At 54.9% G+C, this 43267-nt stretch carries 47 protein-coding genes and 2 pseudogenes; 33 read left to right on the forward strand and 16 right to left on the reverse strand.

The genetic code is table 11. The annotated features are described in order from the left end of the window. From A6U95_RS14430 to A6U95_RS14440, 3 genes are all read left to right on the forward strand, one after another. The coding region (locus A6U95_RS14430) for a sensor histidine kinase (RefSeq protein WP_065684974.1) at window positions 1-1517 on the forward strand (1517 nt) is incomplete at its 5' end. Further along, window positions 1517-2242, forward strand: a complete 726-nt coding sequence (gene btsR, locus A6U95_RS14435) for a two-component system response regulator BtsR (RefSeq protein WP_021181680.1) — start codon at window positions 1517-1519, stop codon at window positions 2240-2242. The genes A6U95_RS14430 and btsR, both read left to right, overlap by 1 nt. Before the next feature lie 137 nt (window positions 2243-2379). Continuing rightward, window positions 2380-3906 carry a helicase HerA-like C-terminal domain-containing protein gene (locus A6U95_RS14440; protein WP_065684947.1) on the forward strand — a complete coding sequence of 509 codons (1527 nt, stop codon included), beginning with the start codon at window positions 2380-2382 and terminating at the stop codon, window positions 3904-3906. Between the two features lie 238 nt (window positions 3907-4144). Here A6U95_RS14440 and A6U95_RS14445 read toward each other — a convergent pair whose 3' ends face one another. Together A6U95_RS14445 and A6U95_RS14450 are read right to left on the reverse strand one after the other, a co-directional pair. Further along, window positions 4145-4468 carry a DNA-binding transcriptional regulator gene (locus A6U95_RS14445; protein WP_065684948.1) on the reverse strand — a complete coding sequence of 108 codons (324 nt, stop codon included), beginning with the start codon at window positions 4466-4468 and terminating at the stop codon, window positions 4145-4147. Then, complete coding sequence (locus tag A6U95_RS14450) at window positions 4452-4811, reverse strand: type II toxin-antitoxin system RelE/ParE family toxin (protein ID WP_037376694.1); 360 nt, start codon at window positions 4809-4811, stop codon at window positions 4452-4454. Before A6U95_RS14450 ends, A6U95_RS14445 begins: the two co-directional genes overlap by 17 nt. A 217-nt stretch (window positions 4812-5028) precedes the next feature. Between A6U95_RS14450 and A6U95_RS14455 the strand changes: the two genes are divergently transcribed. Both A6U95_RS14455 and A6U95_RS14460 read left to right on the forward strand, forming a co-directional pair. Next, on the forward strand, window positions 5029-5604 hold the full coding sequence (locus tag A6U95_RS14455; RefSeq protein WP_065684949.1) for an aminodeoxychorismate synthase component II: 576 nt from the start codon (window positions 5029-5031) through the stop codon (window positions 5602-5604). A 94-nt stretch (window positions 5605-5698) separates the two neighbouring features. After that, complete coding sequence (locus tag A6U95_RS14460; RefSeq protein WP_065684950.1) at window positions 5699-6916, forward strand: aspartate aminotransferase family protein; 1218 nt, start codon at window positions 5699-5701, stop codon at window positions 6914-6916. 42 nt (window positions 6917-6958) lie between these two features. Here A6U95_RS14460 and A6U95_RS14465 read toward each other — a convergent pair whose 3' ends face one another. Together A6U95_RS14465 and crp are read right to left on the reverse strand one after the other, a co-directional pair. Further along, the gene (locus A6U95_RS14465) at window positions 6959-9034 is read right to left on the reverse strand and encodes a YccS/YhfK family putative transporter (protein ID WP_065684951.1); all 2076 of its coding nucleotides are present in this window, start codon (window positions 9032-9034) and stop codon (window positions 6959-6961) included. A gap of 56 nt (window positions 9035-9090) precedes the next feature. Beyond that, window positions 9091-9723 (reverse strand): cAMP-activated global transcriptional regulator CRP, encoded by a 633-nt coding sequence (crp, locus tag A6U95_RS14470; protein WP_005969523.1) that lies wholly within the window; start codon window positions 9721-9723, stop codon window positions 9091-9093. Between the two features lie 381 nt (window positions 9724-10104). Between crp and A6U95_RS14475 the strand changes: the two genes are divergently transcribed. Further along, on the forward strand, window positions 10105-10512 hold the full coding sequence (locus A6U95_RS14475; RefSeq protein ID WP_065684952.1) for an OsmC family protein: 408 nt from the start codon (window positions 10105-10107) through the stop codon (window positions 10510-10512). 2 nt (window positions 10513-10514) lie between these two features. Here A6U95_RS14475 and A6U95_RS14480 read toward each other — a convergent pair whose 3' ends face one another. Next, a complete protein-coding gene (locus A6U95_RS14480) occupies window positions 10515-11423 on the reverse strand; it encodes a LysR substrate-binding domain-containing protein (RefSeq protein ID WP_065684953.1) in 909 nt (302 codons plus the stop codon). 192 nt (window positions 11424-11615) lie between these two features. On the opposite strand from A6U95_RS14480, the gene A6U95_RS14485 reads away from it, so the two are divergent. Further along, entirely contained in the window at window positions 11616-12806 is a 1191-nt protein-coding gene (locus tag A6U95_RS14485) for an MFS transporter (protein ID WP_065684954.1), read from the forward strand. 5 nt (window positions 12807-12811) lie between these two features. Further along, complete coding sequence (locus A6U95_RS14490) at window positions 12812-13990, forward strand: amidohydrolase (protein ID WP_065684955.1); 1179 nt, start codon at window positions 12812-12814, stop codon at window positions 13988-13990. Between the two features lie 313 nt (window positions 13991-14303). On the opposite strand, the gene A6U95_RS31705 is transcribed toward A6U95_RS14490, so the two are convergent. The 6 genes from A6U95_RS31705 to A6U95_RS14515 form a co-directional block, all read right to left on the reverse strand. Next, window positions 14304-14429 carry a hypothetical protein gene (locus A6U95_RS31705; RefSeq protein WP_255518683.1) on the reverse strand — a complete coding sequence of 42 codons (126 nt, stop codon included), beginning with the start codon at window positions 14427-14429 and terminating at the stop codon, window positions 14304-14306. A gap of 32 nt (window positions 14430-14461) precedes the next feature. Then, entirely contained in the window at window positions 14462-15064 is a 603-nt protein-coding gene (locus A6U95_RS14495; protein WP_065684956.1) for a LuxR C-terminal-related transcriptional regulator, read from the reverse strand. Window positions 15065-15069: 5 nt separating this feature from the next. Then, window positions 15070-15543, reverse strand: a complete 474-nt coding sequence (locus A6U95_RS14500; RefSeq protein WP_065684957.1) for a hypothetical protein — start codon at window positions 15541-15543, stop codon at window positions 15070-15072. Window positions 15544-16172: 629 nt separating this feature from the next. Beyond that, window positions 16173-17042, reverse strand: coding sequence for a phosphoribulokinase (locus A6U95_RS14505; RefSeq protein ID WP_021808045.1), 870 nt, complete (start codon window positions 17040-17042; stop codon window positions 16173-16175). Between the two features lie 151 nt (window positions 17043-17193). Next, window positions 17194-17427 (reverse strand): YheU family protein, encoded by a 234-nt coding sequence (locus A6U95_RS14510; protein ID WP_024530813.1) that lies wholly within the window; start codon window positions 17425-17427, stop codon window positions 17194-17196. After that, window positions 17424-18404 (reverse strand): hydrolase, encoded by a 981-nt coding sequence (locus A6U95_RS14515; protein ID WP_065684958.1) that lies wholly within the window; start codon window positions 18402-18404, stop codon window positions 17424-17426. Before A6U95_RS14515 ends, A6U95_RS14510 begins: the two co-directional genes overlap by 4 nt. Window positions 18405-18521: 117 nt before the next feature. On the opposite strand from A6U95_RS14515, the gene A6U95_RS14520 reads away from it, so the two are divergent. Further along, window positions 18522-19124 carry a LysE family translocator gene (locus tag A6U95_RS14520; RefSeq protein WP_021808042.1) on the forward strand — a complete coding sequence of 201 codons (603 nt, stop codon included), beginning with the start codon at window positions 18522-18524 and terminating at the stop codon, window positions 19122-19124. A 10-nt stretch (window positions 19125-19134) separates the two neighbouring features. After that, on the forward strand, window positions 19135-19917 hold the full coding sequence (locus A6U95_RS14525; protein WP_065684959.1) for a PhzF family phenazine biosynthesis protein: 783 nt from the start codon (window positions 19135-19137) through the stop codon (window positions 19915-19917). On the opposite strand, the gene A6U95_RS14530 is transcribed toward A6U95_RS14525, so the two are convergent. Both A6U95_RS14530 and A6U95_RS31480 read right to left on the reverse strand, forming a co-directional pair. Beyond that, complete coding sequence (locus A6U95_RS14530) at window positions 19909-20889, reverse strand: LacI family DNA-binding transcriptional regulator (protein ID WP_065684960.1); 981 nt, start codon at window positions 20887-20889, stop codon at window positions 19909-19911. The genes A6U95_RS14525 and A6U95_RS14530 overlap by 9 nt on opposite strands. Before the next feature lie 299 nt (window positions 20890-21188). Then, complete coding sequence (locus tag A6U95_RS31480; RefSeq protein WP_241810661.1) at window positions 21189-21350, reverse strand: hypothetical protein; 162 nt, start codon at window positions 21348-21350, stop codon at window positions 21189-21191. Here A6U95_RS31480 and A6U95_RS14535 point away from each other — a divergent pair. The 9 genes from A6U95_RS14535 (at window position 21282) to tauD (ending at window position 30146) form a co-directional block, all read left to right on the forward strand. Further along, a complete protein-coding gene (locus A6U95_RS14535; RefSeq protein ID WP_241810660.1) occupies window positions 21282-22040 on the forward strand; it encodes a GNAT family N-acetyltransferase in 759 nt (252 codons plus the stop codon). The genes A6U95_RS31480 and A6U95_RS14535 overlap by 69 nt on opposite strands. Window positions 22041-22087: 47 nt before the next feature. Beyond that, window positions 22088-23350 carry an MFS transporter gene (locus A6U95_RS14540; protein WP_065684961.1) on the forward strand — a complete coding sequence of 421 codons (1263 nt, stop codon included), beginning with the start codon at window positions 22088-22090 and terminating at the stop codon, window positions 23348-23350. Continuing rightward, window positions 23343-24419 (forward strand): Gfo/Idh/MocA family oxidoreductase, encoded by a 1077-nt coding sequence (locus A6U95_RS14545; RefSeq protein ID WP_065684962.1) that lies wholly within the window; start codon window positions 23343-23345, stop codon window positions 24417-24419. The genes A6U95_RS14540 and A6U95_RS14545 overlap by 8 nt, the downstream gene beginning before the upstream one ends. Beyond that, the gene (locus A6U95_RS14550) at window positions 24416-25480 is read left to right on the forward strand and encodes a sugar phosphate isomerase/epimerase (RefSeq protein WP_065684963.1); all 1065 of its coding nucleotides are present in this window, start codon (window positions 24416-24418) and stop codon (window positions 25478-25480) included. Before A6U95_RS14545 ends, A6U95_RS14550 begins: the two co-directional genes overlap by 4 nt. After that, window positions 25477-26604, forward strand: a complete 1128-nt coding sequence (locus tag A6U95_RS14555; RefSeq protein ID WP_065684964.1) for a Gfo/Idh/MocA family oxidoreductase — start codon at window positions 25477-25479, stop codon at window positions 26602-26604. The genes A6U95_RS14550 and A6U95_RS14555 overlap by 4 nt, the downstream gene beginning before the upstream one ends. A gap of 93 nt (window positions 26605-26697) precedes the next feature. Then, window positions 26698-27693 carry a taurine ABC transporter substrate-binding protein gene (gene tauA, locus A6U95_RS14560; protein WP_024530822.1) on the forward strand — a complete coding sequence of 332 codons (996 nt, stop codon included), beginning with the start codon at window positions 26698-26700 and terminating at the stop codon, window positions 27691-27693. A gap of 10 nt (window positions 27694-27703) precedes the next feature. Further along, window positions 27704-28471: a taurine ABC transporter ATP-binding subunit gene (gene tauB / locus A6U95_RS14565; protein ID WP_065684965.1), complete on the forward strand. Its 768-nt coding sequence runs from the start codon at window positions 27704-27706 to the stop codon at window positions 28469-28471. After that, window positions 28468-29301: a taurine ABC transporter permease TauC gene (tauC, locus tag A6U95_RS14570; RefSeq protein WP_065684966.1), complete on the forward strand. Its 834-nt coding sequence runs from the start codon at window positions 28468-28470 to the stop codon at window positions 29299-29301. The genes tauB and tauC overlap by 4 nt, the downstream gene beginning before the upstream one ends. After that, complete coding sequence (tauD, locus tag A6U95_RS14575) at window positions 29298-30146, forward strand: taurine dioxygenase (RefSeq protein WP_065684967.1); 849 nt, start codon at window positions 29298-29300, stop codon at window positions 30144-30146. The genes tauC and tauD overlap by 4 nt, the downstream gene beginning before the upstream one ends. Before the next feature lie 3 nt (window positions 30147-30149). Here tauD and A6U95_RS14580 read toward each other — a convergent pair. Beyond that, window positions 30150-30353: pseudogene (locus A6U95_RS14580) on the reverse strand (NUDIX hydrolase); the annotation flags it as partial. Between A6U95_RS14580 and A6U95_RS30335 the strand changes: the two are divergent. After that, window positions 30341-30717 (forward strand): annotated as a pseudogene (locus A6U95_RS30335) (hypothetical protein); the annotation flags it as partial. The pseudogenes A6U95_RS14580 and A6U95_RS30335 overlap by 13 nt on opposite strands. Before the next feature lie 117 nt (window positions 30718-30834). Here the strand turns inward: A6U95_RS30335 and A6U95_RS14590 are convergent. Beyond that, window positions 30835-32754 carry an ABC transporter ATP-binding protein gene (locus tag A6U95_RS14590; RefSeq protein ID WP_024530829.1) on the reverse strand — a complete coding sequence of 640 codons (1920 nt, stop codon included), beginning with the start codon at window positions 32752-32754 and terminating at the stop codon, window positions 30835-30837. 134 nt (window positions 32755-32888) lie between these two features. Here A6U95_RS14590 and kefG point away from each other — a divergent pair, with 134 nt between their 5' ends. The 4 genes from kefG (at window position 32889) to slyD (ending at window position 36151) form a co-directional block, all read left to right on the forward strand. Then, window positions 32889-33443 (forward strand): glutathione-regulated potassium-efflux system ancillary protein KefG, encoded by a 555-nt coding sequence (kefG, locus tag A6U95_RS14595; RefSeq protein ID WP_024482696.1) that lies wholly within the window; start codon window positions 32889-32891, stop codon window positions 33441-33443. Continuing rightward, window positions 33443-35251, forward strand: coding sequence for a glutathione-regulated potassium-efflux system protein KefB (gene kefB, locus A6U95_RS14600; protein WP_065684969.1), 1809 nt, complete (start codon window positions 33443-33445; stop codon window positions 35249-35251). Before kefG ends, kefB begins: the two co-directional genes overlap by 1 nt. Before the next feature lie 14 nt (window positions 35252-35265). Next, window positions 35266-35469: a YheV family putative zinc ribbon protein gene (locus A6U95_RS14605; RefSeq protein ID WP_037376686.1), complete on the forward strand. Its 204-nt coding sequence runs from the start codon at window positions 35266-35268 to the stop codon at window positions 35467-35469. A 94-nt stretch (window positions 35470-35563) separates the two neighbouring features. Continuing rightward, window positions 35564-36151, forward strand: coding sequence for a peptidylprolyl isomerase (gene slyD / locus A6U95_RS14610; protein ID WP_021181645.1), 588 nt, complete (start codon window positions 35564-35566; stop codon window positions 36149-36151). 45 nt (window positions 36152-36196) lie between these two features. Here the strand turns inward: slyD and A6U95_RS14615 are convergent, their stop codons facing one another. Continuing rightward, window positions 36197-36424 carry a SlyX family protein gene (locus tag A6U95_RS14615; protein ID WP_024482693.1) on the reverse strand — a complete coding sequence of 76 codons (228 nt, stop codon included), beginning with the start codon at window positions 36422-36424 and terminating at the stop codon, window positions 36197-36199. 317 nt (window positions 36425-36741) lie between these two features. Here A6U95_RS14615 and fkpA point away from each other — a divergent pair, with 317 nt between their 5' ends. The 9 genes from fkpA to A6U95_RS14660 all read left to right on the forward strand — a co-directional run. After that, window positions 36742-37620, forward strand: coding sequence for an FKBP-type peptidyl-prolyl cis-trans isomerase (gene fkpA, locus A6U95_RS14620; protein WP_065684970.1), 879 nt, complete (start codon window positions 36742-36744; stop codon window positions 37618-37620). A 326-nt stretch (window positions 37621-37946) separates the two neighbouring features. Further along, window positions 37947-38669: a transcriptional regulator gene (locus A6U95_RS14625; protein ID WP_024482691.1), complete on the forward strand. Its 723-nt coding sequence runs from the start codon at window positions 37947-37949 to the stop codon at window positions 38667-38669. Further along, on the forward strand, window positions 38669-39058 hold the full coding sequence (gene tusD / locus A6U95_RS14630) for a sulfurtransferase complex subunit TusD (protein ID WP_065684971.1): 390 nt from the start codon (window positions 38669-38671) through the stop codon (window positions 39056-39058). The genes A6U95_RS14625 and tusD overlap by 1 nt, the downstream gene beginning before the upstream one ends. Window positions 39059-39067: 9 nt before the next feature. Beyond that, on the forward strand, window positions 39068-39427 hold the full coding sequence (tusC, locus tag A6U95_RS14635) for a sulfurtransferase complex subunit TusC (protein ID WP_065684972.1): 360 nt from the start codon (window positions 39068-39070) through the stop codon (window positions 39425-39427). Window positions 39428-39436: 9 nt separating this feature from the next. Next, window positions 39437-39724 carry a sulfurtransferase complex subunit TusB gene (gene tusB, locus A6U95_RS14640; protein ID WP_065684973.1) on the forward strand — a complete coding sequence of 96 codons (288 nt, stop codon included), beginning with the start codon at window positions 39437-39439 and terminating at the stop codon, window positions 39722-39724. 144 nt (window positions 39725-39868) lie between these two features. Then, window positions 39869-40243: a 30S ribosomal protein S12 gene (gene rpsL, locus A6U95_RS14645; RefSeq protein WP_021181638.1), complete on the forward strand. Its 375-nt coding sequence runs from the start codon at window positions 39869-39871 to the stop codon at window positions 40241-40243. A gap of 91 nt (window positions 40244-40334) precedes the next feature. Then, entirely contained in the window at window positions 40335-40805 is a 471-nt protein-coding gene (gene rpsG / locus A6U95_RS14650; protein ID WP_021181637.1) for a 30S ribosomal protein S7, read from the forward strand. Between the two features lie 90 nt (window positions 40806-40895). Beyond that, window positions 40896-43010 (forward strand): elongation factor G, encoded by a 2115-nt coding sequence (gene fusA, locus A6U95_RS14655; RefSeq protein WP_021181636.1) that lies wholly within the window; start codon window positions 40896-40898, stop codon window positions 43008-43010. Window positions 43011-43081: 71 nt separating this feature from the next. Beyond that, the coding region (locus A6U95_RS14660; protein WP_037376754.1) for a GTP-binding protein at window positions 43082-43267 on the forward strand (186 nt) is incomplete at its 3' end.

The raw sequence follows: 43267 nt of genomic DNA on the forward strand, positions 1-43267 counted from the left end.
GAGATGTGTATAAGAGACAGATTCAGGACTCCATCGCCAATACCCGCGCTATCGGTGCCGTGTTGGGCGGGCTGCTGGGTGGGCCTTCCGTTGGTTTCCTGGTTGGCCTAACGGGCGGCTTACATCGTTATACACTGGGTGGCATGACGGACGTTGCCTGTGCGATCTCCACGGTGGCCGAAGGGCTGGTTGGCGGCATTGTGCATAGCATTGCCATGCGTCGCGGGCGTATCGATCTGCTGTTCAACCCGCTGTTTGTCGCCGGGATTGCGCTGGTGGCGGAAGTGCTGCAAATGGCGATTATCCTGATCGTTGCGCGTCCGTTCCCCGAAGCGGTGCTGCTGGTGGAGCATATCGTCCTGCCGATGCTGATCGCCAATACCATCGGTGCCGCCATGTTTATGCAGATCCTGCTGGATCGGCGGGCGATGTTTGAGAAATACACCAGTGCCTTCTCCTCCAAGGCGTTGAAGATTGCCGAACGTACCGAGGGTATTCTGCGCCAGGGGTTTGACCAGGAAAACAGCATGAAGGTGGCGCGGGTGGTCTATCAGGAGCTGGGCATAGGCGCCGTGGCGATCACCGATCGTGACAAGCTGCTGGCCTTTATCGGCATTGGTGACGACCACCATCTGCCGGGCACGCCGATCTCCTCGGTCCACTCCCATCGCGCTATCGATAACAACGAGGTGGTGTATGCCGACGGCAACGAGCTTTCTTACTGCTGCTCCATCAACGGCAATTGCAAACTAGGTTCGACATTGGTGATCCCACTGCGTGGTGAAAATCAGCGAGTGATTGGCACCATCAAACTGTATGAACCCAAGACCAAGCTGTTTAGCACCATCAACCGCACGCTGGGGGAAGGGATTGCCAGCCTGCTGTCGGCGCAAATCATGGCCGGGCAATATGAACGCCATAAACAGCTGCTGGCCCAGTCGGAAATCAAACTGCTGCATGCGCAGGTGAACCCGCATTTCCTGTTCAACGCCCTGAATACGCTGGTGGCGGTGATCCGCCGCGATGGCGACCGGGCCTGCGAACTGGTGCAGTATCTGTCGACCTTTTTCCGCAAAAACCTCAAACGTTCCGACGATGAGGTGAGCCTGGCGGACGAGATTGAACATGTTAACGCCTATCTGCAGATCGAAAAGGCCCGCTTTGCCGATCGGCTGGAGATCACCGTTTCGCTGCCGGAAGAGTTGCTGGCAGTGCGTTTACCGGCGTTCTCGCTGCAGCCGATTGTGGAAAATGCGATCAAGCACGGTACTTCGCATCTGTTGGGGATTGGCCGTGTCGATATTGGTGCCCGCCTGGAAGGCGATCACCTGCTGTTGCAGGTAACGGATAACGCCGGGCTGTTCCGTCAACAAACCGGTGGCAGCGGGTTGGGGATGAACCTGGTCGATCGGCGTATCCGCGTGCGCTATGGTGAAGATTACGGTGTACAGGTCACCTGCGAACCTGAAGCCTATACCTGCATCACCCTTAACGTTCCCTTGGCGAGGGCTGCTTGATGTTGAACGTACTGATTGTTGATGACGAGCCCTTTGCCCGCGATAACCTGCGCCACCTGCTGGAAGAGGAAGAGGGCATCACCATTATTGGTGAATGCGCCAATGCCATTGAGGCCATCAGCCAAATCCACCGCTTGCAACCGGACGTGGTGTTCCTGGACATCCAGATGCCGCGTATCAGCGGACTGGAAATGGTTGGCATGCTCGATCCGAACCGTATGCCCTACATCGTGTTTCTGACGGCCTATGACGAATACGCGGTGCAAGCCTTCGAGCAGCATGCGTTTGATTACCTGCTGAAACCGGCGGAGCCGAATCGGCTGAATAAAACCTTGCAGCGCCTGCATCAACGGCGTGCTCCGCAGAATATTGCGGCGTTGGATGAAAGCGCAGGCTACTTGAAATACATTCCCTGCACCGGCCACAGCCGGATTTACCTGCTGCGTTTCGACGAGGTGATTGCCATCCGCTCACGCTCGACCGGGGTGTATGTGGTACGCAATGACGGCATGGAGTGTTTTACCGAGCTGACGCTGCGCACGCTGGAAAGCCGCACGCCATTGGTGCGCTGCCACCGGCAATATCTGGTGAACCTTGAACAGGTCAAAGAGATCCGTTTTGAAGAAAGTGGCACGGCGGAAATGATTATGTCGGTGGGGGAGCCAGTCCCTGTCAGCCGCCGCTATCTCAAATCGCTGAAAGAAGAACTGGGGTTACGGGGATAACGTTAAGCGACTCGGTTTGGCATGAGGGCACCTGAATGGTGCCCTTTTTGTTTGTCCTTGACGGGTTTACCTCTCGCTTATAGCCTTGATGATATCAACGGGCGCATTCGCGCCGTACTGGGTTATAGGAACAGCAAATGAGCGAAGCACGGATTATTGCCAAAGCGATGAAAGACGGGAAACCGGCACAGGATCTGGTCATTTTGCCTGCCCTGGCTAACCGCCACGGGTTGATCACCGGGGCAACCGGTACGGGTAAAACGGTCACCCTGCAAAAGATGGCGGAGCAGTTTTCACGCATTGGCATTCCGGTATTCCTAGCGGACGTTAAAGGCGACCTGTCAGGCATTGCGACCGAAGGTGTTCCCTCCGAGAAGTTGCAGGCGCGGTTAGCCGCGATTGGCGTTACCGACTGGCAACCCCAAGCCTGTTCGATGATCCCTTGGGATATTTTTGGCGAAAAGGGCCATCCCATCCGTGCCACCATTTCCGATCTTGGCCCGCTGCTGCTTGGCCGCCTGCTGGATCTGAATGAGGTGCAGAGCGGAGTATTACAGTTGGTGTTCAAGATCGCCGATGACAACGCCTTACTGCTGCTGGATATGAAAGACCTGCGTGCGATGGTGCAGTACGTTGGGGATAACGCCAAACAGTTTCAAACCCAGTACGGCAACATCTCTTCGGCCTCGATCGGGGCGATACAGCGTGGTTTGCTGACGCTGGAACAGCAGGGTGCCAATCAGTTCTTTGGCGAGCCGATGTTGGATATCAACGATCTGATGAGAACCGACGCCAACGGGCACGGCATCATCAACCTGCTGGCGGCGGATAAGCTGATTAACCAGCCGAAGCTGTATGCGGTGTTTTTGTTGTGGCTACTGGCTGAGCTGTTTGAGCATTTGCCGGAAGTGGGCGATCCGGAACAGCCAAAGCTGGTGTTTTTCTTCGACGAAGCCCACCTGCTGTTTAACGATGCGCCACCGGCATTGCTGACCAAAATTGAACAGGTGGTGCGCCTGATCCGTTCCAAAGGTGTGGGCATCTACTTTGTCACCCAGAATCCGTTGGATATCCCGGATAGTGTTCTGGGCCAGTTGGGTAACCGTGTCCAGCATGCGCTGCGGGCCTTTACGCCACGCGATCAGAAAGCGGTGAAGGCCGCGGCACAAACCATGCGTGCCAATCCAGACTTTGATGCGGAAACGGCAATCACCGAGTTAGGCGTGGGCGAGGCATTAGTCTCCTTCCTGGATGAGAAAGGGCGGCCGAACGTGGTGGAGCGTGCGATGGTGATCGCACCTGAATCAAAAATGGGCATGTTGGGAGCCGAAGGGATGAACAGCGCCATCAATAAATCCCCGCTCTATGGCCGTTATGAAGATATGGTGGATCGTGAATCTGCCTATGAAAAACTGGCCGCAGGCGGTTTTGCCACTGTGGGTACGCCACAGCCTGGGCAACCGGCTCAGAAACCGGCCGCAGGGCAGGAAAGCGGCGGTGGCTTGATGGGCGGCTTGAACGAGATCCTGTTTGGTTCCACGGGTCCACGCGGCGGTAAACACGACGGCATCGTACAGACCGCCGCCAAGAGTATGGCGCGCGATCTGGGCCGCCAGATCCTGCGCGGCGTTTTAGGCTCGATCATGGGTGGCCGCAAGAAGTAGGTCCGTGAGCTTTAACGTTGGGGCGCTGCATGCAGCGTCCGTTTAGCTTTGCCAGCGCTTTCAAGCCTGGCAGACTACACCAGCCGTACGCAGCTTGGCAGCCAGAGTAGATTTCGCAGACAGTGTCTGCGAAATGGCTTGCCTCACAAATTTATCTGATAGCATCTGAGCAATTTCCAGACCAAGGCCCTAAAACTGCCAAGATGCTGGGTGTGAAACTGGATGATTGAGCAAGCCATTAAATCAACACCTTAAGCCCATGTTTCAGGACCACGGTAAGTAACTTCAACGACAGGCCACTGGGGCGTTTTGCGCCGCTTTCCCATTTTTGGACTGTAGAAACGCTGGTGTTCAGATAACGGGCAAAGACTGGCTGGCTGACATTGAGATTTTCTCGTAATGCTTTTATTTCAAGTGGTTGAAGATCTTTGACGTTGCTGATGCAGGCTTGATCGAAGCTACGCATTGTCTCCTGCGGGATGGCATCGACGCTGAATAACCCAGAAGCTGCACTATGGATGGCTTCAAACGCAGGACTTTTGAATTTACTTTTTGCGGTCATGACAAATCTCCACCAGCTCTTTATTTGTAATCAATGCCATAATCTTTTCATCTGTAAGTACCGCATAGTACTTTGCTAACTCTCGAAATCCAGCAAGTTCACGTTTATCGATGTTGGCCATATCCTGTTTAGCATACAGGAACGTGTAAAACCAATGCACTCCGCCTTTGGCTAATATTATGGCGCGATCACGATTCTCCCTTAGGCGCTTCTTGTATACTCCGCCTCCGAGGTCATCGGCCTTCCCTTCTATCACTGCGTCAATAGCCCGACATAATTCCCTATCTTTGATGCCATGAGATTCGGCCGTTTTGGCAAACCATTTGGTTTTAAATACGCGCATTAGGTTGACATCCTGTTACCTTAACTATAGCACTTAGTGCTATATTACTCTCTTTTTTGGCTGATTCAACGTTTTCAAATCAGCAAAACTGGCCGTCTTTATGGAGGACTGTTCGAACGTGGCTATAGGTGTAACGGCGAAGGTTAGATAAACTCGGCTATCTAGCTATTTGATACGGGCGACCGTAACGAGCCTTAATCACGAAGTTAATTTAAACATGCTGCTGCTGATCGATAACTACGACTCTTTTACCTACAACCTCTATCAGTACTTTTGCGAACTGGGTGCAGAAGTGCTGGTGAAGCGTAACGATGAACTGCAACTGGCCGATATCGAGCGGCTGGCACCGCAGCATCTGGTGATCTCCCCTGGCCCCTGTACGCCAAACGAGGCGGGCATCTCGCTGGCTGCCATTCGTCATTTTGCCGGTAAGTTGCCGATCCTTGGGGTCTGCCTCGGGCATCAGGCATTGGGCCAGGCGTTTGGTGCCGACGTGGTTAGCGCCCGGGAGGTGATGCACGGCAAAACTTCTGCCATCCGCCATAATAATCTCGGCGTGTTCAAGGGATTGAATAATCCGCTGACCGTCACCCGCTATCATTCGCTGATCCTGGACGCTGCCACGTTGCCGGATTGCTTTGAGGTGACCGCCTGGAGCGAACGTGACGGCGAACGTGATGAGATCATGGGGATCCGCCATCGGACGCTGGCGCTGGAAGGTGTGCAGTTCCACCCGGAGAGCATTCTCAGCGAACAGGGGCACCAACTGCTGGATAATTTCCTTGGAAGTTAGCCGTTAGTGACTTTTTAAGCTTGCCCTTGTTTGGTTTTTTATGCATATTTTGTGATTATATTTTCACTTAATAGTTAGCCGCCTGGAGCCAGTAATGACCGAAAAAACCGCAGTCACCCGCAGCACCTTTGATCAGGTTATCCTGCCTGTTTATGCACCCGCCCAGTTTGTGCCGGTGAAGGGCAAGGGGAGCCGCGTATGGGATCAGCAGGGGAAAGAGTATATCGACTTCTCTGGTGGTATCGCGGTGACTGCGTTGGGGCACTGCCATCCGGCACTGGTTGAGGCTTTAAAGCAGCAGGGTGAAACCTTGTGGCATACCAGCAACGTGTTCACCAATGAGCCTGCGTTGCGTCTGGCCAGTAAATTGATCGCTGCCACCTTCGCCGACCGGGTGTTTTTCGCCAACTCGGGTGCAGAGGCTAACGAAGCGGCTTTCAAGCTCGCTCGCCATTACGCCATCACTCGTCATAGCCCGTATAAGACCAAGATCATCGCGTTTAATAACGCTTTCCATGGCCGTACGCTGTTCACCGTTTCCGTGGGTGGGCAGCCAAAATATTCCGACGGCTTTGGGCCGAAACCGGCCGATATCGTGCATGTGCCCTTCAACGATCTGGCCGCGGTGAAAGCGGTGATGGACGATCACACCTGTGCGGTAGTGATGGAGCCTATTCAGGGGGAAGGGGGCATTACCGCCGCCGATCCTGTCTTCCTCAAGGGCGTGCGTGAACTCTGCGATCAACATCAGGCGCTGCTGGTATTTGATGAAGTGCAAAGCGGTATGGGCCGTAGCGGCAAGCTGTTTACCTATATGCATTACGGCATTACGCCAGACATCCTCACCACCGCCAAAGCGCTGGGCGGCGGTTTCCCGGTGAGTGCGATGCTGACTACCGAAGATATCGCCTCGGTGATGCAGGTTGGCACTCATGGTACTACCTACGGCGGCAACCCACTGGCCTGTGCAGTGGCAGAGGCAGCGTTGGACGTTATCAACACGCCAGAGGTGCTAAGCGGGATTGAGCAGCGTCACGGGCTGTTTGTTCAGGCTTTGCAGGAGATCGGTAAAAAATACGATGTGTTCAGCGACATTCGTGGCATGGGGCTGTTGATTGGTGCAGAACTGAAGGCGGGCTATCACGGCAAAGCGCGCGATTTTCTCACTGCCGCCGCTGCACGTGGCTTGATGATCCTCAACGCTGGGCCAAACGTGATCCGTTTTGCGCCTTCGTTGGTGGTTGAACTGAAGGATATCGAGGAAGGCATGGCGCTGTTCGAATTGGCCGTACAGGATGTGATTAAGGCTTAAGTCATTCACCGGGGCCGAATTTCAGCATCGGCTCCGGCAACCTCAGCTTTCCCGCAGTTTGCGCTTCAGCCAGATCCCATGATGTGGGCGCTGGCGCCACGCCAGTGACGAAATGGTATGCATCACGGTCAGGTGAGAAAGGATCCGCCGCAGGTGGCGTTCCATCTCGGTGATCGGCATATCAGGGTGCAGGTCCGGCGGCTTCATGATGCTGTTGCTGGTACTTGGGCCGTCATATTCCAACCGTTGCTGGCAGCTCTGCAAGGCTATCTCACAGGTTTGCAGATACTCCTGAGCCAGCTTGGGCGTCAGCATATAGTGCTCGCGTGCCAGAATGGTCATCGCATTCAGGTGTTCAACGATAAACTGGTTATGGGTGATCCACAGCCGCATATCTGCCAGATAATTCGATTCAAACCCCGGCTCCTGCATCGCCTGATTGAGTGAGGTAAACAGGGCGTTATGCGCCTGGTTGACCTGCATACGCGTGTAGGCCAGTTCACTGGGGTCCGGTTCCTGCTCTTCCAGCAATAATCGCAGTGCCGTCTGATCGTGCTCTAGCGCCTGATGGGCGTTTTTACGCAGCAGGCCACTCTGCCACTGCGGCCATAGCCAGATCGTGCCGCCAAACACCAGTACGCAGCCAATAAGGGTATCGATCAGGCGGGGAACCAGGAAATGGGTGCCATTCAGCGCCAGGAGCTGCAAGGTGTAGACGGCGGTCACGGTAAAGCCCATCACCGCCAGCCCGTAGTTTTTCCGCAGGATCAGATAGGCCGCCAGGGTGATCGCCAACATGATGCTCAACGTCACGTTCTCCGGCATCTGCAGTTGCAACAGTCCGGCGGCAATCACCAACCCGGCCAACGTGCCGAGGGCACGGTGCTGGATCCTCACCCGCGTGGCGTTATAGCCGTTTTGACTGACCAGCATGATGGTCAGCAAGATCCAATAGGGTTTTGGCAGGTTGAACAGCATGCCCAGGCTGCTGCCTGCCGCCAGAATGACCCCCAGCCTGGCTGCGTTGCGCAGGGCGTTGGATTTAAACGACAGATAGCTCACCACCGCGGGCCAGAACGGCAGACGTGACTGATTGGCCATCAGATTGCGACGGTAAAGCGGGTGCTGGGTGCGCAGCAGGCGTGCGATGCGGCTGAAGTGGTAATAGCAGAACTGACCAACCGGGTTATCGGCGTGCTGTGAGGCCACTTTTTCCAGCGCCGCCAGCTCATTCTTCATACTGAAACGCGCAGAGTGCCGATGATAGAGAATATCGTCGGCCACCACCCGCAGGCGCGTGGCGATCACCTGGGCGTTGCGGCGGATAATCGCTTCGGCCTGGCTTTGCTCTACCAGCTTTTGCACTTCTTCCGGCAGATGCAGGCTGACGGTAATGTGCTCTTGCAAATCGAGCGCCACCTGAAACGTACGTTGCAGGCGCTTTTGCTCCAGGTTATTGGCATGGGGCAGGAAATTAAGCTGTTGGTATAGCAGACTGATCAGATCCATCACTTTCTGTTGGCGTTGCAACAGCGGCGGCAGGGCAGTTTCTGGATCGGTATGTTGCGTCAATAATGAGTATTTGGCTTCAAAATAGTCGGCCAACTGCATATACAGCTGGCTTAAGGATTCGCGCATCGGCTGCTCTTTCCACAGCTTGAACCAGGCCCAGGTAAACAACCCGTACCAGGCGGTGCCGACGATATACAGTAAAGGGGCATGCCAGATTGGCACGGTGCCTACCATGCTGAGGGAAAAGATGGCGGCAACCAGTGCGGCTGGTAGCAGGCGGGCATGCAGCGGACTGATCTCACCGCTGACGCCGAGCAACAGCGCCATTCCCAGCATCAGTAAGGGCAGGGGAAGGTCCCACAGCAGGGCTTGTTGCAGCAGAAAGCTACTGAGTGCGAATAGGGATCCACCCACGACCAGGCGTTTGAAAAAGCGTTTGTGTGGCGTATCCAGCCCGGCAATGTTGCAGCAGGCGGGCACCAACGAGAACAGCATGCCGAGTTGCAGGTTGCCAATCAGCAAACCAAACGCCACCGGCAGGCACAACACCAGCGTTTGCCGCAGTGCGTAGTTGACTTCCGGGTGGTAGATCAGGCGGCGCCACATGGTTGGCTATTCAGTAGGTAAAGAAACGGCGCATTGCTGCACCGTTTCCCTGGGGATTAACGCGTACCGTACACGACAATGGTTTTGCCGTGCGCGGAGATCAGGTTTTGATCTTCGAGCATTTTCAAAATACGACCGACGGTTTCACGTGAGCAACCGACGATTTGGCCAATTTCCTGGCGGGTGATTTTGATCTGCATGCCGTCTGGGTGAGTCATGGCATCAGGTTGTTTTGCCAGGTTCAGCAAGGTCTGAGCAATGCGGCCGGTAACGTCAAGGAAGGCGAGGTTACCCACTTTCTCTGAGGTGACTTGCAGGCGGTTAGCCATCTGTGCGGACAGGCGCATCAGGATATCCGGGTTAACCTGGATCAACTGGCGGAATTTCTTGTAGGAAATTTCAGCCACTTCACAGGCGGTTTTGGCCCGTACCCAGGCGCTACGCTCCTGGCCTTCTTCAAATAATCCTAGCTCGCCGATGAAATCCCCCTGGTTAAGGTAGGACAGGATCATCTCTTTGCCTTCTTCATCTTTAATCAGCACCGCGACGGAGCCTTTGACGATGTAGTAAAGCGTTTCGGCCTTTTCACCTTGGTGAATCAGCGTACTCTTCGATGGATATTTGTGGATATGGCAATGAGACAGGAACCATTCGAGAGTCGGGTCTGTTTGCGGTTTGCCGAGAACCATTCGCTGTTATCCTCTGTTGTTATCGCTGCCTTGTATCACAGGGGTCAGAGTTCCCTGTAAAACGTGCTTATAGCCCGGTGTTTTAATTGTGGCTATCAACAGGTTTTGAGGCGTGTTATAGAAATACGCTTGTGCTCTAGCATATTAACTTGCAGGGAGAGCTGCAAGCTACATTCTGTTAACAAACCAATATAGGGGCCTTTCCTTGGACGTATCCCTGAAATCGGTGACCTGGAAAGAGTTATTGCGGCTCTGTTTGTAGCACAGAGTGAGGCGGGTGTCTTGTGTTGTCTCGCTTCAGCATGATTAGCATCAGGTTACGTTGCCAGAATGTATGCGAAAGCGTACCCTGTTTTTAAGAAATTAACCGGAGTGTGTAACATGCAGGCAAGAGTTAAGTGGGTAGAAGGGCTGACATTCCTGGGTGAGTCTGCGTCCGGCCACCAGGTGTTGATGGATGGCAACGCGGGCGATAAAGCGCCAAGCCCGATGGAAATGGTGTTGATGTCCGTCGGCGGCTGTAGCGCCATCGATGTGGTGTCGATCCTGCAAAAAGGGCGTAACGATGTGCGTGACTGCGAGGTAAAACTGACCTCCGAGCGTCGTGAAGAAGCACCGCGTCTGTTTACCCATATCAATCTGCATTTTATCGTCACCGGCAAAGGGCTGACCGACAAGATTGTGGAGAGCGCGGTGGATCTTTCCGCCGAGAAATACTGCTCCGTCTCCTTGATGTTGGGTAAAGCCGCCAGCATCACCCACAGCTTCGAAATCCGCGAAGTGGCCTGATCCTACCAAGGGTAGCGCAGGCAGTGGGCACGCAATAAATCAAGAAATCGCCGTGCCGTCACGGTTAGCGGCGATTTCTGTGAATACAGCACGCAATATTGCGCCTGCGGCAGCGTGTCGATAGGCAATGCCACCAGCCGATGCTGCAAATGGAACGGTGCACTCATCGCCCGCGCCACGATAGTCAAATAATCCGCCTCTAACACCATGTTCAAGCCACAGGTCACAGAGTCCGAGCGAATGGGCGAACGGGTCAATTGCTGATAGAAGGTGCCTAACATCGCGCGCAACTGCTGGTAATACCCCATATCGGTTTCCGGTAATAACCACTTGGCCTCACGCAGTTCGTCCAGCGAGGTTGCCTGCGCCAGTGGGTGCCCCTGGCGTGCGATAATGCAAAAAGAGGCGTTGAACAGCGGTTCACGCACCAGATCCTCCAACGGCAGTTCCGGGCTGACGGTACCCACGGCAAAATCCAGGCGGCCTTCGCGCAATGCTGGCAGCAGCGTAGACAGCTGTGCTTCGCGGATCAGCAGATTGGCCTGCGGAAACGGCTGTTTGAAGGCTTCGACCAGATCCGGTAATACCGTCAGGGCGAGTAGCGAAGAGCAGCCAATAGCGACGTTACCTTGCGAATGCTGATTCAACTGCTGGATCTCGTCGGCGGCGCGCTGCAATTCCTCCAGGATCAATTGCATTCGCAGGGCGAAGGCGCGGCCGGTTTCGGTCAGCGTCATTCCTTGGCTGCTGCGATTGATCAACTGGGTTTCCAGGATCTGTTCCAGTTCACGGATGGTACGGCTCACGGCAGGCTGAGACTGCTCCAGCGCGCGCGCCGCCCCGCGAATACTGCCGCTGCGGATCACCTGCTGGAAGACTTTCAACTGTTGTAACTTCGGTAAATAGCGCATTCCCCACCCTATCAATAAAAAGCATCACCCCTTACAAAATTGTATCTTATGCCGCTCGGCAAAAGGCGATAATTTCAGCATGTTATTGTAAGTGACTGTTATTAAAACTATAAAGTGACCTTGATCACATTATTAAACTACGCCTGCCCTGCGGGTGGGCTGCCTGGGTGATAACTTAAAGGGATATCGGCGATGAAAAATCGTTCGCTAATGATTTTTTTGCTGTTTGTGGGCTATGTCGTGGTGTACATCGATAAAACCGTGATGGGTTTTGCGCTGTTACCTATCGAACACGAATTCAATCTACAGCCGGAACAGCTGGGCTACATTACCGGGATGTTTTTCCTGGCGTATTCCCTGTTTCAGATACCGGCGGGCTGGCTCAATGACCGCTTTGGCTTTAAGAAAGTGCTGTGCAGTTCGTTACTGCTGCTGGGGGGATTTGCCCTGTGCTTCGGCATTCTGGGGTTCGGCCTGGGCCTACTGGTGACGTTCCGCTTCCTGTCCGGTATTGGCCACTCCGGCTATCCGTGTTCCTGCGCCAAGGCGGTAGTGGCGAATTTCCCACTGGAACAGCGCACCTTCGCGCAGTCCATTCTGCTGTCCTCCGCCGGGTTGGCGATGACCGTCGGGCCGCTGGTCGCGGTCTATTGCCTGGATCACATCGGCTGGCGTGGGTCGTTCTCTGCGCTTGGCCTGTTGGCATTCGTGATTGCCGCCTGCATCTTGTGGCTGGTTCCCAATCCGCCACAGGCGGCACCCGCCAAAGCTGGGGCCGCCGCAGCCAACTATAAGGCCCTGCTGAAAAACCCAATCGTGGTGCTGCTGTTTGTGGCGATCTTCTGTATCAACATCCCATCGTACGGCCTGATGGCCTGGCTGCCGAAATTCCTGGTACAGCAGCGGGGAATGCCAATTGACGTTTCCAGCATGGTGGTAGCCGCCGGTGGTCTGGGGATCTGGATCTCCTCACTCGGTACCGGCTGGCTGGTCGGGCGCTACCTGCAAGGGCGTGAGCCGTGGGTGATCTTCTTCAGTTCTCTGCTCAGCGCCTTGTGCATCTGGCTGGTGTTTACCAGCGCATCAGCTCTGACGGCCAGCCTGTTCTTGTTCCTGGGTTATATCTTCCTGATGGCCTCGTTCGTTACCGTGTTTACCCTGCCGATGAAGCGCTTGCCTACGGAAGTGATGGGTGCAGCAATGGGGCTGATTAACACCGGCGGCACCTTGGGTGGCTTTGTGGCCCCTATCGCCATCGGCTATCTGATCACCATCAGCCACAACTACATGACGACGTTTATCTTTTTGGCACTGGCTATGGTGGTTTCCGGGCTGGTGATCCTGCCATTGGCGGGCAAAGCACGCCAACCAGCACTGAATTAAGGAGTATGAACATGAACATTGAACAGCTGATTGCTGGCGTGGAACAACAGGTATTGCAGTGGCGCCGCCACCTGCATGCCAATCCGGAGTTGTCATTCCAAGAAGCGCAGACGGCAGATTACATTGCCGGGCAGTTGGCCAGCCTTGGCCCGTTGAAGATCTCACGTCCTACACCAAATAGCGTAGTGGCCGAATTGCAGGGCACAGCGCCGGGGCCGTGCTATGCATTGCGCGCCGATATCGATGCTTTGCCTATCCAGGAGGAAAGCGACGAACCTTTCTGCTCTACCCGGCCAGGGGTGATGCATGCCTGCGGCCATGATGCCCACAGCGCGATGTTGCTGGGGGCGGCCAGCGTGCTTTGCCAGTTGCAGGCGCAGTTGCAAGGTTCAGTGCGCTTTATCTTCCAGCATGCCGAAGAAGTGCCACCGGGCGGGGCCCAACAGCTAGTGGATTTAGGGGTTCTGGATGGCGTGAAGATGATCTTCGGCCTGCATGTCATGCCCAACTTCCCGACCGGTGAGGTAGGGATGAAGCAGGGCGTATTCAGTGGCTCCAGCGATAACTTCGATATTGTGCTGCAGGGGAAGGGGGGGCATGGCTCGATGCCGCATCTGTGTATCGATCCGGTGCCGATTGGTGCGGAGATCGTTAGCGCTTTGCAGCAGATCGTGGCACGTAAGCTGGATCCGTTAAATGCACCGGTGTTGACGGTGGCGACCTTCCAGGCGGGTGACAGCTATAACGTCATCCCAGACAGCGCGCGGCTAGCGGGAACGCTACGCACTCATAACCAGGAAGTACGTGAGCGAGTGCCGCTGTTGGTAGAGCAAACCGTCGCTGGGATCAGCCAGGCGCACGGTGCCAGCTACAAGGTTGACTGGACGCGTGGCTATACCATCGGCAATAACCACCCTGATGCCTGCGCGATTGCGCGTGAGGTGGTGGCCGAAGCCGTGGGGCCAAAGGCGCTGCGGGAATTGACCTCCGCGATGTTTGGCAGCGAGGATTTCTCCTCCTATCAGGAGAAAGTGCCGGGGTGCTTCCTGTTTATCGGCAGCGGTAACGAGGCGATCGGTGCCACCTACGGCGTGCATAATCCCCGTTTTAAACTGGACGAGGCGGCGATGCAGATTGGGGTGAAACTGCACGTCGGTTTTATCCGCCATCTGTTGATGCGTTAACAACGGTGGGCGCGGTACTAAGAAATTTTCCGCGCCTATAGCTTCACCGATACGCAGTGTCAGATGTACAAATCTGTTGCTTAGCCTATCTCTAGATGTAATTCGCTTATGGGCATCCCCTGCCGTTCTGATCTTCGACGACAAAACTCAGATCGGCAGGTTGCCCAGGCTCGATTCTCGCAAGAGGCGGCCTTCAGGGACGCAAGAAACCATAAATTCTGTGCCTCTCCCCACACTTCTTCGCGTTCTCTCTCTGATGCCTGTTTAGCCAGCTGAGAAAACACCGCTTGTTCCCCCCTAATGAACATAATCATTACAGGGAACGCACATGCATGGCGTAATTGGTGTAACTTTCAGGGATGTTATTGAGCCTCCCTTTTCCCTGCAGAGATACGCTGACCCACGGCTGATTGGTATTTCCGCCATTATTTCTCATCATCGTGTGTTCTCCATCTTCACTGTCATAGACTTTTAAAAATAAGGTGATAATAGAAAGGCCTGCATATTACGCACACCTAACTTCTTTAATCCCTGGAGTTTGTAATGGCTGACTGTCTTGACGTTTACTCCCAAAGATTTACCTACTTGCACCGGTCTATTTCCTGATATAAGGGCGCTGAGGACCGCGTATTCTCTAGAACTTAACCCCTGCCACTCAAAGGGCAAAGAGGGTTGTTCTTTCCCGGTTAGAATGGCCTCGAGCTGCAAGCGCAATGCCGACACCGAGTAAGAGAGGTCTAAGCCACCTACCACTTTGAACGGACTGATTAAATACCGTATGTAGGACATGTCAGCTGTCTCCAATGTGAGCAATACCAAACACTGTGGGTGATGTTGGTATATCCGTTTCATGAACTGCTCTACTTCTCTCATACGGCCCGGAGGAAAAAGTTGTGGTGATAACAACAACAGATCTACAGAGACAAGTTCTTTCTCAAGATCACAAATATCTTCAGCATCAATCACATCATAGGCCGGCGACAGCAGCGCCTTCAGCCCCTGGCGCGTAAAAGGACATTGATGCACCAGGACTACTGTCTGCCTCGGTGTTGTTTCTTGAGTCAATGAAGTCATCTTTATTACGCCCTCCAGCGAAGCGTATTAGTACCCGGGCGAGTCTCACGGGAAAAATTCCTGAGATTCTTTTGAGGTGAAGGTAAAAAAGAGTCTTGTTTCAGCAAAATTGAGGCCAATATTGACAATGGGGTTGCACTGCTAAGGATCGCGTCGGCCTGTTGGCAGACACACGGCAGGGTCGACAACTGATAAGCGGTTTCCGTATCGAATAGGATAAGTGTTCGCCATTCAGGTGAGCAGGTGGCATAGAAGCTGTCGAGAGTACGACATGCGGAATTCGTTACACCCTTTGTGACATGAAGCACAACCGTATCCGGTTTTAGCCAGCCCGCCTGAAAAAGGGGGGATTGTGGATAAATCATAGGTATCAACAATGGTGTAAGGCGGTAATGTACCCCCTCACGCTCGAGCATAGCTTCCACCGCTGCCGCCATGTAGGCGTAAGGGGATATAATTACGATATTTTTATTACCCATAGTTACTTTCCTATATTTATCAGTATCTCCACCACGGCGACTTGCCAGTGACATGTTAAAAAAAAGCCCTCACCAAAGGTTGTAAAAGGGCCAGTACGCAATAGCGCTATGAGCGAAGTAGTTAAATTAACGTTGTCTTGATTCAGTATTGAATTAATGTCTGTTTGCATTATCAACAGCCACTACGGGAAGAGATACATTTACTCTATTAATAAAAAAACAAAACTCACCTAAAGACATTTCTTTGTCTGTGGTTTTTATTAATTAATTAAAAAACAATAAGATAGTGGCTTTCTTAAGCTAATCTTAACCCCTTTGAAGAGAGATGTATAAACGAACCGATGCGGGAGTTAAGGAACAACCTCCATGAAAGAGCACTGAATTTCGAGTCATTTATCTTGGCTATTATGAAACAGCTAGTCGCTTTGAATGTAAAACAAGGCGGTGTAGGTTATTCGGGAGGAATTAGTCGTAGGAAATAAGCTGATTATCCAGCTCATCGCAATATCAAAAAAAGAGGGTGCCTGTTTCTGATGACGAGTTGATTGTCTTTCTAAAAAGGATAAGGCCCACGGATGGGCCCGAATAGCTATGTGCCGGTATTAACGCAGACGACGGGTATGATGACTTTACTCGATTTTCTTGCCTTCCATCAGCCGCTGCACCAGCGGTGCCATGATCAGTTCCATTGCCAGCCCCATCTTGCCGCCAGGCACCACCAGCGTATTAATATGCGAGATAAACGATCCTTGCAGCATTGCCAGCAGGTAAGGGAAGTCGATCTGATCCAGGCCACGGAAGTGGATCACTACCAAGCTTTCGTCCAAAGAGGGGATCGCCTTGGCGGCAAACGGGTTGGAGGTATCCACCGTCGGGACGCGCTGGAAGTTGATATGGGTACGCGAAAACTGTGGCGTGATGTAGCTAATGTAATCCTCCATCGAACGGACCACCGAGTCCATCACCGCTTCACGTGAATGGCCACGCTCGCCGGTATCGCGGATCAGCTTCTGGATCCACTCCAGGTTGACGATCGGCACCACGCCGACCAGCAGATCGACATGTTTGGCTACGTCGATCTGATCGGCCACTACGCCGCCGTGCAGCCCTTCGTAGAACAGGACATCCGTCGGGGCGGGCAGTGGCTCCCAAGGCGTGAAGGTGCCCGGTACCTGATTGTAAGGCACTGCCTCGTCGTAGGTATGCAGATATTTACGTGAGCGGCCGGTGCCGTTCTTGCCGTATTCGATAAAGCTCTGCTCCAGCAGGCCAAAGTCGTTGGCTTCCGGGCCGAAGTAGCTGATATGGCGACCCATATCGCGGGCTTTACGGATTGCCGCATCCATTTCCGGCCGGGTGTAGCGGTGGAAGCTGTCGCCTTCCAGCTGGGCGGCGCGCAGGTTTAGCTGCTGAAAAATCTTGCGGAACGCCAAGCTGGTGGTGGTGGTGCCGGCTCCGCTGGAACCGGTCACCGCGATAACGGGATGTTTGGCAGACATGATCGAGGGTCACTCCGTATTAAATGCGCAGGCTCAGAATAAGATTTTTAGTATGGCTGATGCCCTTTCGCCCAAGGCGAAATTGTGCGCGTTGGTTTGCAATACTGCATTGTTACCTGATTTTTTCCCTCAGTCATAGCATGCAATAAGACTAAATTTCCTCCTGCCCGGCGCGGATCTGCCCGCGAGGCATGATGTTGACGGTTTCATGTAGCTCTGACCACACCAGTACTACTTCGCCGCTTTTCAACTGGCGGCGCACGTCGTCGACCTTCTGTTCCAGCGAACGTTCGTGCTCGCCGTAGTCGGTTCCTTCGCGTAATACAAAGGATTCGATCAGGCTGTTGAGGGTCTCTTGTTCAATGTCTTGCCAGGGAATAATCACTTGGTGGGTTCCAAAAAAGGAGAAAGCCAGGCTGGGATACGTTGCTCCAGCCACATTTGCGGTTTTTTCAAGGTGCCGCCGACAAAGCCGACGTGACCACCGCACTCCGTCAGCTGATATTCGATATTAGGCGGCAGGCTGGCGAGGTCGGGGATCACCGCATCGGTCATAAACGGATCGTCTTTAGCGTGAATGATCAGCAGCGGCGTGGTGATCTGCGGCAACAGCGGCAGGGCGCTGCAGCGGCGATAGTAATCGACCGCGTCGCTGAAGCCGTGAATGCGCGAGGTGATCACATCATCAAACTCGCGAATGCGCCGCAGCTTGTTCAGTTGCGACAAATCCAACGGTAAGGTGCCTGGATAGTGCAGCAGCTTGCGGGTGGCATTTTGCTTGAGTTGGCCCAGCAGGTAGCGCTGATAAACGCGTGAGAATCCCTGTTCCATGCGGATTGAGCAAGGTTCCAGCATCAGCGGGGCGGAAACAACCACAGCCGCCTGTAGCAGGCTGTCATTGCCCTGTTGGGCCAGATAATAGGCCAGCATATTGCCGCCGAGAGAAATCCCGACCGCCGCCGTTGGCACTTCGCCAAAGCTGTCACGCAGCCAGCGCAGGAAGAAGCGGGCATCTTCCGTTTCGCCGGAATGGTAGATACGTTGCTTACGGTTGGGCACACCGCTGCAACCACGGAAATGCATCACCACGCCCAACCAGCCTTGCTCGCGCCAGGCATTGAGCAGCCCATGTGCGTAAGGGCTGTAAAAATTACCCTCTAACCCATGGAACAGCACCACGCGAGGTTTATCGCGCGCCAGTTGCGGATCTTCACTCCAGGCCAGATCGACGAAATCGCCGTCCGGCAACTCCAGCCGCTGCCAATGAGGTTGCAGCAGTACGCGGCGGCGCACCAGCCGTGGCAGCAGGGTTTGCAGGTGTGGATTACTGGCCCCGGTCAGGGGGCGAAAGGATTCATACATAATGAATAAAATTCTTGTTGGCGGCTATTGTGTGATCCGAACCGCACTGTTAGCTTCAAACACATGTATTAGCAATCATACTGCAAAAAAGTCATTTGGGTGAGGAGCACCCGCTTCATGGAACTGAGTTTATTTCTTTCGATGCTAGGCTTCCTGTGGGTGGCCGCGATCACCCCTGGCCCCAACAATATGTTGCTCACCACCTCAGGTGCCAATTTCGGCTTTATGCGTTCATTATGGCTGATGATCGGCATCATGCTGGGCATGCAAAGTATCCTGGTGTTGGTGGCATTTGGCGTTGGTGGGTTGATCCTGATTTATCCTTCCTTGCACCTGATCTTGAAAATCCTCGGCAGCCTTTATCTGTTGTGGCTGGCGTGGAAAGTGGCGACGGCGGCCTATGAAAAGCTGGAAACCGACGCGCCGCCACCAAAGCCGGTGCGTCTGTACCAAGGCTGGCTGTTGCAATTCCTTAACCCCAAGGCCTGGCTGATGGCGCTAGGGGCGGTGGCGAGCTTCAGCCTGGCGGGGGATAAATACAACCACTCCATTCTGGCTATCGCCTTCGGTATCTTTGCCGTCAATATCGTGGCTGGGATTATCTGGTTAGGTTTTGGTACGGTGATTGGCCGCCTGCTGCGCAGCAAGAAGGCCTGGATTATCTTTAACGTGTCGATGGGGCTGCTAACCGCCGCCTGTGTATTACTGATTTGGCATTGAGGGAACGCTGGTGAACGAAAACTATTTCCATGTGGATGCCTTTATCGGCGAGGGACTGCGGGGCAACCCGGCCGGTGTCTGCCTGCTGCAACAACCGCTGGAGGCGGCGCAGATGCAGGCCATCGCCAACGAGCTTAACCTGCCGGAAACCAGCTTTGTCTGGCAGGATGGTGACATGTACGCGATCCGCTGGTTCACGCCAACGCGGGAAGTGGATCTCTGCGGACATGCCACTTTGGCTACGGCGCACGTGCTGTTAAACGTGGTCAACCCGGGGTTGAGCGATATCCGTTTCCGTTCCGCCAGCGGTGAGCTGTATGTCAAACGCGATGCGGCCGACGGTGAACGGCTAATCCTGGATTTCCCTTCTCGCCCACCACAGAAAATTGCTGAACCGCCACGGTTGGCCGCTTTGCTCGGTGTGCAACCGCAGGAAGTGTGGCGAGCCCAGTCGCTGATGGCGGTATTGGCCGATGAGGCGCAGGTCAGGGCGGTACAGCCTGCGATCGCCGAGCTGATTGACCACCTTGGTTGTGGCGTGATCGTCACTGCTCCGGGCGATGAAGTAGATTTTGTCTCGCGCTATTTCTCGCTGGATCGCAGTGAGGATCCGGTCACCGGCTCCGCCCATTGCATACTGATGCCTTACTGGACGGCGCGTCTTGGCCGCCACGTATTGCATGCCAAGCAGCTATCATCACGCGGTGGTGAACTGTTTTGCGAACTGCAAGGGGAGCGTACCTTGCTGGGTGGCCACGCACGTATTTTCTTGCGCGGCACGATTTCAGGTTGAACTCCGTTCCAGCAGTTGCCAATCCAGCACGTCGTGGCAAGGAGGCAACTGCTGGCCCTGAATTTTCTCCAGCAGCAACTGCACGCTGCGCACGCCGAACTGATGCATGGGCTGTACGATGGTGGTCAGCGGTGGAGTGGTGATGCTGCCAAACGGCACACCGTCAAATCCCATTACCGCGATATCTTCTGGAATGCGTAAGCCCTGCTGGTGCAAGGCACTCATCGCGCCTCCGGCAATTACATCCGAAATGGCAAATACCGCATCTGGCCGTGGCCCGTCTGCCAGCAAATCACTCATCGCATTGGCTCCAGCGGCGTAATCCAGCCCTTCGACGTATTCCACCCGGCAATAGTCCAGCCCCAGCTCTGCCAACGCCTGCCGGTAGCCCTGTTCCCGCTGTTGTGAATACAGATAACGCATATCACCATTGAGCAACGCGATCCGTTGGCGGCCCTTGGCGGCCAAGTGCTGCACACCGGCCATGGCGGCCTGGTGATTATCGATGGTGACGGAGGAGGCGCGGAATTGGGTATCCCCTTCGCCGCATTGCACCCAGGGGAAATCACCGATCATGGCGGTCAGCCCCGGCAAACAGCTGATGGCATCCATGGTGATCACCCCGTCAACCACCTTGCCACTCAGCAGGCTGAGGTAGGCGGATTCACGGGTGGGATTGGATTCCGAGTTGCACAGCAGAATATGGTAACCGTGGCGTTCGGCCTCTTCTTCGATACCGCGCACCACCAGTGAGCAAAAGGGGTTGGTGATATTGGACACCAGTACCAACAGCATCCCGCTGCGGGCAGTGCGCAGTTGGCGTGCCAGTAGATTGGGTTGATAGTCACACGCGCGGATCGCCGCCAGGACCTTATCGCGAGTAGCCGGTTTGACGATCTGTTGGCCGTTCAACACCCGTGAGACGGTGGCCGCTGAGACGCCAGCGATTTTCGCCACCTTTGCTATCGACATGGTTTGCTTTTCCTTCTGCCCGTTTGCCTCGCACAGTATGCGGCAAAAAGTACGATCACTACGAAGGGTTTGTGACAGCGATTACAAATTCATCCTCTACCTGCTTTTAATCATATCAATCCGGTTGCCGAAAAAAAGAAATCGATTACATTTTATTTATCGCAAAATGAAATCGATTACATTTCTAATTTAGACCGAATTCCCCCCAATGGTGACGCAATAGGAGGTGGCAGATGGAGATACAGCTTCAGCTAGCGCAGGCGCAAGATCGCAGCGAGATTGCCGCTCTGATCCATTGCTCAACCAATGCCTGATATCAGCGCCACGGGCTGGGCGACATCTTCTCTGCCGGGCCGGAAAGTTGCGGCCTGTTTGTTGATGTCTACCAGCAGTTGGATCAGGGCTACCACTGGATTGCGCGCGATCAACAAGGGGCGATCTGTGGCTCCTGCTTTTTCCACCCGCGTGAAACTCATTTGGGATTGGGCATCATGAATGTTCATCCCGATTATTTTGGCCGCAGGATTGCCAGCCGTTTGTTGGCCAAGGCCGACGAACTGGCGGGTGGCTTACCGGTCCGTTTGCTATCCAGCGCGTTGAACCTGGATTCCTATTCGCTCTACCAGCGCGGGGGATTTACCCCGTATGCCCTCTATCAGGATATGACGATCCCGGTGCCGAGCCAGGGATTTGCTTATCCGCGCCTGACTCGCGGCCAGGTGCGGGCAGCCCGGCTCGACGATCTGCCCGCCATCCTGGAGCTGGAGCGCGAAATACTGGGCATCGAACGCCAGCGCGATATCGATTATTTCCTCAATGATACCCGTGGACTGTGGCGGGTTGCCGTCTGGGAACTGGACGATCGCATCGGTGGCTATTTGGCCTCGGTGGCGCATCCGGCCTCCCGCATGTTGGGGCCGGGGTGCTGCCATAGCGAAGAGATCGCCCTTGAGTTACTCGGTTGGATGCTGGATAGCCATCATCGCGGTACGACACCGGTGGTATTGGTACCCGCAGAGCGCTCCGCGCTGAGCCAGGTTTTGCTGCGCTGGGGCGGACGAATTTGTGAATTACATATCGCGCAGGTGAAAGGCCAGGCGCAACAACCCGGCGGCGTGGTGATGCCGTCCTTTTTGCCGGAAAGCGGTTAGCACCGGCGTCGTTGCCGTATTAACCAACCAACACCGATGGGGGAGTTATGCAAACAGATAGCCTGGCCCAGGAGGCCAAAAGCACCACGTTCAAATGGGTGGTGCCACGGCTGGCACTGATGATGTTCCTGCAATTTTTTGTCTGGGGAGCCTGGTACGTTACGCTTGGTGTGGTGATGGGCAAATACGGCTTGGCGGCGATCATTGGTGATGCCTATTCCACCGGGCCGATCGCCTCCATCCTGTCGCCTTTTGTGTTGGGTATGGTCGTCGATCGTTTCTTTGCCTCGCAAAAAGTGTTGGCTGTACTGCACCTGATTGGGGCTGGCCTGCTCTGGATGATGCCAGGGTTCTTTGCCGAGGGGCAGGGCAGCGGGCTGCTGTGGATCATCTTTGGCTATATGTTGTGCTACATGCCCACCATTGCCCTGAGCAATAACGTGGCATTTTACAGCCTGAGCAACAGTGAGAAGGCCTTCCCGATTGTGCGGGCGTTCGGCACCTTTGGCTGGATTGTCGCCGGGCTGATTGTCGGCACCAGCGGCCTGTCGGACAGTACCGATATCTTCACGCTGGCAGCCGTGGCCTCTCTGGCATTGGCGATTTACAGTTTTACGCTGCCGCATACCCCGGCACCGGAACGCGGCAAGCCAGTAAAAATGCGCGATCTGCTGTGCGCCGATGCTTTCGCGATGCTTAAGCAGCGCCATTTCCTGGTGTTTATCATCTGCGCCATGCTGATCTCGATCCCGCTGGCGGCGTATTACGCCTATGCCGCGCCGTTCGTAGCCGCGGCCGGTTTCACCAACGTGGGTGGTGTGATGTCGCTGGGGCAAATGTCCGAGCTGTTCTTCATGCTGCTGATCCCGTTCCTGTTTGCCCGCTTGGGGATCAAGTACATGCTGATGATCGGCATGCTTTCCTGGTTCCTACGCTACGTGATGTTCGCTCTGGGCATTACCGAAGAAATGCGCTGGATGATCTACCTCGGCATCATCCTGCATGGCATGTGCTATGACTTCTTCTTCGTTATCGGCTTTATCTATACCGATAAAGTGGCGGGGGACAAGGTGAAAGGCCAGGCACAAAGCCTGCTGGTGCTGTTCACCTACGGCATCGGTATGTTGATTGGTTCGCAGATCAGCGGTGCGCTGTTTAACCATATGGTGACGGCGGAAGGGGCTGCGGCGTTGCCGCAATGGCAGCATTTCTGGTGGTACCCGGCCTTTGGCGCATTGGCGATCGCCGCGCTGTTCTTCTTCACTTTCAACTACCGCGATATTCCAGCAGGGGAGAAACGCGATGGCTGATTTGCGGGTGCTGGTGGTGGGCTGCGGCAATATGGGGGCGTCCCATGCCGAGGCCTACCACGCTATGGAAGGGGTGACAATCTGCGGGCTGGTCGCTCGGGGCGAGTCGCGTGAGCTGCTCAATCAACGTTTGGGCGGCGGTTATCCCACCTTTAGCGACTTTGAGTTAGCGCTGGCGCAAACCCGGCCTGATGCCGTGTGCCTGACCACTTATCCGGACACCCACGAAGCCTACGCCTTGGCGGCGCTGGCCGCGGGATGTCATCTGTTTATCGAAAAGCCACTCGCCACCACGGTAGCAGGGGCTGAAAGGGTGATTGCTGCTGCTCATCAGGCACAACGACAGGTGGTGGTGGGTTATATCCTGCGCCATCACCCCTCCTGGCAACAGTTTGTGGAACTCGCTCGGGGTTTGGGTAAGCCCCTGGTGATGCGGATGAACCTCAATCAGCAAAGCCACGGGCAGATGTGGAATGTGCATCGCAACCTGATGCAGTCATTATCGCCAATTGTCGATTGCGGCGTACATTATCTGGACGTGATGTGTCAGATGGCCCAGGCGGAGCCGATCAGCGTAAGCGCTATCGGCGCCCGGCTGACCGATGACTTGCCGAAGGGGATGTATAACTACGGCCAGCTACAGGTGCGTTTTGCCGACGGATCGATCGGCTGGTACGAAGCGGGCTGGGGGCCGATGATCAGTGAAACGGCTTACTTTGTGAAAGACGTCATTGGGCCGCGCGGCGCGGTTTCGATCGTGGCCCGTCATCACGAAAGGGCTTCCGACGATGTCGGGGGGCATACCAAAACCGAATCATTGCGGGTGCATTACGCCGATTTAGACGATGAGAATCGCTTTAAGCGGCCGGATCGCTGGATCGATTGCCAGGATGAGCCGGACCATTTAGCGCTGTGCCTGAGTGAACAGCGTTACTTTTTGCGGGCTATTCGTGAGGGCCTGGATCTCAATCAGCATCTTCAGGATGCGCTAAACAGCTTACGGGTGGTGCTGGCGGCGGACGAAGCGGTACGCAGCCAACGCACGGTGATTTTAGGGAGAGAAGCATGAAGACGATGCAGGGGCCGGGGCTGTTTCTGGCGCAGTTTATCGCCGAGCAGGCCCCGTTTAATACGTTGGATGGCCTGGCGGAGTGGGCTGCCGGGCTGGGCTTCACCAGCGTCCAGATCCCCACGCTTGAGCCGGCCATTTTCGATCTGGCGCTGGCGGCGCGTAGTCAGGATTATTGTGATGAGATCGTCGCCCGGCTTGGGCGGCACGGTATTCGCATCAGCGAGCTGTCGACGCATTTGCAAGGGCAGTTGGTCGCCGTCCATCCGGCCTACGATCTGGCCTTTGACGGTTTTGCTCCGCCAGAAGTCCGGGGTAAACCACAGCTGCGGCAAGCCTGGGCAACGGAGCAACTGTTGCTGGCGGCACAGGCATCTCAGCGCTTGGGGCTAACGGCCCATGCGACCTTCTCTGGGGCGCTGGCGTGGCCCTATTTCTATCCGTGGCCCCCGCATAATGCGTTACTGTTGGAGGAGGCTTTCGAACAGTTGGCCAAGCGCTGGCTGCCGATCCTGGACGCCTTCGATCGGGCTGGTGTAGATGTGTGCTTTGAGCTGCATCCGGGGGAGGATTTACATGACGGCGTGACCTTTGAACGCTTTTTGGCCAAGGTCGGCAATCATCCCCGCTGCCATATTCTCTATGATCCGAGCCATCTGCATTTGCAGCAGATGGACTATCTGGGCTTTATCGATTGTTATCACCCACGTATCCGCGCATTTCACGTCAAAGATGCCGAATACCGCCCCAACGCCCGTAGCGGCGTTTATGGGGGCTACCAACCGTGGTTGGAAAGGCCTGGGCGCTTCCGTTCGTTGGGGGACGGGCAGATCGACTTCCCGGCGATTTTCAGCAAGCTGACGCAGTACGGCTTCCCTGGAGTCGCTACGTTGGAATGGGAGTGCTGCCTTAAGTCGCCGGAGGCTGGGGCACGCGAAGGTGCCGCCTTTATCGCCCGCCATATTATTCCGGTAGCGGAACGGGCCTTTGATGATTTTGCTGCGGTGGATACTGACCGTGAGCGAGTCAGAGCCATGCTGGGCGTGGAGGATGCATCATGAGATTGAAGCTGGGAATGGTAGGTGGTGGTGAAGGCGCGTTTATTGGCGCGGTGCATCGGCTGGCGGCGCGGATGGACGATGAGTTTGAGCTGGTCGCCGGGGCTTTCTCCTCCGATAGACAAAACTGTCTGTGCACCGGGGCGCTACTGCATCTGCAACCGGATCGCTGCTATGCCGATTTTAACCAGATGGCGTTGGCGGAAGCGGCACGCGAGGATGGAATTGATGTCGTTGCGATCGTGACCCCGAATCATTTGCACGCCCCAGTCGCCAGTGCCTTTCTCAACGCCGGGATTGATGTTATCTGCGATAAGCCCTTATGCACCTCCTATGCCGAGGCTCTGCAACTGGCACAAATGGTGCGCCACAGCGGCAGACAACTGATCCTGACCCATAACTACAGCGCCTACCCGCTGGTGCGTGAGGCACGTAGCCGGATATTGGCGGGGGAGTTGGGTGAGATCCGCTTCATTGAGGTGGAATATCTGCAGCAGTGGCTGGCAAAACCGCTAGAACTGACCGACAACAAGCAGGCCGGTTGGCGTGCGCAGCCGGAAAAAGCCGGATCCGGTTGCATCGGTGACGTAGGTACCCACGCTTGGCAACTGGCAGAGTTTGTCAGTGGCATGTTGCCTGAGGCGATCAGCGCTGAGCTGACGTCATTCATCGCGGGGCGCAAGCTGGATGACGACGTGCGAGTGCAGATGCGTTATGCCAACGGTGCCAAAGGTCGGCTCTGGGCTAGCCAGGTAGCCTGTGGTCATGAGAATGGGCTGAAGTTACGAGTTTACGGCAGTGAGGGCAGCCTGGAGTTTTGCCAGGAAAACCCGAACCAGCTGTGGATACGGCCTTTTGACGCGCCCCCCTATTGCATCACCCGCGCTTCGGCATTTCAGCACGTAGAGAACCGCCAATTGGCCCGCGTACCCGCAGGGCATCCTGAAGGTTATCTGGAAGGGTTTGGCCAGATTTACCGTGAAGCTGCCCGGTGTTTGCGTGACGGCCCTTCGGCGGCACCGTTGTTACCAGGGATTGAAACGGGTGTGCAAGGGATGGCGTTTATTGATGCCGCTCAGCGCAGTAGCCGTGCAGGGGGAGAGTGGGTGGAATTGATATCGCCATAAGTAATAAAGAATATTTTTTTATTCTTTTATTGCCGGGCGCCGCTCAGATAAAACTGTTGTTCACAGCACAGAATTTTATCAACGGAGCGGATCATGGCGAGCAAACTTTTCTCATTACGCAGTGCAGTATTGTTGGCTTTATCGCTCGGTGCAGCCAGTGCCCAGGCAGTGGACGTCACCGTGGCGTACCAGACCTCCGCCGAACCGGCCAAGGTGGCGCAGGCGGAAAACAGCTTTGCCAAACAGTCTGGCGCGACCGTTGACTGGCGCAAGTTCGACAGCGGCTCCAGCGTGTTGCGTGCGCTGGCCTCTGGCGACGTGCAGATTGGCAATATCGGCTCCAGCCCGCTGGCCGTGGCCGCCAGCCAGAAGCTCCCTATCGAAGTGTTCCTAATCGCCTCACAGCTGGGCAGTTCCGAAGCGCTGGTGGTGAAAAAGGACATCAAATCTCCCCAGGATCTGATCGGTAAGCGTATTGCGGTACCGTTCATTTCCACCACTCACTACAGCCTGCTGGCCTCTCTGAAACACTGGGGCATCAAACCTGACCAGGTGCAAATTCTCAACCTGCAACCGCCAGCCATTGCAGCGGCCTGGCAGCGTGGGGATATCGACGGGGCTTACGTATGGGCTCCGGTGGTCAATGAACTCGCCAAACAAGGCAAGGTGTTGACCGACTCCGAGCAGGTTGGCCAGTGGGGCTCACCAACGCTGGACGTGTGGGTAGTGCGCAAAGACTTTGCCGAGCAGCATCCGGAAGTCGTCACCGCGTTTGCTGCCAGCGCCCTGAAAGCGCAGAAGGCCTATCTGGCACAGCCGGAACAGTGGCTGAAAGACTCAAGCAACCTCAGCACGCTGGCTCGCCTGAGCGGAGTTCCGCCAGAGCAGGTGCCGGAACTGGTGAAGGGTAACCGCTACCTGCCGGTCGCCGATCAGATCACTCAACTGGGCCAGCCGGTAGATAAAGCCATTCGTGATACCGCCGAGTTCCTCAAGCAACAAGGCAAGATCCCGCAGGTGGACAGTGATTACAGTGCCTATGTGACCGACCGCTTTGTCAAACAGGTGCAGGCTGCGCCGCAGTCGTAAGGGGTCCGCCATGCTAAACGTTAACCATCTTTCGGCCGATTATCAGGGGCGTGCGGCGCTGCGCGATGTGTCGTTCCAGATAGCCAGAGGGCAATTGGTGGTGGTGTTGGGGCCTTCTGGCTGCGGCAAGACCACGTTGCTGAATTTGATCGCCGGGTTTATTGAGCCAACGGCAGGCAGCATTACGCTGGACGATGTCCCCATCAAAGGCCCGGGAGCCGAGCGGGGCGTGGTCTTCCAGCATGAAGGCTTACTGCCGTGGCGCAACGTGGTGGATAACGTGGAGTTTGGCTTACAGCTGGCCGGTGTGGCCAAGCCGCAACGCCGCAAGGTGGCGCAGCAGATGTTGCAACGTGTGGGGCTGACCGGCTATGAACAACACTTTATCTGGCAACTGTCCGGTGGGATGCGTCAGCGGGTGGGCATTGCCCGCGCCTTGGCTGCCGATCCTCGGCTATTGCTGCTGGATGAGCCTTTCGGGGCGCTGGACGCATTCACTCGCGAACAGATGCAGGAATTGCTGTTGAACATTTGGCGCGATACCGGCAAGCAGGTGCTGCTGATCACCCATGACATTGAAGAAGCGGTATTCCTGGCCAGCGAGCTGATACTGCTTTCTCCTGGCCCTGGGCAGGTGGTGGAGCGTTTATCGCTGAATTTTGGCCAGCGCTATGCCGCCGGAGAGGCTTGCCGCGCCATCAAGTCCGATCCTGAGTTTATCGCCCAGCGTGAATACGTGCTGGGCCGGGTGTTCCAACAGCGCGAGGCCTTGCTATGAGCCTGCATTCTGTTCTGAAAGCCGCAGTACCGACAGCGGTGCGTCAATCTCGTTTCACGCTGCCGCACAGCCTCAAGCTGAGCACGGCAACCTTGCTGGTGCTATTGGCGGTCTGGTGGGCGGTAACCGCCTTGCAACTGGTCAGCCCGTTATTTCTGCCCGCGCCGCAGCAGGTATTGCATCAGTTGGTGGTCATTGCCAGCCCGCAAGGCTTTATGGATGCCACGTTGTGGCAACACTTAGCCGCCAGCCTGGGCAGAATCCTGGTAGCGCTGCTTGCTGCGGTGGTCATCGGTGTCCCGGTGGGTATTGCGATGGGACTGAGTGAGACGGTACGTGGCCTGCTCGATCCCCTGATTGAAATTTATCGCCCGGTGCCGCCGCTGGCCTATCTGCCACTGATGGTGATCTGGTTTGGCATTGGCGAAACCTCGAAAATCCTGCTGATCTACCTGGCGATTTTTGCCCCGGTGACGCTTTCGACCGTGGCAGGCGTACGCAGCGTAGCGCAGGTGCGCATTCGTGCTGCACAAGCTTTGGGAGCCAACCGCTGGCAACTGTTGCGCTTTGTGGTGTTGCCCAGCGCGCTTCCGGAAATTCTGACCGGCATCCGTATTGGCCTGGGCGTCGGCTGGTCTACGCTGGTGGCCGCCGAACTGATTGCCGCCACGCGCGGTCTGGGATTCATGGTGCAGTCCGCAGGTGAGTTTTTGGCGACCGACGTAGTGATCGCCGGTATTAGCGTGATTGCGATAATTGCATTTGGTCTGGAGCTGGGGCTGCGTGCCTTACAGCGCCGTTTGACCCCTTGGCATGGAGTACAGCAATGAACGAACGTTTGGCAATTACCCCGTTGGGGCCTTATATCGGCGCGTTGGTGGAAAACGTCAATCTGGCGCGGCCACTGGGCGACGGCCAGTTTGAACAGCTTTACCATGCTTTGCTCAAACATCAGGTGCTGTTCCTGCGCGAACAGCCAATCACACCGCTACAACAGCGCGAGCTGGCAGGGCGCTTCGGCGATTTGCATATTCACCCGGTGTATCCACATGCTCCCGATGTGGAGGAGATCATTGTGCTGGATACCCATAACGATAACCCGCCGGATAACGACAACTGGCATACCGACGTTACCTTTATTGAAAACCCGCCGCAGGGGGCGATTTTAGCCGCCAAGCAGCTGCCGACGACCGGTGGGGACACGCTGTGGGCCAGCGGGATTGCCGCCTATGAGGCGTTGTCCGGACCCTTTAAGCGGCTGTTGGCCGGGTTGCAGGCGGAACATGACTTCACCAAGTCGTTCCCCGAGTATAAACATCGTGGCAGCGAGGAAGAGCATCAGCGCTGGCAGTTGGCCGTGCAGAAAAACCCACCTTTGCTGCATCCGGTGATCCGCACCCATCCGGTGACCGGCAAGCAGGCGCTGTTCGTCAATGAAGGGTTTACTACGCGGATTGTCGATCTGGCGGCGAAGGAGAGTGATGCCCTGCTGAGCTTCCTGTTTGCGCATATCACCAAGCCGGAGTTTCAGGTGCGCTGGCGCTGGCAGGCCAATGATATTGCCATCTGGGATAACCGGGTGACGCAGCATTACGCCAACGCGGATTACCTGCCGCAGCGGCGTATTATGCACCGCGCGACCATTCTGGGAGATAAGCCGTTCTATCGTGCCTGAGGATCACTCCACCATCAGGTTTCTGGAAAAGTTTCTCATATCTACTCCCGCTTTCCTGCGATACAGGCGTGCCTTACGTGCGCCTGTTGCCACTCTCTCGCCGGTTTCCTCAAACATTTCCGAAGCGTCAAAACGCCGCATCAGGCTTTTGCGCTGTACCGTATGCGACAAGATGATCTCAATCACTTCCTGCAACTGCCGAAGAGAAAGGCTCGGTGGAAGTGTTGTGGGAAATCTTTGGCGGCACGGTTAACAGCAAGGGCTACAAAGTGTTGGATCCGCATGTCGGGCTGATTTATGGAGACTCCATCATTCTGGAACGCGCCCAGGAAATTCTGCAACGGCTGGAAGCGAAAGGTTTTGCCAGTTCTAACGTAGTGTTTGGCATAGGTTCCTTTACTTATCAGTATAATACCCGCGATACTTTTGCTGGATAATCAGGATTGGCAGCAGGAACATGAAAACGCGCTTCCTGGATGGCAAACTCTATAACCAGGACTCACTGGAGCAGATCCGCCAGCGCATTGCCTGCCCCTCACCCCAACCCGCTCCCACAGGGAGAGGGAGCTGAATTGAGCTCGTAGGCGATTACAGAGTTAATATTTAACTAGTTGATATAAAGGATTATAACCAGAGTTAAGCTGTAGCACGATAGGCCCCCTCTCCCTTTGGGAGAGGGGGCGTTAAATCAACTCTCTGCTTCAAACGCCTGGGTCAGCGTCTCCAGCTGTTCCTGGGCATCCAGCCAGGTCATTTCCGTTTCTTCCAGAGCGGACTTGGCCTGGCTTTGCTTTTGCAGGCAGGCGGTCAGATCGGCTTTACGGCTGATGTCGTACAGCGCCGAGTCTGCCAGCTGTTCTTCCACCGCGGCCAATTCGGCACCCAGCTTATCCATCTGTTGTTCCAGCTTGGCGATCTGCTTACGCAGCGGTTGGGTTTGCGTACGGAATTCGGCTTCACGGCGCTTTTGGTCTTTACGCGCCTGGGCGCTGTTGCCGTTGTCCTGCTTCGGTGCGGCATCCTGCTGTGCCTGCTGCTTTTGCAGATCGCTAAGCCACTGCTGGTAATCGTCCAGATCGCCCTCGAACTGCTCCACCTGGCCATCGTGCACCAGATACAGATCGTCGGTAGTAGAACGCAGCAGATGGCGGTCGTGCGAAACCACCACCAATGCCCCCTCGAAATCGATCAGCGCTTCGGTCAACGCCTGGCGCATATCCAGATCCAGGTGGTTGGTCGGTTCATCGAGCAGCAGCAGGTTAGGGCGCTGCCAGACGATTAGCGCCAGCACCAGCCGTGCCTTTTCACCGCCGGAGAAACGTTCGGTGATTTCGGTGACTTTATCGCCCTGGAAGCCGAAGCCGCCAAGGTAATCGCGTAACTGCTGTTCTAACACGCGAGGGGCTATACGGCTCAGATGCTGCAGTGGCGACTCATCGGCGCGCAGGAACTCCAACTGATGCTGGGCGAAGTAACCCAGTTTGATACCCTTTGCCAGCCCGATCTCCCCGCTTAACGGCTCCAGCGTGCCAGCCAGCATTTTGATCAGCGTTGATTTACCGGCGCCGTTACGCCCCAACAGGCCAATACGTGAACCGGGCACCAGGTTGAGCTTGATTGACTGCAAGATCACTTTGTCACCATAGCCTGCGCTGACTTTTTCCATCCGCAGCAAGGGGTTTGGCAGACTTTCGGGTTGGCGGAAGCTAAACGTGAACGGATTATCGACGTGCGCTGGGGCAATCAGCTCCATCCGTTCCAGCATTTTGATGCGGCTCTGTGCCTGTTTGGCCTTGGTGGCCTGAGCACGGAAACGGTCAATATAGCTTTGCAGATGCGCCACTTTTTCCTGTTGGCTCTGATACAGCGACTGCTGCTGTGCCAGTTTGGTGACGCGCTGGCGCTCAAAGGAGGAATAGTTGCCGGTATATTCGTTGATGGTCTCATTTTCGATGTGCAGGATCTTGTCGACGATTGGGTCGAGGAAATCACGGTCATGCGAAATCAGCACCAGGGTGCCCGGATAGCTTTTCAGCCAGCGTTCCAGCCAGATCACTGCATCCAGATCCAGGTGGTTGGTGGGTTCGTCCAGCAATAGCAGATCGGAGCGGCAAACCAAAGCCTGAGCCAGGTTGAGGCGCATACGCCATCCGCCCGAGAAGGCGCGCACCGGGCTTTGCAGTTGCTCGTTGGAAAAGCCTAAACCGTGCAACAGGCTGGCGGCACGGGAACGGATGGTCCAGGCATCCAGGGCATCGAGCTTGCCGTGCAGCGTGGCGATGGCGTGGCCGTCGTTATTATCGTTTGCCACCTGTAATTCGGCTTCCAACTGGCGGAATTCCCGATCTCCATCGATAACATACTCAATGGCGGGCACGTCCAGTGCCGGAGTTTCCTGATTCACCCAGGCCAGCGCCCAGTTGTTTGGGAAGGTGTAGCTGCCACCGTCTGCGGCGATCTCACCTTTCAACAGGGCCAGCAGCGTGGATTTCCCACAGCCGTTCTTACCCACCAGGCCGACTTTCTGACCTGGATTAACCGTCGCCGTGGCGTTGTCCAACAGGACGCGGGTGCCGCGTCGGATTTGTAGCGAGGAGAAAACAATCATAAAGCGCCGTTTGTTCAGAGTATGTTAAATTGAATTGAGTTTACGTTAACAGGACGCGTAGCAGTCCTATTATTAGTCTTTGCGTTGCATGGTAACGGAAATCCGCCACCCTGACGACGCTTTGGAGGGGAATGATGTCACAGCCGCCGAAGGTTTTGCTGCTGTATGCCCATCCGGAATCCCAGGACTCGGTAGCAAACCGGGTTTTGTTACAACCGGCACAGCAGTTGGAACATGTCACCGTGCACGATTTATACGCGCACTATCCGGATTTCTTTATTGATATCCATCACGAACAACAGCTGCTGCGCGACCATCAGGTCATCGTTTTCCAACACCCTTTATATACCTATAGCTGCCCGGCCTTGCTGAAAGAGTGGCTGGACCGTGTGCTGTCCCGTGGCTTTGCCAGTGGGATGGGCGGTAATGCGCTGGCAGGCAAATACTGGCGTTCGGTGATCACTACCGGGGAGCCGGAAGGCGCCTATCGCACCGGCGGTTATAATCGCTATCCGATCGAGGATATTCTGCGCCCTTTTGAACTGACTGCGGCCATGTGTCATATGCACTGGCTGACGCCGATCCTCGTCTACTGGGCACGCCGCCAGAAACCGGAAGTGCTGAGCAGCCACGCCAGCGCCTATGGCGATTGGTTGCGTAACCCCTTACCGCATACCGGGAGGCACTGATGGAAGGTTCCGCGCTATTAACCGCCATACTGCTGTTCCTGTTTGCCGCGGTGGTGACAGTACCCATTGCCCGTCGCCTGGGGATCGGGGCTGTTTTAGGCTATCTGATCGCCGGTATCGCCATCGGCCCGTGGGGATTGGGATTCATTCGGGATGTGGATGAAATTCTGCATTTCTCCGAGTTGGGTGTGGTGTTCCTGATGTTTATCATCGGGCTGGAACTGAACCCGGCCAAACTATGGGAACTGCGTCGTTCGATCTTTGGTGTCGGTGCCGGGCAGGTATTGGTCACGGCGGCAGTGCTTGGCGCGCTGCTGTATTTCAGCCATTTCGCCTGGCAGGCGGCAGTGATCGGCGGCATTGGTCTGGCCATGTCATCGACGGCCATGGCGCTGCAACTGATGCGTGAAAAGGGGATGAACCGTAACGAGGGGGGCCAGCTAGGTTTCTCGGTGCTGCTGTTCCAGGATATGGCGGTGATCCCGGCGTTAGCGTTGATCCCGATCCTGGCCGGTGGCGCAGGCACCAGCGATGATTGGGCGAAAATCGCCATGAAGGTTGCGGCCTTCGGCGGCATGCTGATCGGCGGGCGTTTCCTGTTACGCCCGTTATTTCGTTATATCGCCTCATCTGGAGTGCGTGAAATATTTACGGCCGCCGCGTTGTTGGTGGTACTGGGGGCTGCGCTGTTTATGGATGCCCTTGGTCTGTCGATGGCATTGGGGACTTTTATCGCCGGGGTGTTGCTCGCAGAGAGCGAATATCGCCATGAGCTGGAAATCGCCATTGAGCCTTTCAAAGGGCTGCTGCTCGGGCTGTTCTTCATCTCGGTAGGCATGGCACTGAATATGGGCGTGTTGTATACCCATCTGCTGGAAGTGCTGCTTGGCGTGGTGATCCTGGTGGCGGTGAAGTCGGGTGTATTGTACTCGATGGCGCGTATCTTTGGCCTGCGACGCTCGGTACGTCTGCAATTTTCCGGGGTGCTGAGCCAGGGTGGTGAGTTCGCCTTCGTGCTGTTCTCGGCGGCGTCGACACAGCATATCTTTGACGACGATCAACTGGCCTTGCTGCTGGTCGTGGTGACGCTCTCAATGATGACCACGCCGCTGCTGATGCAGATTATCGATCGCATTCTGGCCCGCCGTTATAACGCCAAGGATGAGGATGAAGAGGCTCCCTACGTGGCAGACGACGATCCGCAGGTAATCATCGTCGGCTTCGGCCGCTTCGGGCAGGTGATTGGCCGCTTACTGATGGCTAACAAGAAGCGTATCACCGTGCTTGAGCGGGACGTTAGCGCGGTTGGCGTATTGCGCCGATACGGTTACAAGGTTTACTACGGGGATGCCACGGAGCTGGAACTGCTGCGGGCAGCCGGTGCGGCAAAAGCCAAATCTATCGTTATTACCTGTAATGAGCCGGAAGATACCATGGCCATTGTCCATCTGTGCCAGCAGCACTTCCCCAACCTGTCCATTTTGGCGCGGGCGCGGGGGCGTGTGGAAGCGCATGAGTTGCTACAGGCTGGCGTAAAACAGTTTAGCCGGGAAACCTTCTCCAGCGCTCTGGAGCTGGGGCGCAAGGCGTTAACGGAGTTGGGGATGCACCCGCATCAGGCTTATCGCGCTCAGCAGCATTTTCGCCGTCTGGATATGCGCATGCTGCGTGAACTGATGCCTCCGCATCTGGGGGACGTGGCCCAGATTTCCCGCGTGAAAGAAGCCCGGCGCGAGCTGGAAGAACTTTTCCATCGTGAAATGCAAAAAGAAAAACGGCAGTTCGATGGTTGGGATGAATACGAATAATTCGGAGCACAATGATGTCTGCAACACGTAAAAGATTTATCGCCGGGGCGGTTTGCCCAAGCTGTAACGCTATGGATACGCTGGCGGTTTGGCGTGAAGACCAGGTTGAAGTGGTGGAGTGCGTCAAGTGTGGCCACCATCAGCGCCAGACCGAGCAACAGGTGGAAAAACACGTTCGTCCGCAGGAGCAGGTGATCGGTATTTTTCATCCAGAGTAGCGTTATCTGCCGTGATTTTTTATGCTGAAGGGTACAGCGCTGGAGATTTCCGCTACAATCTCCACCGATTTAGTTTCCAACGGTAGGAGATATCATGAAAGTAACAAAAGACTTGGTGGTCAGCCTGGCTTACCAAGTACGTACAGAAGACGGTGTTTTGGTTGATGAGTCTCCGGTGAGTGCACCGTTGGACTATCTGCACGGGCATGGCTCTCTGATCGCAGGTCTGGAAAAAGCGCTCGAAGGTCACGAAGCGGGCGATCGTTTCGACGTTCATGTTGCCGCTAACGAAGCTTACGGCAACTACGATGAAAACCTGGTGCAGCGCGTTCCTAAAGACGTCTTTATGGGCGTTGATGAACTGCAGGTAGGTATGCGCTTCCTGGCTGATACCGATCAGGGCCCGGTTCCGGTTGAAATCACCGAAGTTGATGGTGACCACGTAGTGGTTGATGGTAACCACATGCTGGCTGGCCAAGACCTGAACTTCCACGTAGAAGTTGTAGCGCTCCGTGAAGCGACCGAAGAAGAACTGGCCCACGGCCATGTTCACGGTGAGCACGATCATCACCACGAACACGGTGACGGCTGCTGCGGCGGTCATGGCCACGATCACGACCACGATCATGACCACGGCAAGAAAGGCGGCTGTGGTGGCAACGGTGGTTGCGGCTGCCACTAATTCTGGTGCTGTAACTGCAACAAAAGGTCGCTTCGGCGGCCTTTTTTAGTAATGCGGGGGCGGCGTCTCTTCCGACTGCGAGGCGATCATCGAAGGTTGGCTGGCGCGCAGTTTGTCGGTCAGCAGGCGCAGATGCTCTTGTATCTTCAGCATTTCAAGCTGATGCTGCACCACGGTTTGATTGAGCTCCTCAATCGTCACTTCCTGAAAGGCCTGGCGGCTTTCCATCTCTTCCAACCGCAGAAGCAGGTTCTCGTAGTTTTTCTCGTGCATGATGTTACCTCTGGCACTGTTAAATCCGGGATTCTGGCACTATGTTATCAGTAGCGGTCGGCTTTGTGCCTGCCAATTTCGGCAAGCGGTTTTTCACTGCCGTAGAGCGGACAATTCAATCCGCAAAGTCGTTAAATAAAATCGTTAATTATCAATGCTATTTTTATTTTTCTTGAACTTTGCTACCAATATGAGGTCACATCTTGACTCGATTGGTTACCTGTGTGACTGTTTTGTTTTGTTTCAGGCAGCTATAGTAGCCCGGTTAACTTACTTAATGATGGTTTGAGGCACCGCTTCAGACACTGGAGAAATGGATGAAATCTTTGTTTAAAGTCACGCTTCTGGCAACCACTATGGCTCTTGCTCTGAATGCGACCCAAGTTATGGCAGCCGATGCGGCCAAACCTGCTGATGCAGCTACCGTTACCACTACCGGTGAGGTTGCGCCTGCTGCTGAAGCGGCTAAACCTGCAGAAGCACCAAGCACCGGCAAGTTCAAGAATGACGATGAGCAGGTAGCTTACGCACTGGGTGTTCAACTCGGCCGCTACATGGAAAACTCGCTGGATGAACAAGAAAAACTGGGCATCAAGCTGGACAAAGACGTGATGCTCGGGGCTGTTAAGGACGCGTTTGCCAAGCAAAGCAAGCTGAATGACTCTGACATCGAAAAAACCCTGCAAGGTTTTGAAGTGCGCGTGAAGGCTTCCGCTCAGGCGAAGATGGAGCAGGACGCGAAAGAAAACGAAGCGAAAGGCGCTAAATACGCTGAAGCCTTCGCCAAAGAAAAAGGCGCGAAGAAAACCGAATCTGGTCTGCTGTACAAAGTAGAGAAAGAAGGGACCGGTGAAGCACCGAAAGACAGCGATACCGTAGTGGTAAACTACAAAGGTACCCTGACCGACGGCACCGTGTTTGACAACTCCTACGATCGCGGCGAGCCATTGTCATTCCGTCTGGACGGCGTGATCCCAGGCTGGACCGAAGGCCTGAAGCACATCAAGAAAGGTGGCAAGATCAAACTGGTTATCCCACCGGCACTGGCCTACGGCAAAAATGGCGTTCCAGGGATCCCTGCCAACTCCACGCTGGTGTTTGATGTTGAACTGCTGGATGTGAAACCAGCAGCCAAGGCTGACGACAAAACAGAAAAAGCGGCTGACGAAGCTGCTGCAGACGCTAAAGCCAAATAAGTCTGAGATTTTCCCAACCGCCGCGAATGTCCTTCGCGGCGGTTTTCATTTCTGCACGACCAAGAATGCAAAATATCCTGCAACTTTACTTCCTGTCTCTACTGATCGCTTGACGCCTGCCGGGCATCGGGCTTAACGTCAATATCACGCGCAAATGTAAGAACCAGCATCTGACCGTTTTGCTAGACTCTGGGTCTGAACTTATGAATCATGCGCCTGCCCCTTAGGGCGTGTACCTAAAACTGCTCCCGGCAGCGATTGTCTCCTGCGCGAGCCGTTTTAGTTGCGTCCCCTGGCACAGGCGATCTATGTAGGTGGTATCTTCGATGTCAAATTCGCTTTTATCCAGCGAAGCCAGCGAACTTGATTTGCTGAATGAGCGTCCGTTTAGTCAGACGGACCATGAAATCCTGAAGTCGTATGAAGTCGTGGTCGACGGGCTGGCGATGCTGATTGGTGGGCACTGCGAAATCGTGCTGCACTCCCTGGAGGATCTGAAATGCTCCGCCGTGCGTATCGCCAATGGCGAGCACACCGGGCGTAAAATCGGTTCGCCGATCACCGATCTGGCACTGCGCATGCTGCACGATATGGCGGGCGATGACAGCAGCGTCTCCAAAGCCTATTTCACCCGGGCCAAAAGTGGCGTGTTGATGAAGTCGGTGACGATTGCCATCCGCAATCGCGAACAGCGGGTGATCGGCCTGCTGTGTATCAACATGAACCTTGATGTGCCGTTCTCGCAGATCATCCAGACCTTTATGCCGCCGGAAACGCAGGAGGTAGCTTCCTCTGTCAACTTTGCCTCCTCGGTTGACGATCTGGTAGCGCAGACGTTGGAGTTCACCATCGAAGAGGTGAATGCCGATCGCAACGTGTCCAATAACGCCAAAAATCGCCAGATCGTACTCAACCTGTATGAGAAAGGCATTTTTGATATCAAGGACGCGATCAATCAGGTTGCCGATCGCCTGAATATCTCCAAACATACCGTTTACCTGTATATCCGCCAGTTCAAGAGTGGTGATCTGCTGGGCAATGAGCGCTGATGCTTAACTACTGCCTATTGGTCACTGGCCCGGCTTATGGTACTCAGCAAGCGAGCAGCGCCTGGCAATTCGCCCAGGCCCTGTTGGCGGCAGGCCACCGCATTACCAGCGTTTTTTTCTATCGCGAAGGGGTGCTGAATGCTAACCAGCTATCATCTCCGGCCAGCGATGAGTTCGATCTGGTGCGTGCGTGGGTTGATCTGGCACAGCGGCATGGTGTGGAGCTTAACGTCTGTGTGGCGGCAGCTTTGCGCCGTGGCGTGGCCGATGAGCAAGAAGCCGCACAGCTGGCATTGGCGGCCGCTAACCTGCAGCCGGGGTTTACCCTCAGCGGTTTAGGCTCATTGGCAGAAGCGGCGCTGAGCAACGATCGTCTGGTACAGTTTTAAGTGAGTAGAATGAAGCGAGTTGCGTTTGTATTTACCCAAGGGCCACATGGCAGTGCGGCTGGCAGAGAAGGGCTGGATGCGGTACTGGCGACGTCGGCACTGAGCGAGGATATCGGCGTGTTTTTTGTCGGCGATGGCGTGTTGCAACTGCTGCCGGGCCAACAACCCGAAAAGATCCTGGCCCGCAATTACATCGCCACCTTTGGTGTATTGCCGCTGTATGACGTTGATAACTGCTATCTCTGCGCGACGGCCATCCAGGAGCGCGGGCTGCAACAGGTCACCGACTGGGTGTTGAAGGCCGAAATTCTGCCGCCAGAGACTCTGCGCGAGAAACTGGCCGCTTACGATGTGGTCATGACTTTCTAGGATACTTTGATGCTGTATACCCTAAGCCATTCCCCAACCCGTTGCGACCTGCCTGCGTTGTTAAGGCTCACCAGAGAAGGTGATGCCCTGTTGTTGTTGCAAGACGGCTTACTGGCCGGCCTGGCCGGTAGCGCCAGCCTTGATTTATTGCTTAATGCCCCCATATCCCTTTATGCGCTGCAGGACGATCTGGATGCCAGAGGCCTGTCTGGTCATTTTTCACCCAAAATCACGCTGATCGGTTATACTGACTTCGTTGTGTTAACCGAGACACACCACAGCCAAATGGCATGGTAATGCGTGTGATGTTGTATATTTCTTGACACCTCTACCAGTCAGCCATAAAATTCTGCGTCCTCGTACTGTGCCAATAGTGCATACGGGGGATTTATCACATGTTTACGAAGCAAAAAACGAAGCAAAACCCAGGAGCTTTTTTTAATGACTACGATTAATCAGCTGGTTCGCAAACCACGCTCTGTGAAGGCTGCTAAAAGCAACGTTCCAGCGCTGGAAGCTTGCCCGCAGAAACGTGGCGTATGTACTCGCGTATATACTACCACCCCGAAAAAACCAAACTCCGCACTGCGTAAAGTTTGCCGTGTGCGTTTGACTAACGGTTTCGAAGTGAGTTCTTACATTGGTGGCGAAGGCCACAACCTGCAGGAACACTCCGTAATCCTGATCCGTGGCGGTCGTGTTAAAGACTTGCCAGGTGTGCGTTACCACACCGTCCGTGGTGCACTTGACTGCTCCGGCGTTAAAGACCGTAAGCAAGCTCGTTCCAAGTACGGCGTGAAGAAGCCAAAGGCTTAATGGTTCTCCGTTAAGTAAGGCCAAACATTTTAATGTCAAAATAAACTCGTAGAGTTTTGGACAATCCTGAAATTTTCAACGGAGTATTTCCATGCCACGTCGTCGCGTAATAGGCCAACGTAAAATCCTGCCAGATCCTAAGTTCGGATCCGAGCTGTTGGCTAAATTTGTAAACATTCTGATGGTAGATGGCAAGAAATCTACTGCAGAAGCAATCGTCTATACCGCGCTGGAGACCCTGGCTCAGCGTTCTGGTAAAGGTCACCTGGAAGCTTTCGAAGTCGCTCTCGACAACGTGCGCCCGACTGTAGAAGTTAAGTCTCGCCGCGTTGGTGGTTCTACTTACCAGGTACCAGTTGAAGTTCGTCCGGTTCGTCGTAATGCCCTGGCAATGCGTTGGATCGTTGATGCCGCTCGTAAACGTGGTGATAAATCCATGGCTCTGCGCCTGGCGAACGAACTGTCTGATGCAGCAGAGAACAAAGGTTCTGCTGTTAAGAAGCGTGAAGACGTTCACCGTATGGCAGAAGCCAACAAGGCGTTCGCCCACTACCGCTGGTAATCCATGCAGTAGTTTTGCTAACCAAGTGGGCGCTTCAAGAAGCCAACCCGCTTGGTTTCACCGAACCGCCTAAGGCAATAGAGGAATCAAATGGCTCGTACAACACCCATTGAGCGCTACCGTAATATCGGTATCAGTGCTCACATCGACGCCGGTAAGACCACAACTACCGAACGTATCCTGTTCTACACCGGTGTAAACCACAAAATCGGTGAAGTTCATGACGGCGCCGCCACCATGGACTGGATGGAACAAGAGCAGGAGCGTGGTATTACCATTACTTCTGCAGCGACAACTGCTTTCTGGTCTGGTATGGCCAAGCAGTTTGAGCCGCACCGTGTAAACATCATCGACACCCCAGGGCACGTTGACTTCACCATCGAAGTAGAACGTTCCATGCGTGTGCTTGATGGCGCGGTAATGGTTTACTGTGCTGTTGGTGGTGTTCAGCCACAGTCTGAAACCGTATGGCGTCAGGCTAACAAATACAAAGTGCCACGCATCGCGTTCGTTAACAAAATGGACCGTATGGGTGCCAACTTCCTGAAAGTTGTTGGTCAGCTTAAATCTCGTCTGGGCGCAAACCCGGTTCCATTGCAGCTGGCAATTGGCGCAGAAGAGAAATTCACCGGTGTTGTTGACCTGGTGAAAATGAAAGCCATCAACTGGAACGAAGCTGATGCAGGCGTGACCTTCGAATACGAAGAGATCCCAGCTGACATGCAAGAACTGGCTGCTGAATGGCACCAGAATCTGGTTGAGTCTGCTGCTGAAGCCTCAGATGAGCTGATGGACAAATACCTGGGCGGCGAAGAGCTGACCGAGGAAGAAATCAAGAAAGCTCTGCGTCAGCGCGTGCTGAACAACGAAGTGATTCTGGTAACCTGTGGTTCTGCCTTTAAAAACAAAGGCGTACAGGCAATGCTGGATGCGGTTATCGAATACCTGCCAGCGCCAAATGACGTTGAAGCTATCAACGGTATTCTGGACGACGGTAAAGACACCCCTGCTGTACGTCATTCTGACGACTCAGAGCCGTTCTCTGCACTGGCGTTCAAAATCGCTACCGACCCATTCGTGGGTAACCTGACGTTCTTCCGTGTGTATTCTGGCGTTGTTAACTCCGGTGACACCGTTCTGAACTCCGTGAAGGCCGCGCGTGAGCGTCTGGGCCGTATCGTTCAGATGCACGCTAACAAGCGTGAAGAGATTAAAGAAGTTCGTGCAGGCGACATCGCTGCAGCAATCGGTCTGAAAGACGTAACTACCGGTGATACGCTGTGTGATCCTGCTAGCCCGATCATTCTTGAGCGTATGGAGTTCCCTGAGCCGGTAATCTCCGTAGCGGTAGAACCAAAAACCAAAGCTGACCAGGAAAAAATGGGTCTGGCTCTGGGCCGTCTGGCGAAGGAAGACCCATCATTCCGCGTATGGACTGACGAAGAATCAGGTCAGACCATCATCGCAGGTATGGGTGAACTTCACCTGGATATCTTGGTTGACCGTATGCGTCGTGAATTTAACGTTGAAGCGAACGTGGGTAAACCACAGGTTGCTTACCGTGAAGCGATTCGCGCGAAAGTTACTGACATCGAAGGTAAACACGCCAAGCAGTCTGGTGGTCGTGGTCAGTATGGTCATGTTGTTATCGACATGTACCCACTGGAGCCGGGCTCAAATCCGAAAGGCTACGAGTTCATCAATGACATTAAAGGTGGTGTGATCCCAACGGAATACATCCCTGCCATTGATAAAGGTCTTCAGGAGCAACTTAAGTCTGGTCCACTGGCCGGTTATCCGGTAGTTGATCTCGGTGTGCGTCTGCATTTCGGTTCTTTCCACGATGTTGACTCCTCCGAATTGGCGTTTAAACTGGCCGCGTCTATCGCCTTTAAAGATGGCTTTAAGAAAGCAAAACCTGTTTTGCTTGAGCCTATCATGAAGGTTGAAGTTGAAACGCCGGAAGAGAACACTGGTGACGTCATCGGTGACCTTAGCCGTCGTCGTGGTCAACTGAAAGGTCAGGAATCCAACGCTACTGGCGTTCAGATTCACGCTGAAGTTCCGTTGTCCGAGATGTTTGGATACGCAACTCAACTGCGTTCTCTGACCAAAGGCCGTGCTTCTTACTCCATGGAGTTCCTGAAGTACGATGATGCGCCGAACAACGTCGCTCAGGCCGTTATTGAAGCCCGTGGTAAATAAGCTTTCGGGTTTAACACATTGATCAGTGCTCTCTCCATGAGGGGGGAGCAAAAGAGTTAAGGAATATAGCCGTGTCTAAAGAAAAATTTGAACGTTCCAAACCGCACGTTAACGTTGGTACTATCGGCCACGTTGACCACGGTAAAACTACCCTGACCGCTGCAATCACTACCGTTCTGGCTAAAACCTACGGTGGTTCTGCACGTGCTTTCGACCAGATCGATAACGCGCCAGAAGAAAAAGCTCGTGGTATCACC

It is taken from the genome of Serratia sp. 14-2641 (assembly GCF_001692375.1).
In the GTDB taxonomy this organism is placed as follows: Bacteria; Pseudomonadota; Gammaproteobacteria; order Enterobacterales; family Enterobacteriaceae; genus Chania; species Chania fonticola_C.

Excerpts from the sequence above, each read along its gene's own strand:
- btsR (WP_021181680.1), top strand. The coding sequence starts at position 1,517 with ATGTTGAACGTACTGATTGTTGATGACGAGCCCTTTGCCCGCGATAAC.
- A6U95_RS14440 (WP_065684947.1), top strand. The coding sequence starts at position 2,380 with ATGAGCGAAGCACGGATTATTGCCAAAGCGATGAAAGACGGGAAACCG.
- A6U95_RS14445 (WP_065684948.1), bottom strand. The coding sequence starts at position 4,468 with ATGACCGCAAAAAGTAAATTCAAAAGTCCTGCGTTTGAAGCCATCCAT.
- A6U95_RS14450 (WP_037376694.1), bottom strand. The coding sequence starts at position 4,811 with ATGCGCGTATTTAAAACCAAATGGTTTGCCAAAACGGCCGAATCTCAT.
- A6U95_RS14455 (WP_065684949.1), top strand. The coding sequence starts at position 5,029 with ATGCTGCTGCTGATCGATAACTACGACTCTTTTACCTACAACCTCTAT.
- A6U95_RS14460 (WP_065684950.1), top strand. The coding sequence starts at position 5,699 with ATGACCGAAAAAACCGCAGTCACCCGCAGCACCTTTGATCAGGTTATC.
- A6U95_RS14465 (WP_065684951.1), bottom strand. The coding sequence starts at position 9,034 with ATGTGGCGCCGCCTGATCTACCACCCGGAAGTCAACTACGCACTGCGG.
- crp (WP_005969523.1), bottom strand. The coding sequence starts at position 9,723 with ATGGTTCTCGGCAAACCGCAAACAGACCCGACTCTCGAATGGTTCCTG.
- A6U95_RS14475 (WP_065684952.1), top strand. The coding sequence starts at position 10,105 with ATGCAGGCAAGAGTTAAGTGGGTAGAAGGGCTGACATTCCTGGGTGAG.
- A6U95_RS14480 (WP_065684953.1), bottom strand. The coding sequence starts at position 11,423 with ATGCGCTATTTACCGAAGTTACAACAGTTGAAAGTCTTCCAGCAGGTG.
- A6U95_RS14485 (WP_065684954.1), top strand. The coding sequence starts at position 11,616 with ATGAAAAATCGTTCGCTAATGATTTTTTTGCTGTTTGTGGGCTATGTC.
- A6U95_RS14490 (WP_065684955.1), top strand. The coding sequence starts at position 12,812 with ATGAACATGAACATTGAACAGCTGATTGCTGGCGTGGAACAACAGGTA.
- A6U95_RS31705 (WP_255518683.1), bottom strand. The coding sequence starts at position 14,429 with ATGATGAGAAATAATGGCGGAAATACCAATCAGCCGTGGGTCAGCGTA.
- A6U95_RS14495 (WP_065684956.1), bottom strand. The coding sequence starts at position 15,064 with ATGACTTCATTGACTCAAGAAACAACACCGAGGCAGACAGTAGTCCTG.
- A6U95_RS14500 (WP_065684957.1), bottom strand. The coding sequence starts at position 15,543 with ATGGGTAATAAAAATATCGTAATTATATCCCCTTACGCCTACATGGCG.
- A6U95_RS14505 (WP_021808045.1), bottom strand. The coding sequence starts at position 17,042 with ATGTCTGCCAAACATCCCGTTATCGCGGTGACCGGTTCCAGCGGAGCC.
- A6U95_RS14515 (WP_065684958.1), bottom strand. The coding sequence starts at position 18,404 with ATGTATGAATCCTTTCGCCCCCTGACCGGGGCCAGTAATCCACACCTG.
- A6U95_RS14520 (WP_021808042.1), top strand. The coding sequence starts at position 18,522 with ATGGAACTGAGTTTATTTCTTTCGATGCTAGGCTTCCTGTGGGTGGCC.
- A6U95_RS14530 (WP_065684960.1), bottom strand. The coding sequence starts at position 20,889 with ATGTCGATAGCAAAGGTGGCGAAAATCGCTGGCGTCTCAGCGGCCACC.
- A6U95_RS14540 (WP_065684961.1), top strand. The coding sequence starts at position 22,088 with ATGCAAACAGATAGCCTGGCCCAGGAGGCCAAAAGCACCACGTTCAAA.
- A6U95_RS14545 (WP_065684962.1), top strand. The coding sequence starts at position 23,343 with ATGGCTGATTTGCGGGTGCTGGTGGTGGGCTGCGGCAATATGGGGGCG.
- A6U95_RS14550 (WP_065684963.1), top strand. The coding sequence starts at position 24,416 with ATGAAGACGATGCAGGGGCCGGGGCTGTTTCTGGCGCAGTTTATCGCC.
- A6U95_RS14555 (WP_065684964.1), top strand. The coding sequence starts at position 25,477 with ATGAGATTGAAGCTGGGAATGGTAGGTGGTGGTGAAGGCGCGTTTATT.
- tauA (WP_024530822.1), top strand. The coding sequence starts at position 26,698 with ATGGCGAGCAAACTTTTCTCATTACGCAGTGCAGTATTGTTGGCTTTA.
- tauB (WP_065684965.1), top strand. The coding sequence starts at position 27,704 with ATGCTAAACGTTAACCATCTTTCGGCCGATTATCAGGGGCGTGCGGCG.
- tauC (WP_065684966.1), top strand. The coding sequence starts at position 28,468 with ATGAGCCTGCATTCTGTTCTGAAAGCCGCAGTACCGACAGCGGTGCGT.
- tauD (WP_065684967.1), top strand. The coding sequence starts at position 29,298 with ATGAACGAACGTTTGGCAATTACCCCGTTGGGGCCTTATATCGGCGCG.
- A6U95_RS14590 (WP_024530829.1), bottom strand. The coding sequence starts at position 32,754 with ATGATTGTTTTCTCCTCGCTACAAATCCGACGCGGCACCCGCGTCCTG.
- kefG (WP_024482696.1), top strand. The coding sequence starts at position 32,889 with ATGTCACAGCCGCCGAAGGTTTTGCTGCTGTATGCCCATCCGGAATCC.
- kefB (WP_065684969.1), top strand. The coding sequence starts at position 33,443 with ATGGAAGGTTCCGCGCTATTAACCGCCATACTGCTGTTCCTGTTTGCC.
- A6U95_RS14605 (WP_037376686.1), top strand. The coding sequence starts at position 35,266 with ATGTCTGCAACACGTAAAAGATTTATCGCCGGGGCGGTTTGCCCAAGC.
- slyD (WP_021181645.1), top strand. The coding sequence starts at position 35,564 with ATGAAAGTAACAAAAGACTTGGTGGTCAGCCTGGCTTACCAAGTACGT.
- A6U95_RS14615 (WP_024482693.1), bottom strand. The coding sequence starts at position 36,424 with ATGCACGAGAAAAACTACGAGAACCTGCTTCTGCGGTTGGAAGAGATG.
- fkpA (WP_065684970.1), top strand. The coding sequence starts at position 36,742 with ATGAAATCTTTGTTTAAAGTCACGCTTCTGGCAACCACTATGGCTCTT.
- A6U95_RS14625 (WP_024482691.1), top strand. The coding sequence starts at position 37,947 with ATGTCAAATTCGCTTTTATCCAGCGAAGCCAGCGAACTTGATTTGCTG.
- tusD (WP_065684971.1), top strand. The coding sequence starts at position 38,669 with ATGCTTAACTACTGCCTATTGGTCACTGGCCCGGCTTATGGTACTCAG.
- tusC (WP_065684972.1), top strand. The coding sequence starts at position 39,068 with ATGAAGCGAGTTGCGTTTGTATTTACCCAAGGGCCACATGGCAGTGCG.
- tusB (WP_065684973.1), top strand. The coding sequence starts at position 39,437 with ATGCTGTATACCCTAAGCCATTCCCCAACCCGTTGCGACCTGCCTGCG.
- rpsL (WP_021181638.1), top strand. The coding sequence starts at position 39,869 with ATGACTACGATTAATCAGCTGGTTCGCAAACCACGCTCTGTGAAGGCT.
- rpsG (WP_021181637.1), top strand. The coding sequence starts at position 40,335 with ATGCCACGTCGTCGCGTAATAGGCCAACGTAAAATCCTGCCAGATCCT.
- fusA (WP_021181636.1), top strand. The coding sequence starts at position 40,896 with ATGGCTCGTACAACACCCATTGAGCGCTACCGTAATATCGGTATCAGT.